Annotated in this window: 56 protein-coding genes (2 of these 56 cut by a window edge); 34 read left to right on the top strand and 22 right to left on the bottom strand. The window is 65.1% G+C overall.

Annotation, left to right across the window (positions count from 1 at the left end):
• Window positions 1–523, bottom strand: partial view of a metal-dependent phosphohydrolase gene (locus tag BMY71_RS21145; protein WP_011504281.1) — the 5' portion only. It extends 323 nt beyond the left edge of the window; the window shows 523 of its 846 coding nt (coding positions 1–523); it begins with the start codon at window positions 521–523; its stop codon lies off the left edge, out of view.
• A 260-nt stretch (window positions 524–783) separates the two neighbouring features.
• Here BMY71_RS21145 and BMY71_RS21140 point away from each other — a divergent pair, with 260 nt between their 5' ends.
• Window positions 784–1218, top strand: a complete 435-nt coding sequence (locus BMY71_RS21140; RefSeq protein WP_011504280.1) for a DUF1330 domain-containing protein — start codon at window positions 784–786, stop codon at window positions 1216–1218.
• Window positions 1219–1250: 32 nt separating this feature from the next.
• On the opposite strand, the gene BMY71_RS21135 is transcribed toward BMY71_RS21140, so the two are convergent.
• Entirely contained in the window at window positions 1251–2171 is a 921-nt protein-coding gene (locus BMY71_RS21135; protein WP_041806105.1) for a DMT family transporter, read from the bottom strand.
• Window positions 2172–2284: 113 nt separating this feature from the next.
• Complete coding sequence (gene ybaK / locus BMY71_RS21130) at window positions 2285–2761, bottom strand: Cys-tRNA(Pro) deacylase (RefSeq protein ID WP_041806104.1); 477 nt, start codon at window positions 2759–2761, stop codon at window positions 2285–2287.
• 179 nt (window positions 2762–2940) lie between these two features.
• On the opposite strand from ybaK, the gene BMY71_RS21125 reads away from it, so the two are divergent.
• Entirely contained in the window at window positions 2941–3567 is a 627-nt protein-coding gene (locus BMY71_RS21125; RefSeq protein ID WP_011504278.1) for a class I SAM-dependent methyltransferase, read from the top strand.
• Between the two features lie 24 nt (window positions 3568–3591).
• Here BMY71_RS21125 and BMY71_RS21120 read toward each other — a convergent pair whose 3' ends face one another.
• Window positions 3592–4416, bottom strand: coding sequence for an aldo/keto reductase (locus BMY71_RS21120; RefSeq protein WP_092686053.1), 825 nt, complete (start codon window positions 4414–4416; stop codon window positions 3592–3594).
• Window positions 4417–4739: 323 nt separating this feature from the next.
• Here BMY71_RS21120 and BMY71_RS21115 point away from each other — a divergent pair, with 323 nt between their 5' ends.
• Both BMY71_RS21115 and BMY71_RS21110 read left to right on the top strand, forming a co-directional pair.
• The gene (locus tag BMY71_RS21115) at window positions 4740–6032 is read left to right on the top strand and encodes an adenylosuccinate synthase (RefSeq protein WP_011504276.1); all 1293 of its coding nucleotides are present in this window, start codon (window positions 4740–4742) and stop codon (window positions 6030–6032) included.
• 37 nt (window positions 6033–6069) lie between these two features.
• The gene (locus BMY71_RS21110) at window positions 6070–7701 is read left to right on the top strand and encodes a hypothetical protein (RefSeq protein WP_092686052.1); all 1632 of its coding nucleotides are present in this window, start codon (window positions 6070–6072) and stop codon (window positions 7699–7701) included.
• Window positions 7702–7949: 248 nt separating this feature from the next.
• Here the strand turns inward: BMY71_RS21110 and BMY71_RS21105 are convergent, their stop codons facing one another.
• The 3 genes from BMY71_RS21105 to pufB all read right to left on the bottom strand — a co-directional run bounded on the left by BMY71_RS21105 (window position 7950) and on the right by pufB (window position 9109).
• Entirely contained in the window at window positions 7950–8168 is a 219-nt protein-coding gene (locus tag BMY71_RS21105; protein ID WP_011504274.1) for a hypothetical protein, read from the bottom strand.
• Window positions 8169–8737: 569 nt separating this feature from the next.
• Window positions 8738–8941, bottom strand: a complete 204-nt coding sequence (locus BMY71_RS21100) for a light-harvesting protein (protein ID WP_011504273.1) — start codon at window positions 8939–8941, stop codon at window positions 8738–8740.
• Between the two features lie 12 nt (window positions 8942–8953).
• Window positions 8954–9109, bottom strand: coding sequence for a light-harvesting antenna LH1, beta subunit (gene pufB / locus BMY71_RS21095; protein WP_011440233.1), 156 nt, complete (start codon window positions 9107–9109; stop codon window positions 8954–8956).
• Window positions 9110–9625: 516 nt separating this feature from the next.
• On the opposite strand from pufB, the gene BMY71_RS21090 reads away from it, so the two are divergent.
• Window positions 9626–10258 carry a class I SAM-dependent methyltransferase gene (locus tag BMY71_RS21090; RefSeq protein WP_041805452.1) on the top strand — a complete coding sequence of 211 codons (633 nt, stop codon included), beginning with the start codon at window positions 9626–9628 and terminating at the stop codon, window positions 10256–10258.
• 36 nt (window positions 10259–10294) lie between these two features.
• Here the strand turns inward: BMY71_RS21090 and BMY71_RS21085 are convergent, their stop codons facing one another.
• Complete coding sequence (locus BMY71_RS21085) at window positions 10295–10564, bottom strand: hypothetical protein (RefSeq protein WP_175557744.1); 270 nt, start codon at window positions 10562–10564, stop codon at window positions 10295–10297.
• Between the two features lie 176 nt (window positions 10565–10740).
• Here BMY71_RS21085 and BMY71_RS24555 point away from each other — a divergent pair, with 176 nt between their 5' ends.
• Window positions 10741–10965, top strand: a complete 225-nt coding sequence (locus BMY71_RS24555; RefSeq protein WP_139202707.1) for a hypothetical protein — start codon at window positions 10741–10743, stop codon at window positions 10963–10965.
• A gap of 59 nt (window positions 10966–11024) precedes the next feature.
• On the opposite strand, the gene BMY71_RS21080 is transcribed toward BMY71_RS24555, so the two are convergent.
• Window positions 11025–12137: a branched-chain amino acid aminotransferase gene (locus BMY71_RS21080; RefSeq protein WP_092686051.1), complete on the bottom strand. Its 1113-nt coding sequence runs from the start codon at window positions 12135–12137 to the stop codon at window positions 11025–11027.
• 250 nt (window positions 12138–12387) lie between these two features.
• On the opposite strand from BMY71_RS21080, the gene BMY71_RS21075 reads away from it, so the two are divergent.
• Genes BMY71_RS21075 through BMY71_RS21065 form a run of 3 tightly spaced genes read left to right on the top strand, consistent with a single transcriptional unit; the run spans window position 12388 to window position 15061 of the window.
• A complete protein-coding gene (locus BMY71_RS21075; protein ID WP_092686050.1) occupies window positions 12388–12945 on the top strand; it encodes a MarR family winged helix-turn-helix transcriptional regulator in 558 nt (185 codons plus the stop codon).
• On the top strand, window positions 12942–13667 hold the full coding sequence (locus BMY71_RS21070) for a response regulator (RefSeq protein WP_011504267.1): 726 nt from the start codon (window positions 12942–12944) through the stop codon (window positions 13665–13667). The genes BMY71_RS21075 and BMY71_RS21070 overlap by 4 nt, the downstream gene beginning before the upstream one ends.
• A gap of 5 nt (window positions 13668–13672) precedes the next feature.
• The gene (locus BMY71_RS21065) at window positions 13673–15061 is read left to right on the top strand and encodes an ATP-binding protein (protein WP_092686049.1); all 1389 of its coding nucleotides are present in this window, start codon (window positions 13673–13675) and stop codon (window positions 15059–15061) included.
• A gap of 48 nt (window positions 15062–15109) precedes the next feature.
• Here BMY71_RS21065 and proC read toward each other — a convergent pair whose 3' ends face one another.
• Together proC and BMY71_RS21055 are read right to left on the bottom strand one after the other, a co-directional pair.
• Complete coding sequence (gene proC, locus BMY71_RS21060; protein WP_092686048.1) at window positions 15110–15955, bottom strand: pyrroline-5-carboxylate reductase; 846 nt, start codon at window positions 15953–15955, stop codon at window positions 15110–15112.
• A 117-nt stretch (window positions 15956–16072) separates the two neighbouring features.
• Complete coding sequence (locus tag BMY71_RS21055) at window positions 16073–16573, bottom strand: type III secretion system chaperone family protein (RefSeq protein WP_041805450.1); 501 nt, start codon at window positions 16571–16573, stop codon at window positions 16073–16075.
• A gap of 354 nt (window positions 16574–16927) precedes the next feature.
• On the opposite strand from BMY71_RS21055, the gene BMY71_RS21050 reads away from it, so the two are divergent.
• Window positions 16928–17461: a 6,7-dimethyl-8-ribityllumazine synthase gene (locus tag BMY71_RS21050; protein ID WP_092686047.1), complete on the top strand. Its 534-nt coding sequence runs from the start codon at window positions 16928–16930 to the stop codon at window positions 17459–17461.
• A 242-nt stretch (window positions 17462–17703) separates the two neighbouring features.
• On the opposite strand, the gene BMY71_RS21045 is transcribed toward BMY71_RS21050, so the two are convergent.
• The 6 genes from BMY71_RS21045 to BMY71_RS21020 form a co-directional block, all read right to left on the bottom strand.
• Complete coding sequence (locus tag BMY71_RS21045) at window positions 17704–18657, bottom strand: ribose-phosphate pyrophosphokinase (protein ID WP_011504262.1); 954 nt, start codon at window positions 18655–18657, stop codon at window positions 17704–17706.
• A 156-nt stretch (window positions 18658–18813) separates the two neighbouring features.
• Window positions 18814–19440: a hypothetical protein gene (locus BMY71_RS21040; protein WP_092686046.1), complete on the bottom strand. Its 627-nt coding sequence runs from the start codon at window positions 19438–19440 to the stop codon at window positions 18814–18816.
• A 244-nt stretch (window positions 19441–19684) separates the two neighbouring features.
• Window positions 19685–20452, bottom strand: a complete 768-nt coding sequence (pgeF, locus tag BMY71_RS21035; protein ID WP_092686045.1) for a peptidoglycan editing factor PgeF — start codon at window positions 20450–20452, stop codon at window positions 19685–19687.
• A complete protein-coding gene (locus tag BMY71_RS21030) occupies window positions 20449–21519 on the bottom strand; it encodes a class I SAM-dependent methyltransferase (RefSeq protein ID WP_092686082.1) in 1071 nt (356 codons plus the stop codon). The genes pgeF and BMY71_RS21030 overlap by 4 nt, the downstream gene beginning before the upstream one ends.
• Before the next feature lie 56 nt (window positions 21520–21575).
• Complete coding sequence (gene lgt, locus BMY71_RS21025) at window positions 21576–22442, bottom strand: prolipoprotein diacylglyceryl transferase (protein ID WP_092686044.1); 867 nt, start codon at window positions 22440–22442, stop codon at window positions 21576–21578.
• An 18-nt stretch (window positions 22443–22460) separates the two neighbouring features.
• Window positions 22461–23195 (bottom strand): dienelactone hydrolase family protein, encoded by a 735-nt coding sequence (locus tag BMY71_RS21020; protein ID WP_092686043.1) that lies wholly within the window; start codon window positions 23193–23195, stop codon window positions 22461–22463.
• A 186-nt stretch (window positions 23196–23381) separates the two neighbouring features.
• Here BMY71_RS21020 and BMY71_RS21015 point away from each other — a divergent pair, with 186 nt between their 5' ends.
• Window positions 23382–23660 carry an accessory factor UbiK family protein gene (locus tag BMY71_RS21015; protein ID WP_011504256.1) on the top strand — a complete coding sequence of 93 codons (279 nt, stop codon included), beginning with the start codon at window positions 23382–23384 and terminating at the stop codon, window positions 23658–23660.
• Window positions 23661–23761: 101 nt separating this feature from the next.
• Here the strand turns inward: BMY71_RS21015 and BMY71_RS21010 are convergent, their stop codons facing one another.
• A complete protein-coding gene (locus tag BMY71_RS21010; protein WP_092686042.1) occupies window positions 23762–25270 on the bottom strand; it encodes an AMP-binding protein in 1509 nt (502 codons plus the stop codon).
• A 352-nt stretch (window positions 25271–25622) separates the two neighbouring features.
• On the opposite strand from BMY71_RS21010, the gene BMY71_RS21005 reads away from it, so the two are divergent.
• From BMY71_RS21005 to BMY71_RS25045, 5 genes are read left to right on the top strand one after another with little or no spacing between them, the layout of a single operon-like run.
• On the top strand, window positions 25623–26846 hold the full coding sequence (locus BMY71_RS21005) for a hypothetical protein (protein WP_092686041.1): 1224 nt from the start codon (window positions 25623–25625) through the stop codon (window positions 26844–26846).
• A gap of 19 nt (window positions 26847–26865) precedes the next feature.
• Window positions 26866–27447: a hypothetical protein gene (locus BMY71_RS21000; protein ID WP_092686040.1), complete on the top strand. Its 582-nt coding sequence runs from the start codon at window positions 26866–26868 to the stop codon at window positions 27445–27447.
• A gap of 4 nt (window positions 27448–27451) precedes the next feature.
• Entirely contained in the window at window positions 27452–27844 is a 393-nt protein-coding gene (locus BMY71_RS20995; RefSeq protein WP_092686039.1) for a phage holin family protein, read from the top strand.
• Window positions 27841–28569 (top strand): hypothetical protein, encoded by a 729-nt coding sequence (locus BMY71_RS20990; protein WP_244526128.1) that lies wholly within the window; start codon window positions 27841–27843, stop codon window positions 28567–28569. The genes BMY71_RS20995 and BMY71_RS20990 overlap by 4 nt, the downstream gene beginning before the upstream one ends.
• A gap of 4 nt (window positions 28570–28573) precedes the next feature.
• Complete coding sequence (locus BMY71_RS25045; protein WP_175557743.1) at window positions 28574–28732, top strand: hypothetical protein; 159 nt, start codon at window positions 28574–28576, stop codon at window positions 28730–28732.
• 103 nt (window positions 28733–28835) lie between these two features.
• Here the strand turns inward: BMY71_RS25045 and BMY71_RS20985 are convergent, their stop codons facing one another.
• Complete coding sequence (locus BMY71_RS20985; protein WP_092686037.1) at window positions 28836–29765, bottom strand: response regulator; 930 nt, start codon at window positions 29763–29765, stop codon at window positions 28836–28838.
• Entirely contained in the window at window positions 29755–33123 is a 3369-nt protein-coding gene (locus BMY71_RS20980) for an ATP-binding protein (protein WP_092686036.1), read from the bottom strand. The genes BMY71_RS20985 and BMY71_RS20980 overlap by 11 nt, the downstream gene beginning before the upstream one ends.
• A 155-nt stretch (window positions 33124–33278) precedes the next feature.
• Between BMY71_RS20980 and urtA the strand changes: the two genes are divergently transcribed.
• The 7 genes from urtA (at window position 33279) to BMY71_RS20945 (ending at window position 40015) form a co-directional block, all read left to right on the top strand.
• On the top strand, window positions 33279–34541 hold the full coding sequence (gene urtA / locus BMY71_RS20975; protein ID WP_092686035.1) for an urea ABC transporter substrate-binding protein: 1263 nt from the start codon (window positions 33279–33281) through the stop codon (window positions 34539–34541).
• Between the two features lie 198 nt (window positions 34542–34739).
• Window positions 34740–35666, top strand: a complete 927-nt coding sequence (urtB, locus tag BMY71_RS20970) for an urea ABC transporter permease subunit UrtB (protein ID WP_092686034.1) — start codon at window positions 34740–34742, stop codon at window positions 35664–35666.
• 11 nt (window positions 35667–35677) lie between these two features.
• Window positions 35678–36829, top strand: coding sequence for an urea ABC transporter permease subunit UrtC (gene urtC, locus BMY71_RS20965; protein WP_092686033.1), 1152 nt, complete (start codon window positions 35678–35680; stop codon window positions 36827–36829).
• 10 nt (window positions 36830–36839) lie between these two features.
• On the top strand, window positions 36840–37595 hold the full coding sequence (urtD, locus tag BMY71_RS20960) for an urea ABC transporter ATP-binding protein UrtD (protein ID WP_092686032.1): 756 nt from the start codon (window positions 36840–36842) through the stop codon (window positions 37593–37595).
• Window positions 37596–37606: 11 nt separating this feature from the next.
• A complete protein-coding gene (gene urtE, locus BMY71_RS20955; protein ID WP_092686031.1) occupies window positions 37607–38296 on the top strand; it encodes an urea ABC transporter ATP-binding subunit UrtE in 690 nt (229 codons plus the stop codon).
• Between the two features lie 45 nt (window positions 38297–38341).
• Entirely contained in the window at window positions 38342–39571 is a 1230-nt protein-coding gene (fmdA, locus tag BMY71_RS20950) for a formamidase (protein WP_092686030.1), read from the top strand.
• Window positions 39572–39670: 99 nt separating this feature from the next.
• Complete coding sequence (locus BMY71_RS20945) at window positions 39671–40015, top strand: FmdB family zinc ribbon protein (RefSeq protein WP_092686029.1); 345 nt, start codon at window positions 39671–39673, stop codon at window positions 40013–40015.
• A gap of 9 nt (window positions 40016–40024) precedes the next feature.
• On the opposite strand, the gene cobS is transcribed toward BMY71_RS20945, so the two are convergent.
• Window positions 40025–40822: an adenosylcobinamide-GDP ribazoletransferase gene (gene cobS, locus BMY71_RS20940; RefSeq protein WP_092686028.1), complete on the bottom strand. Its 798-nt coding sequence runs from the start codon at window positions 40820–40822 to the stop codon at window positions 40025–40027.
• 488 nt (window positions 40823–41310) lie between these two features.
• Between cobS and hyfB the strand changes: the two genes are divergently transcribed.
• The 6 genes from hyfB to BMY71_RS20910 are packed head-to-tail and all read left to right on the top strand — an operon-like array spanning window position 41311 to window position 48453.
• Window positions 41311–43329, top strand: coding sequence for a hydrogenase 4 subunit B (gene hyfB / locus BMY71_RS20935; protein ID WP_092686027.1), 2019 nt, complete (start codon window positions 41311–41313; stop codon window positions 43327–43329).
• Entirely contained in the window at window positions 43320–44276 is a 957-nt protein-coding gene (locus BMY71_RS20930) for a respiratory chain complex I subunit 1 family protein (RefSeq protein ID WP_092686026.1), read from the top strand. The genes hyfB and BMY71_RS20930 overlap by 10 nt, the downstream gene beginning before the upstream one ends.
• Before the next feature lie 2 nt (window positions 44277–44278).
• Complete coding sequence (locus BMY71_RS20925) at window positions 44279–44941, top strand: hydrogenase-4 component E (protein ID WP_011504236.1); 663 nt, start codon at window positions 44279–44281, stop codon at window positions 44939–44941.
• Window positions 44938–46389, top strand: a complete 1452-nt coding sequence (locus BMY71_RS20920) for a hydrogenase 4 subunit F (RefSeq protein ID WP_092686025.1) — start codon at window positions 44938–44940, stop codon at window positions 46387–46389. Before BMY71_RS20925 ends, BMY71_RS20920 begins: the two co-directional genes overlap by 4 nt.
• 16 nt (window positions 46390–46405) lie before the next feature.
• Window positions 46406–47917: a hydrogenase large subunit gene (locus tag BMY71_RS20915; protein WP_092686024.1), complete on the top strand. Its 1512-nt coding sequence runs from the start codon at window positions 46406–46408 to the stop codon at window positions 47915–47917.
• A 2-nt stretch (window positions 47918–47919) separates the two neighbouring features.
• Window positions 47920–48453 carry an NADH-quinone oxidoreductase subunit B family protein gene (locus BMY71_RS20910; protein ID WP_011504233.1) on the top strand — a complete coding sequence of 178 codons (534 nt, stop codon included), beginning with the start codon at window positions 47920–47922 and terminating at the stop codon, window positions 48451–48453.
• A 109-nt stretch (window positions 48454–48562) separates the two neighbouring features.
• Here the strand turns inward: BMY71_RS20910 and BMY71_RS25335 are convergent, their stop codons facing one another.
• Window positions 48563–48709, bottom strand: a complete 147-nt coding sequence (locus tag BMY71_RS25335) for a hypothetical protein (protein WP_244526127.1) — start codon at window positions 48707–48709, stop codon at window positions 48563–48565.
• On the opposite strand from BMY71_RS25335, the gene BMY71_RS20905 reads away from it, so the two are divergent.
• The 5 genes from BMY71_RS20905 to fliG form a co-directional block, all read left to right on the top strand.
• Window positions 48708–50654, top strand: coding sequence for an autotransporter domain-containing protein (locus tag BMY71_RS20905; RefSeq protein WP_244526126.1), 1947 nt, complete (start codon window positions 48708–48710; stop codon window positions 50652–50654). The genes BMY71_RS25335 and BMY71_RS20905 overlap by 2 nt on opposite strands.
• Window positions 50655–50883: 229 nt before the next feature.
• Window positions 50884–52482, top strand: a complete 1599-nt coding sequence (locus BMY71_RS20900; protein WP_092686022.1) for an FAD-binding oxidoreductase — start codon at window positions 50884–50886, stop codon at window positions 52480–52482.
• A 275-nt stretch (window positions 52483–52757) separates the two neighbouring features.
• A complete protein-coding gene (gene sciP, locus BMY71_RS20895; RefSeq protein WP_002714638.1) occupies window positions 52758–53033 on the top strand; it encodes a CtrA inhibitor SciP in 276 nt (91 codons plus the stop codon).
• Window positions 53034–53207: 174 nt separating this feature from the next.
• Window positions 53208–54806 (top strand): flagellar basal-body MS-ring/collar protein FliF, encoded by a 1599-nt coding sequence (gene fliF, locus BMY71_RS20890; RefSeq protein WP_011504230.1) that lies wholly within the window; start codon window positions 53208–53210, stop codon window positions 54804–54806.
• Window positions 54807–54812: 6 nt separating this feature from the next.
• Window positions 54813–55652, top strand: partial view of a flagellar motor switch protein FliG gene (gene fliG / locus BMY71_RS20885; RefSeq protein WP_092686021.1) — the 5' portion only. It continues 249 nt past the right edge of the window; 840 of the gene's 1089 nt are visible here — the first part of the coding sequence; its start codon is at window positions 54813–54815; the stop codon falls past the right edge of the window.

Here is a 55652-nt window from a genome sequence, read left to right as displayed (position 1 = left end):
CGTCGAGCGGCATTTGCGGCGGGAACCGCGTGCCCTCGATCGCGCAGGCGATCCGCTTGGCGTCGAGTTGCGCGATGCCCCCGATCCGCTCCAGCACGAACAGCTTCGAGCGATCGACGTGCCACGGCAGCATCGACGCGTCGGAGGCCCCGCGTGGCAGCGTCACCTTGCGGCCATCGGTGCCGACCACATAGCCGTCCTCGCCGTCGGCCTCGAACAGGCCACGGACATAGCCGATGTCGTGGGTGAGGCAGCCGATGATCAGATGCGCGTAGTCCTCGGCCGGCATGTGCGTATGCAGGGCGCGGCCGCGCAGGATGTGGTGGCCGGCCAGTGTCACCAGCATGGTGTGCTCGACATTGTGATACAGCGCGTCGCTGTTGCCGATGCATTCCAGCGCGATCCGCGCCACCGACGGCACGATCTCGGTGAGATGCGCCTCGGACGCGCCGTAGCGCTTGCGCATGTACTTGCCGAGGAAATTGCCGAGCGCATCGGCGGCCAGTGCCGGAACCGTGATCATGTCGATCGCCTCCTGCCGTCGGATTGTTCCATGATCGCGGCGGCTCGGCAATTGCGGCGATGCCGTAGTCCGGCCCTGCGTCAGAAATTGCTACCGCGCCGCCCCCGATCCACGGCATTCTGCCGGCGCCGAGAGCCGGTCGACCGTGAGCCCGAAAAGTGGACTCCGGTTTTCGGAAAAGATCATGCTCAAACAACAAGCTGAAGCGGGATGACGATCTGACGATGAGTCATCCTGCGCTAACGGACAGGGAAGCGACGATGGGCATCGAGCATCTGAATATCGAGGGGTTGAAGGAGCTGGAGCGCGAGGATCGCGGGCCGGTGGTGATGGTCAATTTGATGCGGTTCAACGAAAGCGGGGGCGACGGCGACGCCTCCGGCTGGGACGCCTATCTGCGCTACAGCACGCTCACTGTTCCGATGATCAAGGCGCGCGGCGGCACGCTGTTGTGGACCGGCACCGCCAAGGCGATCGCCCTCGGCCGCGACGACGGCCGGCATTGGGACTATCTGGCGCTGGTGTATTACCCGTCGATCGAGGCGTTTCTCGACATGATGAACTCGGCCGAATACGAACTCGAATGCGATCCGCATCGCCGCGCCGCCTGCGCCGACCATCTGATCATCTGCACCCGCGAATCGTACAGCAAGTTCGGCATCTCCTCACCGCGGCAGGATACCCTTTCGGAGTAGCGCGGCCGCGTCGTGCGCGGGAAAACAGCCCGTCAGGCTGAAGGCGCCGCGGGCTTCCTCGCGGCGACCACCACGCCGGCCAGCACCATCGCGTAGCCGATCGCGTGGTAGAGGTGGGGCTGTTCGCCGAGGAACAGGATCGCCATCGCCGAGCCGAACACCGGGATGAGATGAAAGAACGGCGCCGAGCGGTTGGCGCCGATCAGCCGGACGCCGCGATTGTAGCAGAGATAGGCCAGGATCGACGGGAAGATCACCACATAGGCCAGCGACGCCGCATTGGCGACGTCGAGCGCCGGCGCCGGCCGCACCGTCAGCTCCCAGATCAGCAGCGGAATCAGAAACAGCGCGCCGCAGCCGAAGGTGAAGGCGAGGAACGACAGCGCGTGCATCGCCGGCCGCCGCTGCGTCAGCGTGGTGTACAGGCCGAAGGTCGCGAGCGCGCCGATGAACATCAGATCGCCGCGGTTGAGATCGATCGCCGTGATCTGGGCGAGGTCGCCGTGCAGGATGATCACCACGACGCCGGCCATCGACGCCATGATACCGAGCGCCTGCGTCAGCGTGAGCCGCGCGCCGAGCACGATCAGCGCCCAGATCGCCACGAACAGCGGCGCGGTCGACTGCAGCAGAAGGATATTGAGCGCTGTGGTGTATTGCAGCGCGGTGTATTGCAGCGTGTTGAAGGTCGAGATCCCGATGATCGAAATCGCGACCATGACGACGAGGTGTTTGCGGATCACCTTCCAGTCCGCGATCAGGTGCCGCCATGCAAACGGCGCGACCAGCAGGAAGGCGAAGGCCCAGCGCAGGAACGACAGCGTCACCGGTGGGAAATGCCCGGCGGCGGCGCGGCCGACGATGGCGTTGCCGGCCCAGAACAGCGAGGTCAGGCTGAGCAGGAGATAGGGCTGGTCGGTGAGGCGCGCGAAGGGATGGGGAGCGGAGGGCACGTTTTGACTGCTCTGCTGGAGGGGAGGCGACTTGTGCCGAAAATCGCCGCCGCCGCAAGTCCACCCGCCGAATTCGTGCCATGCGACGCCGCTGTTCCGCGGCCCGGCTGGGTTCAATCCGCGGCGATCGGCTTCGCCACGGCGTCGAGCGCCTTCACGGCGTCGTTGGGGTCGATCTCGATCTGCAGCCCGCGCTGGCCGCCGTTGAGGTACACGGTGGCCTCGCTGAGGGCCGCTTCGTCGATCGCGACCGGCACCCGCTTCTTCTGGCCGAACGGCGAGATGCCGCCGACGTGATAGCCGGTCAGCCGCTCGGCGTCGGCCGGCTTCATCATCTTCGCGCTCTTGCCGCCGAGTGCGCTGGCGAGCTTCTTCATGCTGACTTCGCGGTCGGAGGCGATCACCGCGCAGACCGGCTTGCCGTCGAGTTCGGCCATCAGCGATTTCAGCATCCGCCGCGGCTCGACGCCGAGCGCCTCGGCGGCGGCGAGTCCGATCGAGTCCGCATCGGGATCGTAGTCGTAGGCGTGCAGCTTGAACGCGACGCCGAGCTTCTCGAGCGTCTGGGTCGCGCGGGTGGATTTCGACATGGCCGGACTCGAACGAATTGATCCTGTGGCGGCGCGCCGCAGCGCCATGACGCTGATCTAGCAATGGTTGCTTGCGGCCGGCAATCGCCGAATCCGTTCGGATCGCTGTACGGCCTTCGGCTCGGTTCCCAGTGGCATGCGCCTGCGATAGATGAAGGCTGGCGTGAAAGGCTCGAGGCATGACCGACCGCAACGACAGCCAATTCTGGGACCGGGTGGCCGATCGATATGCCGCGCGGCCGATCAAGGACGTCGCTGCCTACGACGCGATGCTGGCGGATGCGGCCTCGCGTTTGACGGCATCGGACCGCGTGCTGGAGATCGGCTGCGGCACCGGCGGCGCGGCGATCCGCCTCGGCCCCTGCGTCACGCACTGGACCGCCACCGACGCGTCGTCGGAAATGATCCGGATTGCGCGATCGAAAGCGGCGCCCGACAATGTGACCTTCACGGTTGCAGACGCGACGCCGACCGGTGAGGGCGCGCCTTACGATGCGGTGTGCGCCTTTCTCATCCTGCATCTCGTCCCGGACATGCGCGCAACGCTCGCTGCGATTCACCGGCAGCTGAAGCCCGGCGGCCTGCTGATCAGCAAGACCTATTGCGTCAGGGACATGAACATCCTGATGCGCCGTGGGGTGATCCCCGCGCTCCAAGCCTTCGGCGTCGTTCCGCGGTTCGCCGTGCTGAGCGCGGCGGATCTCCGCCGGGCCATCACCGAAGCCGGCTTCGTCATCGAAACCGCGCGCACCTTCGGCGCCAATCGTCACGCCCACTACATTGTCGCGCGCAAATCAGCGCAATGATCGCGGGCGTGGCGCCGGCGCGACCTACTCCGGGTCCCATTCCGGCGCGAACGCCGGCTTGACGAAGCGCTGATCCTTCGGGAGCTTGGCGATCAAGGCGCGATCGTCCTGGTCGAGCCTGACGCTCAGCGCGCCGAGATTGCTCCTCTGGCTGGCTTCGCTGCGCGCCTTCGGGATCGCCAGCACGCCGTCCTGTTCGAGCAGCCAGGCCAACGCGATCTGGGCCGCGGTGGCGTTGTGCTTGTCGGCGATCTGTTGCAGTTCCGGATAGGACGCGAGCCGGCCCTGCGCCAGCGGCGCATAGGCGGTGAGCGGCACGCTTTTGCTCTGCGCATAAGGCAGCAGCCGGTTCTGGCTGAGCAGCACGTGATACTCGACCTGATTGCAGGCGATCGGCGCTTTGATGTCCTCGACCGCCTGCTTCAGCAGCGCGACCGGGAAATTGCACACGCCGATCGCGCGGGCGCCGCCCTCGGCCTTGATTCGCATCAGCGTCTCGAGGGCGGCGGCGAGGTTCATGTCCGGCGCCGGCCAATGGATCAGGTAGAAGTCGACATAGTCGGTCTTCAGCTTGGACAGGCTCTGGTCGAACGCCTTGCGGATCGCGTCGGGGGCGAGGTTCTGCCACCAGACTTTCGTCGTGACGTGGATTTGCTCGCGCGGGACGTCGGTGTCCTGCAGCGCGTCGCCGACCGACCCCTCGTTGGCGTACATCTCGGCGGTGTCGATGTGCCGATAACCCATCGCCAGCGCGGTCAGCACCGCTTCGTGGCAGTCCTTGCCCTGCAGCTTGAAGGTGCCGAGCCCGAGCTTGGGCACATTCAGGCCCTGCGTTGTCACCGATACCATGTTGGGTGTCGTCTCCACTTCGATCGCCGGGCGGCGGCGCCCGTTCGCCCGATCCAACCAAGCGGCTATGAAAAGCGCCGTCAAGCTTCGCGCCGGCCCGTCGGATTTTCAGGGGAAATCAATGCGTTGGGGGCGCATCCGGCGTCGGATAACGGCCCGTTTCGCTTGCGTCGCAAGCCCGCATCCGTTATCCGATTGATCGCCTCGCACGCGAGCGGCCACGGCCGTGTTTTGGCTTGGCTCTCAGAACGATCAGGCAAGCCGCCGACAGGCGCTCCACGATCGTGCTTTATCCGGTTGAGTTGCAGGGGAACTGCTCGAAAATGGCCAATGTCGTCGTGGTCGGCGCCCAATGGGGCGACGAGGGGAAGGGCAAGATCGTTGACTGGCTGTCGGAGCAGGCCGACATCGTCGCCCGCTTCCAGGGCGGGCACAATGCCGGCCATACGCTGGTGATCAACGGCGAGACCTACAAGCTGGCGCTGCTGCCGTCGGGCGTGCTGCGGCCGTCGAAGCTCGCAGTGATCGGCAACGGCGTGGTGTTCGATCCGCAGGCGTTTCTCGACGAGGTCGAGCGGCTGACCAAGCAGGGCGTCGCGATCTCGCCGGAGAATCTGCGCGTCGCCGAGAACGTCACGCTGATCCTGCCGCTGCATCGCGAACTCGACGCGCTGCGCGAGAACGCCAGCAAGGCGACTTCGATCGGCACCACCCAGCGCGGCATCGGCCCGGCCTATGAAGACAAGGTCGGCCGCCGCGCGATCCGGCTGATGGACCTCGCCGATATCGACACGCTGCCGCACAAGATCGAGCGGCTGCTGACGCATCACAACGCGCTGCGCCGCGGCCTCGGCCTTTCCGAATTCGAGGCGGGCGCGATTCTCAAGGAGCTGACCGCGCTGGCGCCACGGCTGCTGCCTTACGCCGAGACGGTGTGGCGGCTGCTCGACATCAAGCGCCGCGAGGGTAAGCGCATCCTGTTCGAAGGCGCGCAGGGCGCGCTCCTGGACGTGGATCACGGCACTTATCCCTACGTCACCTCGTCGAACACGGTGGCGGCCCAGGCCGCGACCGGGACCGGCATGGGTCCGGGCTCAGTCGGCTATGTGCTCGGCATCTGCAAGGCCTACACCACGCGCGTCGGCCAGGGGCCGTTCCCGACCGAATTGGACAACGAGATTGGCCGCAAGATCGGCGAGCGCGGCCGCGAATTCGGCACCAACACCGGGCGGCCTCGCCGCTGCGGCTGGTTCGACGCGGTGCTGGTGCGCCAGACGGTGCGGACCTGCGGCATCCACGGCCTCGCGCTGACCAAGCTCGACATTCTCGACGGCTTCGATTCGATAGAGGTCTGCGTCGGCTATATGCTCGACGGCAAGGAGATCGACCATTTGCCGGCTGGCGAGGGCGCGCAGGCGCGCGTCGTGCCGATCTACGAGACCATCGAAGGCTGGAAGGAACCGACCGCCAACGCGCGTTCGTGGGCAGACCTGCCGGCGCAGGCGGTGAAATATGTCCGCCGCGTCGAAGAGCTGGTCGGCTGTCCGATCGCGCTGTTGTCCACCAGTCCCGAACGCGAGGATACAATTCTGGTGCAGAATCCCTTCGAGGCTTAATAAGATGTTACCGAACGACATCGAAACTTGAGTCAAGATGGCTGATTACTATCCGCTGATTGCGCGCGCCATATCCGGCCTGGACCCCAGTGCTCCGGGAGAGCAGCGCCGTGCGATCTACGAGCGGGCCCGCGCGGCCTTGATCGCGCAACTGCGCGGCGTCCAGCCGCCGCTGACCGAATCCGAGATCACCCGCGAGCGGCTGGCGCTCGAAGAGGCGGTGCGCAAGGTCGAGTCCGAGGCCGCGCAACGTTCCCGCGACGCCTCCCGCGCCGAGCTGAAGAATCGCCGGCCCGCCGGCGAGGCCGCGCGTCCGGGCGACGCGCTGCGGGCGTCGAGCCGCGCGCCGTCGCGCCCGGGCGATCCGCCGCCGCAGGTCAGCCGCGCGCCGTTGCCACCCGGCGCGGCCCAGGCCGAACCGGAGTCGCCGGTGCGCCCCCGGTCGCAGTCGCCGGCGCCGCCGCCGCCGCGTGAAGACCGTCCGCAACGCAATCTGCGGGTCGATCCGCCGCCGATCCCGCCGGAGCCCGGCCGCGAGCGCCCTGCGGTGCGTCGTCCGGATCAGGGCCAGGGTGCTGGCCAAGGTCCAGGCGCTGGCCAGGGCGCCAATCCGGCCGCCGACAATGGGCTGCGCGGCTTCCGCGACGTCACCGCGGATCTCGACGATATCGGCCGCGCGGCCGCGCAGGCCAATCGCTCGGCGCGCAAGACCTACGCCAATGTCGCGCCGTCGCCGGAGTTCGACCGGCTCGAACCGTCGATGGAGAACCGCACCGATCCGGGCGCGCCGTATTCCTATGACGAGTCGATCGACGAGGCGTCGCGCTATGCGCCGCAGCCCGCCACCACGCGACCTCGAATCGAGCCGGATCGCAAGGCTTCGCGCAAGCCGACGCGCAAGCCGTCGCGCTTCCCGCTGCGCAGCGCGTTGGTGATCGGTCTTGTGCTGGTGCTGGTCGGCGCCGGCATCTTGTGGGGGCCGTCGCTGTGGTCGGCGATGCGCGGACTGATGAAGTCGCAGCCCTCGACCGAGACCGCGACCACCACCGCGCCGCCGGCCTCGACCGAGCGGCCGAAGATCACCGACCGCGTCGGCCAGCCTTCGTCGTCGGAAATGGTGGCCCCTGTCGCTCAGCGCGTTGTGCTGTACGACGAGGATCCGTCCGATCCCAAGGGCAAGCAATATGTCGGCACGGTGGTATGGCGCACCGAGCAGATCAAGGGCGCCAGCGCCAAGGGCGGCGCCGACCTCGCGGTGCGCGCCGACATCGAGGTGCCCGAGCGCAAGTTCAAGATGACGATGTCATTCCGCCGCAACACCGACACCTCGCTGCCGGCGAGCCACACGGCAGAGCTGACGTTCATCCTGCCGCAGGATTTCACCGGCGGCGGCGTCGCCAACGTTCCCGGCATCCTGATGAAGTCGAACGAGCAGGCGCGCGGAACGCCGCTGGCCGGCCTCGCGGTCAAGGTCACCGACGGCTTCTTCCTGGTGGGCCTGAGCAATGTCGAGGCCGACCGCGCGCGCAATTTGCAGCTCCTGAAGGAGCGCTCCTGGTTCGACGTGCCGATCGTCTACACCAACCAGCGCCGCGCCATCATTGCGATCGAAAAGGGTCCGCCGGGAGAGCGCGCCTTCTCCGAAGCGTTCGGCGCCTGGGGCGAGTAAGGGCGGCTCACGCCCAGCGTTCGTCATTCCGGGGCGCGTGCAGCGCGCACCCGGAATCCATATCCCTGACATTCGTTGTCGATCGCCGGACGCCCATCATTGCCGTGCCGAAACGCGCGCACTGGGCTGATGGATTCCGGGGCGCTCGCTTGCGCGAGCGCCCCGGAATGACGGCGGTTGTGTCTTTCGAATCAAAACGCGCCGCGAAGACAGCGGCGCGCGAGGATGGGCGTTGGATATTAAGGGAGCTACGGCGCTCCATCGGCGCCGGCGAGCACGGCGTCATGCACCAGCGCACGCGCATCGGTGACGCCGCGTGCGGCGTTCTGCACGATGATCTGCGCCATCACCGCTTTGGTTGCGGGAGTGCGGTGTTCCGTCGCGATCTGCGTGACCGCGATATCAAGCACCTCGCGCAGCGTCGCGACGTACTCGGGATCGAACTTAGGCTGGTCGTTGGCAGTCATCGATGGTCTCCTTCATGTCCAGTCTGCATCATGCCGATGCAATGCGGCTCAAGTGGGTCGGCTGGATGAAGTTGCAGTGACGCAGGCTGATATTTCGGTGAGAGCAATGGTGAGGTTTTCTTAACGTTTGAGAAGTGGCTGCGGCACAGGCGATTCTTGCGAATAGAATTGCATCGCCGGCGCGACGGCCGCGACAACGAGTCTTTTGCGAACGGAGAGTCCCGTGTTCGCAAAGATGAGAATCGATCAAAGAAAAACACCACTCGGCGCGCGCCCGGTCATCATCGTGTCGCACAGCCCTCGCTGCGAGTCTGGAGGTGTTCCAGACGGCGCGAAGCGATCGGTGCGGTCACGATCAAGGCGGTGATGATGAAGCGGTGGGGTGACGAAGGCGAGGCGATGACGAGGACAAGGCGGCGAGGATGAACACGGTGTGTTCGATCGGCGGCGGTGCCGTGGCGTGGGGTGGACGCGCCGCGCCGCAATCGCGATCCTCAAAACGCACAACGCCCGCCGAGGTCCCCAAGGGGCCGCGGCGGGCGTTGGCTATTATGTCGAAGTAAGAGAGCTTACTTCTTGGCCGGAGCAGCGGCCGGGGCCGGAGCGGCCGGCGCGGCGGCAACAGCGCTGCCACCCTGCCAGTACTTCGGGAACCAGGCGGTGTTGTTGAGCACCGCGGTGTGCACCAGGATCGCGATCACGGTGACGCTGCCGAGCAGCAGCGGAAGACCAACGGTCGGGCTGACGACGGTCCAGATTCTGCCTTGATTCATGATCGATCTCCCTTAGTGCAGCCAGGGCGAATAAACATACGCCAGGAAATGCGCCACGATCGCGATCGCGCCGAAGATGCGCGTGCCGTCGATCACATGCTTGTGGATCTCTTCCGATTCCGCGATCGTCAGACCGGTCGGCCAGACCTTGTTGGGATCGTCTGCCATAGGTAACCTCCTCAGAGAATTAATAAACTTCGTGCTGAACCCGCACGCGAGTGCCGCTAGCAGCGACCGGGCCGAACTCGCCTGCCGACCACCACGGCTGCCCCCTCAGGCCTCGCCACGCAGTCGACCGGGCACCTCACCCCGGTTGAGACCTCCGCCCCGGACCTCCTCCAGCGTTGCTGGTCAGGTGCCGATCACGGCGTTCTCTCGCGTAGTCAAATTATCGTGACAGTCTACTTTGTCAACTTGACATGACACTAATCAATGTCCGGTTCATGCCGGACAGCGAGGCGCCAAATTGGTGCGTGGGTGGGGATCCCAGCAAGCCGGGGGCGCCGCGCTGTCGGCCGTCGTCTCGCGGCGCAGCCGCAGCCGTTCGGCAGATTAACGCGTGCAGCCTCCTATGACCGTAGCGAACTGCCCGGCTGCAGGCCTTTTGAGCGAAATCAAGCGACATGTCACCGCCGAGCCAATAGCGTATCACCAACACGGGGCCATTCAGTCGGTAGGCCGGCGATGCCATTCTCTTGGGTGCGAAACCTTCTGACGGGGCGCGACAGCAGCCCTCACGGCAGCGTCGATTGGGACGCCAAATACGGCACCGAAACAGGTTCGGGCGTCGATCTCGAGCAACTCACCATTCGCCACGACGCCCGTCGGTACGGCGAGCGCTACCAGGCGAGCGATCCGCGTGTCCTGCAGGATTCGATCAAATACATCGGTCTCGACCCGCGCGGTTACCGCTTCGTCGATCTGGGATGCGGCAAAGGCCGGATGCTGATCGTCGCCGCCGAGCTCGGATTTCAATCCTGCGTCGGCGTCGAGTTCGCCGACGAACTGGCGCGTTCGGCCAAACAGAATGTCGCGGCCTCCGGCTTCAAGACCATCGGCGTCGTCCATGGCGATGCCGGCAACTACGCGTTCAAGGACGAGCCCTTCGTGCTGTACATGTTCAATCCGTTCTCGACGCCGATCATGGAGCGTGTGCGCGACAATCTGCTCAAACTGAAGCGCGCGAATTACTGCGTCATCTACAAGAACGCCCGCGAGCGGCACATCTTCGACGCGATGACGACGCTCCGCTACCGCGGCTCGCCCCCGCCGCACCGCGGGCTGTGGGGCACCCATGTCTGGGTGCCGAAGGGGTGACGGCATCCGCCGCCGGGCAGGCGCCCCCCGATCTCTTCAGAACCTGAGCGCCGCGGCCAGCGGCAGCAGCCGATAGGCGAGCGCAACGGTGAGCACGATCGCAGCCCAGATCAGCGCATGATGCAGCCATTCGCCGCTCTTAGCGCCGCGCAGAAACCCGTGCCCGAGATAGAGAGCCAACGCCGAGAGCGCGGCGACGCTCACCACGGTCGCGGAGTCGAACAATCCGCCGTCATAGGCGGCGTCGTTCACGATCGCCGCCGCGCCGCCGACCAGCACGATCGCGATGAGAAGCCAGACAAACATCCGGGAAGTGTCGGCCGCGACGCGCGGCGCTGTCAATCCGCCGCCTAGCCGCGGGTCTGAACGTCACGACACCAAGGGGCGCGTTGCCGGTACGCTGGTCTCGGGAGAGGTGTGGCGCCTGCGGGCGCGGCCAGACCTGCCTCGCAGCATCAGGAAGTTTCGATGAGCACAGCCGAATGATTAGACTCACTGCCAACCGGGCCGGCGCGCACAAACACTGCCCGCTGAAGCGCTGCCGCCGCGGTCGATCCTGCCGCAGTCTGATCGCCTGCGTGGTGCTGCGGATCGACGAGCCGACCGACGCGCAGCGCGAGGTGATCGACCATGTCTACGAGCACATTCAACGTAGCCGGATGCACGCGGCGAAAGCGGCGCGCAGGGACAGCGAGAGCACGGCGTGAGCGCGTTGCCCCGCCGTGCTCCTTCGGTGTTCGTCGATGCGGCCGATCCGGCGCGTCGACTACGCGACGTTCCTGATCCAGTTGTGCGGATCGGGCGCGCGGCCGTACTGGATGTCGACGAGCTGCTTGCGCAATCCCATCGCGACCGGGCCGGCGGCGCCGCCATTGATGCTGAAATCGCCGCTGGCCGAGCGCACCTGGCCGATCGGCGAGATCACCGCGGCCGTGCCGCAGGCGAAGGCCTCTTTCAGCCTGCCGCTGGCGGCGTCGGCGCGCCATTGCTCGATCGTGTAGGGCTCCTCGCGCACCTGCGCGCCCGACGCCTTCGCCAGCGCGATGATCGAGTCGCGGGTGATGCCGGGCAGAATGGTGCCGAGCGGCGGCGTCGACAGCGAGCCGTCGTCGAACACGAAGAACACGTTCATGCCGCCGAGCTCCTCGATGTAACGCCGCTCGAGCGCGTCGAGGAACACAACCTGGTCGCAGCCGCGCTCGATCGCCTCGGCCTGCGCGCGCAAGGACGCGGCGTAGTTGCCGCCGCATTTGACGCTGCCGGTGCCGCCGATCGCTGCGCGCGTGTAGTTCTCCGACACCCAGATCGACACCGGCGCGGGCCCGCCCTTGAAGTAGGAGCCGACCGGCGACGCGATCACCGCGAAGATGTATTCCGCCGACGGCTTGACGCCGAGGAAGACCTCGTTGGCGATCATGAAGGGCCGCAGATAGAGGCTGCCTTCGCCGCCCGGAATCCAGTCGCGGTCGGCGCGCACCAGCTGTTCGACCGCCTCGATGAACACCGGCTCGGGCAGCTGCGCCATCGCCATGCGGTCGGCCGAATTGCGGAAGCGCCGCGCATTGGCGTCGGGGCGGAACAGGTTCACGCCGCCGTCGTCGCGCTTATAGGCCTTGAGGCCCTCGAAGATCTCCTGCGCGTAGTGCAGCACGGCGGTGGCCGGATCGAGTGGGAAATTCGCCCGGGCCTCGATTCGCGCGCCATGCCAGCCCTTGGCCTGGTCGTAGCGGACGATCGCCATGTGATCGGTGAACACCCGGCCGAAGCCCGGATTGGCGAGCTTTGCCGTGCGATCCGTTGCGGACGTCGGATTTGCAGCGGGCTGGATGTCGAAATTCAGCCAGACCGAGCCGTCGACCGCGTCGAACGAGATTCCCATGGACCTATCTCCTGGACCGGCACGCCTACAGGTGGCCGTGATTGTGGTTCTCCGTCCCGGCCCCGCCGGGAGACTTGTTTTGGCGGAATCCGCGAACTCCGCTATGTTTCGGCCAAGCCGTCCGACATTCGCATGCATGCCGCCCTGCCGCATCTGGTTATCAGGCTGCGCGGGGAAGGGTCGCAAGCGGAATAGTCGAATATTTCGTCTTGGTCGCCGGTTTTGTAACATAACAACCAGATATGTCAACATGACTGACATAAATTTCAAAAGCCCTGTCAGCGGCGAGGGCGTGCCGAGCGCGAGGCCGGGCGACGCGTCGTCTGCCGCGTCGGCGCGATGGGACATTATTGAACTGCTGTTCTTCGCCTATCGTGATTTCGTCGGCGACGCCGACCATGTGCTGGAGGCGTTCGGTTTCGGCCGCGCGCATCACCGGGTGGTGCATTTCGTCTGCCGCTATCCCGGGCTGAAGGTCGCAGACCTGCTCGACGTGCTTCGCATCACCAAGCAGTCGCTCGGGCGGGTTCTGAAACAGCTGCTGGACGAGGGCTACATCGTGCAGAAGGCCGGCGACAGCGACCGTCGCCAGCGCCTTCTTTTCGCCACCGCAAAGGGCGAGGCGCTGGTGGTCAAGCTCGCCGGCCTGCAGACCGACCGCATCGAGCGCGCGCTGTGCGGTCTCGGTGCGGACGAAGCGAAGGCAGTGAGCAAGTTCCTGCGCGCCATGATCGACCGCGATGATCCGGATAAGGTGCTCCAGACCATTCTGCAGTCGGACAGCGCCATTGCGAAGGATGTCACGTGATCCAGCTAGCAGCATTGGCGAAGAAGCCGGTCCGGCCCGCCGACGATGCACCGCATCTTCTGTTGGTCGACGACGACCGCCGTATCCGCGACCTGCTGTCGCGTTTTCTCGCCAGTGAAGGCTATCGCGTCACAACGGCGCAAAGCGTCCGCGACGCCCGCGCCAAGCTCGCCGGCCTGAATTTCGATCTGTTGATCCTCGACGTGATGATGCCGGGCGAGACAGGGTTCGATCTGGCGCGCTCGATCCGCGTCGATTCCGACGTGCCGATTGTGATGCTGACGGCGCGGCACGAGGCCGAGGCGCGGATCGAGGGCCTTCAGCTCGGCGCCGACGATTATGTCGCCAAACCGTTCGAGCCGCGCGAATTGCTGCTGCGGATCTGCAACATCCTCAAGCGCACCTCGCCGGCGCCGGCGACCAAGGCTGAGACCATCGCTTTCGGTCCCTACCTGTTTCACATCGAGCGCGGTGAATTGCGCCAAGGCGAGGAGATCGTCCATCTTACCGACCGCGAGCGCGACATGCTGCGCGTGTTGGCCGCCGCGCCCGGCGAGACGGTGCCGCGCGGCGAACTGACCGGCGGCGGCGGCAACGCCAACGAGCGCGCGGTCGATGTGCAGATCAACCGGCTGCGCCGCAAGATCGAGCGCGATCCGGCCAACCCGCTGTTCCTGCAGGCGGTCCGCGGCATCGGCTATCGACTTGTCGCCGCGCCCTGATCCGGATGAGCACGCTCGACAATGGTCTGACGCTGATCCGCTCCGCATCGCGGCGGGTGTCGGCGGCCAATGGATGGCTGGGGCAGCGCTTCAACGACTTCATGCCGAAGGGGCTCTACGCCCGCGCGTTGCTGATCATGATCGTGCCGATGGTGGTGCTGCAATCGGTGATCGCCTTCGTGTTCATGGAGCGGCACTGGAACACGGTGACGCAGCGGCTGTCGGCGGCGGTGGTGCAGGACATTGCGGCGCTGATCGACGTCTATAAGAGCTACCCCCAGGACAAGGATAGCGCGGCGCTGCGCCGGATCGCGCAGAACCGGCTCGGGCTGGTGGTCGACTTTCTCGGCCCGAATGAAATGCCGCCGCCCGGGCCGAAGCCGTTCTTCTCGCTGCTCGACCAGTCGATCTCGAAACAGATCGGCCGCCAGATCGCGCGGCCGTTCTGGATCGACTCCGTCGGTCGCTCCAATCTCGTCGAAATCCGCATCCAGCTCGACGACGCGGTGATGCGGGTATTTGCGCTGCGCAGCGCCGCCTACGCCTCGAATTCGGAGATCTTCCTGGTGTGGATGGTCGGCACCTCGACCGTGCTGCTGATCGTGGCGGTGCTGTTTCTGCGCAACCAGATCCGGCCGGTCCTGCGGCTCGCCGACGCCGCCGAGAGCTTCGGCAAGGGCCGCGACGCGCCGAACTTCAAGCCGCGCGGGGCACGAGAGGTGCGGCGCGCGGCCTACGCCTTCATCGAGATGAAGAGCCGGGTCGAGCGCGCGATGGAGCAGCGTACCGCGATGCTGGCCGGCGTCAGCCACGATCTGCGCACCATTCTGACCCGCTTCAAGCTCGAGCTCGAACTGATCGGCGACGCGCCGGAGACGGAGGGGATGCGCAAGGACGTCGACGAAATGTCTGCGATGCTCGAGGCATATCTGGCGTTCGCGCGCGGCGACAGCGGCGAGCGGGCGCAGCCGACCGACATGCCGGCGGCGCTAGAGGAGTTGCGCAGCGACGCCGAGCGCCACGGCCACGCCGCCACTGCGGCTTTCAGCGGTCAGCCGGTTGTGACGGTGAAACCGGCGTCGTTCAAACGCTGCCTCGCCAATCTGGTGTCGAATGCCGCGCGCCACGCCGACGCCATCGCCATCACAGGACAGCGCGATCACCGTTATCTCACGGTGATGATTGACGACGACGGCCCCGGCATTCCGACGGCGATGCGCGAGGAAGTGTTCAAGCCGTTCCTCCGGCTCGACGACGCCCGCAACCAGGACGAAGGCGGCAGTGGCCTCGGCCTCGCCATCGCCCGCGACATCGCGCGCTCGCATGGCGGCGACATCACGCTGGGCGACAGCCCGATGGGCGGCCTGCGCGCGACGGTGCGGGTGCCGGTGTAGTTATTGCGCCGAGCACGGCGCGCTCCCGCTTGCGGGGAGGGAAGGCGCTTACTTCGCCAGTTCTTTCGATCGCTTCGCCGCCGCGGCCACCGCGCGGGTCATCAGCGGGCGGAGGCCGTCATCGGCCATCAGCACGTCGAGCGCGGCGGCGGTGGTGCCGCCGGGGGAGGTGACGTTTTTGCGCAGCGTGGCGGCGTCGAGCTCGGAACGGTGCAACAGTTCACCGCTGCCGGCGACGGTGGCGCGCGCCAGCGTCATCGCGAGTTGTTCTGGCAAGCCGGCCGCGACGCCGGCGTGCGCCAGTTCCTCCGCGAGCAGGAACACATAGGCTGGACCCGAGCCCGAGACGGCGGTGACCGCGTCGATCAGGCCCTCGTCCTCGACCCATTCCACCGCACCGGTGGCGCGCAGCAGCGCGTCGGCGGTCGCGCGCTGCGCCGCGGTGACATCGGAATCGGCGACTGCGACCGTGATGCCGCGGCCGATCGCGGCCGGCGTGTTCGGCATCGCGCGGACGATCCGGCCGCCGATCTGCGCCGAGAGCGTCGCGATCGGGATGCCGGCCATCACCGACACCACCAGCGTCGATCGATCAGCGTAACCGCGCAACACCTCGGCGGCGCCGGAAAAAGTCTGCGGCTTCACCGCGACCACCATCGTCGACACCGCGCCAACATCGGCGGCGGAGGCGTTGATGCGGACGCCGCGGGCGGTCAGCGCGCGGATCTCGTTGGAGGGCTGCGGGTCGATCACCACCACGTCGCCGGCGTCGAGCCCTTGCGCCAGCCAGCCGGCGAGCAGCGCGCCGCCCATCTTGCCGGCGCCGGCGAGCACGATATTGCCGCCGAGCTGTTGCAGGGCGGGTGACTTCGAAGCGTTGGCCATGGCGAGCATCCATCGCGCGCCGCGACGGCGGCGCGTTCTCGCAGGCGTTTTATGGGAACAGAGAGGGCGTCACAAGCGCTCGGCGCGAACCCGCGCCATGCAGGATCGTCCGCCGCGCGCGGTGGATCAGGCTTCGCCTTCGGTGTCGAACATCGCAGCAGACATCGCCTCGGCTGCCGTCTTGCCGGCCCACACCGTGAACTGGATCGCCGGATAGTAGCGCTCGCAGGCGTGGATCGCGCTGATCAGCATGGTCTCGCACTGCGCGTTGGTCGCCGACAAACCGCCCGGCAGCACCAGCGCCTGCCGGTACATGATCGTACCGGTTTGTGTCCATATATCGAAGTGGCCGACCCAGAGCTGCTCGTTGATCGCCGCGATCAACCGCTGGGTTTCGCCGCGCCGCGCGGAGGGGACCTTCATATCGAAGGCGCAGGCCAGATGCAGCGCCTCGATCTCGCTCATCCAGGTGAAAGACAGCGTATAATCGGTCCACTGCCCTTTCGCCGTGATGGTGATTTCGTCTTCGCCGGATCGCTCGAACACCAGATCGTTCGACGCCGCGATGTCTTCGACCGCCGCGAGCGGGTTGTTCGGGGAATCGAAGATGCCTTCGAGCATGGCCATGCCGTCTCGACTTTCAGTTTGGATGTGCCTGATACGCATGTGGCAGGCCGGTACGCGCCTGTGCCCGGTGGATCGTTGCAAATGTGTGATCCGGACGAACCGAGGTTGCAGAGATGAAATGATGTGATTTGCAGAATCCGTGCAATCCCGAGGCTGTCCCATCCACAGCCAAACGGCGGCCCGTCCACAGTTCGATCATAGGAGCGGAGAACAAAACGGAATCGGATTCGCCTCGGCCGAGTCCGGCGGTTGGATTTCACCTGTCGCGAGTCGGGCGGCGCGCCGTTAACCTTTGATTCGACGGCGCACGCTGGTAGCCTGAGGCTTAATCCAAAGCAGCAGACGAGTGCCCCGATGACCGACAGTGTGACCGATCCCGCCGAAGCGCCGGCGTCTCCGACCGCCGCAGCGCATCCGCGGTTCGCGCGGCCGCAACGCGTCGCCTTCGTGCAGTCGGCCTGGCACCACGACGTCGTCGCGGAATGTTGGGAGGCGTTCGCGCGCGAGATCGTGACACGCGGCATCGTCGCTTCGCAGGTTGATCTGTTCGAAGTGCCGGGCTCGTTCGAAATTCCGCTGCATGTGCAGACCCTCGCGAAGACGCGGCGCTATACGGCGATCGTTGCCGCGGGTCTCGTGGTCGATGGCGGGCTCACCGGCTTCGTCGCCGAAACGGTGATCAAGGCGCTGATGGAGGTGCAACTCCGCACCGAGGTGCCGGTGTTCTCGGCGGTGGCCACGCCGCAATCGTTTGAAAGTGGCGATGCGCAGATCGCGTTCTTCAAGCAGCACTTCGCCGCCAAGGGAGCGGAAGTCGCGCACGCCTGCGCTGACACTTTGCTCAGCCTCGAGCGCCTCCGCGGCCAGGTCGCGGCGGGGATCGTGTGAGTCGCCGCGCTGCGCAGCGCATGACGGCGTTCGATCTGTCGCAAGCCCTCTCCACCGTCATTCCGGGGCGCGCGGCAAAGCTGCGCGAACCCGGAATCCATAGCCCCTGTGTCCGCTATTCGGCAAAGCGGGGCGAACGCCATGCCTGACCGATGACACGGTGGTTATGGATTCCGGGTTCGCGCTGACGCGCGCCCCGGAATGACGAACGATAAGGCGATGACGAACGAGAGGAGGAGTGCTCAGTCGAACAGGCTCGACACCGACTCTTCCGACGCGGTGCGGCCGATCGCATCGGCAATCAGCGAAGCGATCGAGAGGGTGCGGATGTTGGCTGCGTTGCAGACCGCATCGGTCGGCTGGATCGAGTCGGTGATCACCAGCTCTTTCAGCTTCGAGGCGTTGATACGGGCGCAGGCGCCGCCGGACAGCACGCCGTGGGTGATGTAGGCGTAGACATCCTTCGCGCCATTGGCGAGCAGCGCGTCGGCGGCGTTCACCAGCGTGCCGCCGGAATCGACGATGTCGTCGATCAGGATGCAGGTGTAGCCCTCGACGTCGCCGATCACGTTCATGACTTCGGATTCACCGGCGCGTTCGCGGCGCTTGTCGATGATCGCGAGCGGCGCGTTGATCCGTTTGGCAAGGCCGCGGGCGCGCACCACGCCGCCGACGTCGGGCGACACCACCGCGACCTTCGACAGGTCGAAGCGGTCCTTGATGTCGCGCACCATCACCGGCGAGGCATAAAGATTATCGGTCGGGATGTCGAAGAAGCCCTGGATCTGACCGGCGTGCAGATCGAGCGTCATGACGCGATCCGCGCCCGCATGGGTGATCAGATTGGCGACCAGCTTGGCCGAGATCGGCGTGCGCGGGCCGGCCTTGCGATCCTGGCGGGCGTAGCCGAAATACGGGATCACCGCGGTGATGCGGCGCGCCGAGGCTCGGCGCAGCGCATCGGTGATGATCAGCAGTTCCATCAGATGGTCGTTGGTCGGAAACGACGTCGACTGGATGATGAAGACGTCGGAGCCGCGGACGTTTTCCTGGATCTCGACGAAGATCTCCATGTCGGCGAAGCGGCGGACGCTGGCTTTCGTCAGCGGCATCCTCAGCCAGTCGGCGATGTCGCGCGCCAGCGCTGGATTGGAATTGCCGGCGACCAGCTTGACGGAGCCGTTCTTGCCCGACATCGACGCGTCTCCCCTCGTCGCGGTGGATACAACGTTCAGCATATCGGTTGACTCACGAAAACGGGCGCTTTTGCGAGCGAGGTGATATCAGCCGGTGGCGTCCGATGGCAACCCGTCGCGGACGGTTTTCTGATGCGGATTCGACATAGGTATCGTTCAGCGCGCGGCGAAACTCAGGGGGCTCGCGGGCGTCTCGTCGTTTGCGGTGCCGCCGGGCTCGGCGCTGGCGATCGCGGGCCCGCGTGCGGACGGTGCGCTCGGCGTAGCCGGGGCAGACGTTGCCGGTTCGGCGGGTGAGCTCCCGTTAACCAAGCCGCTCAGCCCGGTGTAGCCCGCCTGTGCGATCCGGCGCAGCACGGTGTCGTCGGCCTGGCCCCATGCGTCACGGCCGGAACGGCCGGTCGCTTCCTCGCCGGACAGCCGCATCGTGCGCTGCTGGCTGCGGTCGTAGACGTCCCAGACCCAGGCGATGCTGGTGCGGTTGCCACGCACCTGCGCCGACAGATAGCTGCGCACCCGATAGGCGGCGGCGCCTTCGCGCGACACCACCGCGATATTGCGCAGCTTGGATTCGCTGTCGAGCATCGACACCATGCGGTCGAACACCTGCGGCGGCGGGCCGTCGATCGACTCGAACGTCACGGTCGAGCCGCCCGCCGAGGCAAGCGGTCCGGAACCGCCGCCCTCAGCCGTCACGCAGCCGCTCAATCCACCCAGGACTCCCAGCAACAGAACGGCGCGCATCAAGCGCGAGGTGGGCTGGCGGGGAGGATAAGCAGTCATGCGGGTTCCGTCGGAAGGCGCGGCGCAAAGGCCACCGGACGGACGAAGCGATATCGTTAAAATGCGTTAAGGTCTAGGGTGGGGCGACCCCCAGGTTAACGATTGGGGGCCGGTGCCGTTCAAGATTTCTGATATTTTTCAGCGAATTGGCTTGAATTTGGCGGTGACACGGCGGGTCCAATCGTAAACCAGTTTGGTTAATGGCCGTTCACTTTTCCCGGCCGCAGGCCAGCGATTGCGGCGCCTACGACTCCAGCACAATCGCATGGATTTGGCGGCCGTAGTCGGGCTCGCTGCGGTGGACCGAGCGGCGATAGCTGAAGAAGTTCTCGTCGGGGTAGGTGTCGATGCCGGTGTCGTCGATCGTCGCAACGCCGGCATTCGTCAGCCGCATCCGGATGAAGCCGCCGAGGTCGAACATCGCATGGCCGGGACGGGCTGCCGGGATGAAGAACCTCGCATGGCCGGGGTCGACGTCGGTGAAGCGGGCGACGAAGTCGTCGCCGACTTCATAGCTCGGCTGGCGGATCAGCGGCCCAATCGCCGCGATGACCCGGCCGCGCGCGGCGCCGAGGCTTTCCATCGCGTCGAGCGTCGCCTCCAGCACGCCGGTCAGCGCGCCTTTCCAGCCGGCATGGGCGGCGCCGATCACCCGCGCCGTCGGATCGGCGAACAGCACCGGTCCGCAATCCGCGGCGGTGACGCCGAGCGCCAGCCCCGGCGTCGCGGTGACAAGCGCGTCGGCGCGAGGGCGCGAGGCGTTGTCCCACGGCATCTGAGCTACCGCGACGTCGGGCGAATGCACCTGAAAAACAGTGAGGAACCGTTCCGGCGGCACGCCGATCGCCGCCGCCATCCGCCGCCGGTTCTCGGCGACATGCTCAGGGTCATCGTTCGAGCCGATGCCGCCATTGAGGCCGGCATAGATGCCCTGCGAGACGCCGCCCTCGCGGCTGAAGAAAGCATGGCGCAGGCCGGGCACCGCGGCGAGAAGCTTTGAGGCGATCGTCATGCGGGCTGTCCCTCCGCCGCCCGTTCGGCGTCGTCGCTCAGCGCCACCAGCGAGGTGATGTTCGGGTCGGACACGCCGATCACCTTGAACATCGAGCCCATCGCGCCGCGGCCCTCGCCGGTGAGGCGCCGCAGCGCGCCGGAAATGTCTTCCGACACCTGCGGGCTGGCCTTGGCCATCAGCGACAGCGCGCGTGTCTCGATCCCGAGCCGCTTAAGGAATTCGCCCTGCGTCACCGGGCCGTGGAGGCGGGCGCCGACATCCTCGGCGGCGCGTCCGAGCGCCTGGAAATCGACATGGGCGGTGAGGTCGGCGCGTCCGGGGTTCTGCAGCGGATCGGCGAAACTGTGCCGCGCGATCGCCTGGAAGGTGTCGCCGACATCGCTGCGGATGTGGCCGTAATCGATGATCAACGCCGCGCCGCCCTGATCCCGCAGCCGGGTGGCGATGGCCATGATCTCGGCGTCCGAGCGCCATTCGAAAACCGCGCCGGCCGGCGCCATTCGCACCAGATGCGGCAGCAGGATGTCGAAACGCGGGATCGGATCGGGCGCCACGCCGAACACCAGCTCGCCGCTGGCGCTGATCTCGACGACGCGCTCGTGCCAGCCGCTGTCGCGTTTCACCGCCTGATGGATCGGCAGCACGTCGAAATATTCATTGGCGAGGATCACCGCCGGCCCGTCGGGCACATCGGCGAAACTGTCATGCCAATGGATGTTGCGAATGCCGGCCAGTGTCGCCTTCTGCTTCTCGCGCAGCACCGGATTGATTTCGACCAGATGCACGCTGAGGGACTGGTAGAGCGGCGGCAGCACGCGCAGCGCCCGCAGCGCGTCGGCGATCATGGTGCCGCGGCCGGGACCGATCTCGATCAGCCGCAGCACGTCGGGCTCGCCGGTGGCCTTCCAAACTGACGCAGCCCACAGCCCGATCAGTTCGCCGAACATCTGGCTGATTTCGGGCGAGGTGGTGAAGTCGCCCTCGCGGCCGAGCGGATCGCGCGACACGTAATAGCCGTAGTCGGGATGGTTGAGGCAGAGTTCCATGTAGCGCCACACCGGCATTGGACCGGTGGACTTGATCAGTCTTTTGATCTCGACCAGCAGGGGCGAATTGTCGGTCACTTGAGCGCCTCGCCGGGTTTCGTGCTGACGCCGGAAGGCTGCGGGGCGACCGCGCGCCGTCGCGCCCACAACATCACGATGAGGCCGGCAATGACCATCGGCACTGACAGCAACATGCCCATCGTCATGCCGCCCCACAGGAAGCCGAGTTGAGGATCGGGTTCGCGGAAGAACTCGCTGGTGATGCGCGCCAGCCCGTAGAAGGCGAGGAACGCGCCGATGATCAGGCCGGGACGCTTCAACGCACCGGCGCGGATCATCAGCGCCAAGATGACGAACAATGCGAGGCCTTCGAGCCCTGCTTCGTAGAGCTGGCTCGGATGCCGCGGCAGCGGCCCGGCATTGGGAAACGCCATCGCCCATGGCACGCTGGAATCCGCCGGGCGGCCCCACAATTCGCCGTTGATGAAATTGGCGATGCGGCCGAGGAACAGGCCGATCGGCCCCACCGCGCAGGTGATGTCGCCGAGCGAGGCAATCGAAACCTTGTTCTTCCAACCGAACAGGAACACCGCGACCACGCAGCCCATGAAGCCGCCGTGGAACGACATCCCGCCTTTCCACAGCTCGAAAATCTCGGCCGGATGGGCAATGAAGAAGTCGAGATTGTAGAACAGCACATAGCCGGCGCGGCCGCCGAGAATGATGCCGATCGTCACCCATAGGATGAAATCGTCGAACTGGACGGGGGTGACCGGCGCCGGGCCGCCCCAGAGCCGCTCACGCTGCAGCAGCATCCGGGCATACAGCCAGCCGAGCAGGATGCCGCCGATATAGGCCAGCGCGTACCAGCGGATGACGAATGGTCCGATGGCGACTGCCACCGGGTCGAACACAGGAAAGGCGATGGCGAACAACGACATTGTCCGTTTGGATTAGCCTCAAAGTCTGCGTCGGTACAGCGCCAAAAGTCTCTCCCAATGCCGTTCGGCGGCGTGCTTGTCATAAACCGGTCGCATCGGGAAGGCGAAGCCGTGATGGGTGTTGGGATAGACTTCGACTTCGGCGGCGACGCCATCGGCCGACAGCTTCTCGCGCAACGGGCCGATCAACTCCGGCGGCGCCCAGCGGTCGGTCTCGGCGCAGGCGAAATACAGTTCGCCGCTGGCCTTGTGTGCGGTGTGGTGCGGGCTGTCCGGCGCATCGGTCATCAGATGGGTGCCGTAGATCGAGGCTGCGGCCGTGACCCGGTCCGGGAAATTGGCGGCGGCGCTGATCGCATAACGCCCGCTCATGCAATAGCCGACCGCGCCGGCCGGACCCTTGCTGGCCGCTGGCTGCATCGCCGCGAAGTCGAGCAGCGCCTTGGTGTCCTGCATCACCATCGGGATGGTGAGCGAATACATCAATTCGTACATCCGCTTGCGTTCGGGCGCGTCGTCGTCCGGTGGGATCGGGCCGAGCTCGAACACGCCGGCACGATAATATAAGCTCGGCAGCATCACATAATAGCCGCAAGTCCCGAGCCGCCGCGCCATGTCGCGCAGTTCCTCACGGATGCCGGGCGCATCCATGAACAATAGCACCACCGGATGCGGGCCATCGCGCTCCGGATGGGTGATGAAGGTGCTGACGCGGCCGTCAGGGGTGGGGATGTCGATCTGCTGCTCGATCATGCTGACGTCCGGTCCTCTGAACTGGGGCCTTGCGATGCCGCTTGGAACATCGCAAGGAATGCGAAACCTGACAAGGTGGCGGAGCCGCCGGGCGCGGCGGCTTGAAGTGCGGCGCCGCCATCGCCATTGTCTCGACCAGCTTGAGTTTCGACTGCAACCTCGCGCAAGCGACCCGGAGTTTTCGACATGACCCAGACCAACAACCGGATTTTCGACGAGATCGGACGTCTGATGAACGACGCCGCCGGCGCGGCGCAGGGCGTCAAGCGCGAGGTCGACTCGGTGGTGCGCAGCCAGGCGGAAAAGATCCTGCGCGACCTCGACATCGTCAAGCGCGAGGAATTCGAGGCGTTCAAGGACATGGTCCGGCTCGCCCGCGAGGAAAACGAGGCGCTCAAGGCGCGGATCGCAGCGCTCGAAGCCAAGCTCGGCCCGACATCGGAGAATCCGACGTCGGTGGCCTGAAGCCGGCCCGACAGGACCCGAGACGGGTCCTTGAAATGAGCGTCGGGCCAGGACGTTGACCGACCTGGGCCCGACCTTGCGTCCGACGAAATCGGTGCGAGCTAAGCCTGGCCGTGGGCGGACTTGACCGCTGCGCGGTCGATCTCGCCCTTGCCGGTTTTCGGCAGCGCGTCGACGAACACCACCTGTTTCGGCTTCTTGTAGCGCGCGATCAGACCGGCGACGAAGTCGGCCAGCTCGTCGGCGCCGACGCTGTGACCCGGACGGCAGACGCACACCGCCTTGATCGCCTCGCTCCATTGCGGATCGGGCACGCCGATCACGACAGCTTCCGCAATCGCCGGATGCTGGCGGAGCGCGCCTTCGACCTCGGCCGGATAGACGTTCTCTCCGCCGGTCTTGATCAACTCCTTCTCCGGGGCGCGGCCGGCGTAGAACAGATAGCCGTCAGCGTCGAACCGCCCCATGTCGCCGGTATGGTGCCAGCCGTTGCGGAAGGCGTGCTTGGTTGCTGCCTCGTTGTTCCAGTAGCCTTTAAACACGGTTGGACCGCGCAGCACGATCTCGCCGACCTCACCCGCCGGCAGTGGCTTGTCGTCGGCGTCAACCACCGCGACGGTGCGCCAGAACAGTGGCCGCCCGGCAGATTTCGGCCGGTCGCGATACGGTGAGAACGTCGACAGACCCGAGGTCTCGGACTGGCCGAAGGTCGCCCAGAACGTCGCCTGGGGGCACGCTTTCTCGAACCGCTCGATCGTCTCCGGCGTATCGAGGCCGGTGACCGCGCGGAGACTCTTTAATTGTTCCGGCTTGGCCTGATCGAGAACATTGCCGAGCATCGGCGCGAACTCCGCCATCACCGTCACCTGCTCGGCTGCGATATCGCGCGCCGCCTGCGCCGGATCGAATTTCGCCGCGATCACGCTGGCGCCGCCGGCCTGTTGCAGCGTCAGCATCAATCCGAGGCCGGTGACGTGGAACAGCGGCAACATGCCGAGATTGACGTCGCGCTCGCCGAGGCGCCAAGCCTCGATCAGCGAACTCTGCGCGATCAGAAGATTGCCCTGCGAGATCAGCGCGCCGCGCGGCCTGCCGCCGACCGCGGCGGTGTGGATGATGACGAATCCATCGGCCGCAGCGACGTCCGGCGGCGTGAACGCCTCGTCCGATGCAAGCTCGGCGAAGGGCGTGAACGGGGCGGGATCGTTGCCGATCGCGAAGATGCGCCGGACGCTTTCGAGCGACGGCTGCAGCGAGGCCACGATGTCACGATAGTCGGCGCCAGCGATCAACACGACCGGCGCGCCGTCGCCGAGCACAAATCCGATTTCCTCGGCGTTGAGCCGGTAGTTCACCGGCAGCAGGATCGCACCGATCAGGGCGACCGCGCCGATCAGTTCGACCATTTCGGGGCAGTTTTGCGATAGAATTGCAACACGGTCGCCCGGCCGGACATTCTCTCGCAGCAGACCGGCTGCGAGCTTTTCGATCCGTGAGAGGTATTTGCGGTGGGTGACGCGGACGCCGTCGAACACGAAGGCGGTGCGGTCAGAAAACAGCGCCGCGTTACGGCGATAGACGTCGCCCAGGGTGAAGTCGTGAAGCGCCATGCATTTCCCCCGTTTAAAGGCTTCAGCCGCGTGCGCCGGCCGGCCTGATGGTTTGCCTGAAGGCCGATAGGCCGCCCCCGGGAGCCCGCTTTGTAGCGAAGTTCGGCCGGGAAGGGACACCGAAACTTCGCCCCCAACGACCTGCCTGCATCCGCGCCCGCAATGGTTACCGCGCTCCGCCGGCAGCGCCTCCATTCCGGCGTCAATTTCGTCGCATCGACCGCAGCGGCGTCTTCCCCTCGATCCGGCGAAGGCCCATTTGATACGAGGACAAAGTGATGAATGTCCGGGCGCGCTGAGGAACATAGCCAACCTAGCCGAGTTGGACGCTCGCAACTTTTGGAGGTAGCCGATGGCGCACGATGCTCGAACTCTGGATCAGATCCGGCGCGATACGGAACGCGCCCGGGCGGGATTGACCGAAACCGTCGGCGAGCTGCGGGCGACCGTTGCCGACACCGCGAGCGACCTGCGCGAGCGCTATTCGCCGCAGGCGATCAAGGACGATGTCAGCCATTACATCAAGACGCGCGGCGAAGAGATCGCCGACAAGGTCAGTGACACCATCCGCAATAATCCGGTGCAGGCCGTGGCGGTCGGGGCGACGCTGGCCTATCCGCTGTGGAAGATTGTGCGCGCGATTCCGACCCCTGTGTTGATGGTCGGCGCCGGCCTGTATCTGGCCGGCTCGAAGTCCGGCCAGCAATTGACACAGCGCGCGTCTGACGCGGCGGTCGATCTCGCCGGGGACGTCGAGCGTCGGGCCCGCGCGTTCGGCGCCGATGCCGTCGACACCGCCGAAGCCGCAAGGGAATATGCAACCGGCGCGGCGCAGGCTGTGGGCGAGGCCGCCACCAGCCGCGCCAATGAATTCCGTCGCGCCGCGATCTCCACTGCCGCCGATTTGAAGAACAAAGGCGAGCAGTTCGGTCGCAATGTCTCGGCGCAGGTCGATGACCTCGGTCGCACTGCGGCTGCCGCGGGTGGAGCTTTCGCCGGGGAAGTCGACGATGTCGTGGGCCGCGGCGCTGGAATTGCCGGTTCTGTGACCGATACGCTCCGCGACACGGCGGCCTCGGTGCGCGACGCCGCCGCGTCGGTCCGTGACAACGCTGCAGATGCAGCGATGCGGCTGCGCGACAAGGTCAGCGAAACGGCAGATTCCGGGCTCGATGCGGCTGCGCGGGTTCGCGAACGCGCGACCGATATCGGCAATCGCGCTGGCAAGAGCTTCACGGACACCGTGAGCAATCACCCGCTGCTGGTCGCCGGGATCGGCCTCGTTGTCGGCGGTCTGATTGCAAGCGCGATCCCGCGGCTGCGCGCCGAGAGGCAGGTGTTTGGAAATGCCGGCCCGAAGATGCGGGACCAGGCCGAGAACACGATGGCGCGCGGCGTCGAAACGGTGAAGCAGAAGGGACGCGACGTCTATGAAAGCGCGGTCAACGCCGCCGAAGATGAGGGGCTGACGCGCGAGAAGATGGGCGATCAGGTCCGCGACCTCGGCGACCGAGCCCGCAAGGTTGCCGAAGCCGCGGTCTCGACCTTCGAGTCGCCGTCGCAGAACAAGCATTGAGATAGGGCGGAGATCAGTCATGGCCGAACAGATCGAGAAGACAGGGAACGGAGCCGAGGGAGCGCGGTCGCAGCCGCTGAAGTCGGTGAAGAAAGAAGCGCAAAACATCGCCGATCAGGCGGCCGCCGCGGGCCGAGATATCAAGGACCGCGTGGTCGGCCTCGCCGAGGATTCGGTCGACGCCGCGCGCGCCAAGGCCGAAGATCTGGCCGGGGCCGCCAGGGAGTTCCCGTCCGAAGCCGGCGAGACGATCAAGGAGCGCGCCAATTCGCAGCGCGAGGCCGGAGCCGACTACATTGGCGGCATCGCCGATGCGATCCGCCGCGCGTCGCGCGAATTCGACAACGATATGCCGATCGCCGGCGTCTATATGCGCAAGGCGGCGGCGAAGGTCGAGGACATCTCCGACACCGTGCAGCGCGGCGATATTTCGGAACTGGTGAAGGGCGTGCAGGATTTCGCCCGCCGCCAGCCGACCGCATTCCTCGGTCTCGCCGTGCTTGCGGGCTTCGGTGCTGTCCGGTTCCTGAAGAGCTCGTCGTCCGCCGGCGATCAGTCATATCGCGCGGCGTCGCGGGACGATCGCGACGATCGGAGCTGATGCGATGACGACACCAAGTAATCGCTCGATCCCGGAGCTGTTCGGCGACGCGTTCAACCAATTCGCCAAGCTGATCAACAACGAGTTCGATCTCGCCCGCGCCGAAATGGCCGACAAGGTCGGTCAGGCCGGACGCGCGGCGGCGATGATGGGCGCGGGGGCGGTGATCCTGATCCCAGGACTTGTGATGTTGCTGTTCGCGCTCGCAGCCGTGCTGATCGAGAACGGGTTCTCGCAATCGATCGCCTATTTGATCACCGGCGGCGGCACCGTGGTTATCGCGGCGGCGTTGATCGGCATTGGTCTCAGCCGACTGTCCCCCGAGGCGCTCACGCCGAACATCACGATCGAGCAATTGCAGCGCGACAAGGTCGCGGCAAAGGAGATGGTCAAGTGAACGATCGATCCCACCAGGGCAAAGTGATGCCGTTTATCAACGATCTCGGCGATGCGATGCGGCGCAATCCGGTCTCGACCGCGCTGATCGGCATGGGCGTCTTGTGGCTGTTCACCGGCGGCAGAGTCAGGGAAGGCGCGTCAAAGTTGGCGAACAGCGACTCGTTCGATCGCGTGAGCGATGTGGCGTCCGACGTTATCGGCGCCGGGCGGGCTGCGATGCACGACGTCAGCGACCGGGTCAGTGACCGCTTCGCCGACGTCAGCGATCGTGTCGGCCACGCGGTACATGCCGTGCGTGGCACCGGTGCGGCAGCGCTCGACCAAGCGAGCGATCTGGGCCGCCAGATTCCGGACGCTGGGACCGAGTTGCTCGGCGCGGCGCGGTCGCGTCTGACCGATCTGTTCAACGAGCAGCCGCTGATGCTCGGCGCGCTCGGCGTCGCGATCGGCGCTGGAATTGCGGCCTCGCTGCCGTCGACGAGCGTGGAAGCCGAGTTGTTCGGCGAAAGCAGCGACGAGTTCAAGGCGCAGGCCCGCGGCTTCGTGGATCGCGCCAGCGAGCGCGCCGGCGCGGTCGCGCGCGATGCCGTCAGCGCCGCGACCGAGGAAGCGCGTCGTCAGGGGCTGACGCCCGAGGGTGTGATGACCGCCGTCAACGACGTCGGCAACAAGGTCAAGCGTGCGGCCGATGTCGCGGCCGAGGAGAACCTCCGATTGGAGTGATGTGATGTCTGATGACAAAGCGCCCGATGACCGGCCTGGTGACGCAATGAAGAGCGGCACCAAAGAGCCTTGGAAGAAGCCGAACCAGAGTTCGCAGACGACCAGCCAGCCGCCTCCGGACAAGCCGGATCTCGAACGTTGGCAAGACACCAAAACCCACTGAGACCGCAGCTCGTGCTGATATCGAACCAAACAGCTCGCTCCGCGGGCTCAAGGCCGAGGCTCCGGCGTCGTGCTGCGATTGAGGTGGTCAGCGCGCCACACGACTATGAATCGCGCCTGCTGGCGTTGGTGGCGATTGCCGCCGCGGCTGTTCGGTTCTCCACGCCGAGCTTGGCGTAGATTTGCTCGAGATGCTTGTCGACGGTGCGCGGGCTGAGCCCCAGGATCTGCGCGATGTCGCGATTGGTCTTGCCCTTGCTCAACCATGCCAGCACTTCGCTCTCGCGGCTGGTGAGGCCGAATTCGGTTGCGAATTCCCTCGGCGAGTCGGCCGACGTGTCGCGCGCCAGCCGCAGCAGGAATTCGTTTGGCCCGAGCTTACCCATGTATTGCAGCCGCAGTTCGTCATTGCGCAGCAATGACGCTTTCATCGGCGTCTTGGGTTGCGCGAGGCCGCTGTGCAACTGCTCCAGCCAATCCAGCCACGGCTTCGGCAGATCGAGCCGGAAGCCCTCCGTCGAAACGCCGTCGGCGGCGAGCAACTTCTGCGCCTGCGGCGTCGCCCACAGCACCTTGCCGAGACGATCGACCGCGAGCAGGAAGCGCCCCGAGACGTCGAGCGCGGCGCGGGCGCTCTGGCTCAGCCGCGCATTGCCGAGATGCACGCGGATCCGCGCCAGCATTTCGGCGATGACGATCGGCTTGGTGACGTAGTCGACGCCGCCGGCCTCGAGGCCGCGGACGATGTGCTCGCTCTCCGTGAGGCCGGTCATGAAGATCACCGGTACGTCGGAGACGCCGGGATTGCGCTTCAGCCTGCGGCAGGTCTCGAAGCCGTCGAGGCCCGGCATCATCGCGTCGAGCAGGATGATGTCCGGCGTGATCTGCTCGACGATCCGCATCGCCGCGGCGCCGTCGAGCGCCACCATCACGGTCATGCCGGCGCCGTCGAGCGCATCGGTCAGCATCCGCAGCGTCTCCGGAGAGTCGTCGACGACGAGAACGATATCGCGCTTCTTCAGGTCATTGGTCATGGCGATACAGCGTGTTCAGGGTCTTCATGTACTGGTCAAGGTCGAATTGTTCGACCAGCGCGCGCATCTGAGACACGAACAGCCCTGACTCCGGATAGTCGTTGTTGATCTGATCGAGTTTCGACTCGATGCCGCGGATGTAGCCGATCTTGCCGAGTTCGATCAATTCCTCGACATGCTGCATCGGCGGACTCTGAAACTCGCCGGTGAAGTCGAGCGTCTCCTGAGCTTCGCCTTTGTGAATCCACTCCAGCTTGAGCAATTGTCCGATCTGTTCGAGCAGCCGAGGGATGTCGACCGGCTTCATCAGATAGCCGTCGTGGTATGGCTGCGCCAGCGGGGCGCCATGGGCCTCGATAGCGCTGGCCGAGACCATCAGGATGCGTGCGTAGTGATGTCCGTTGGTCCGCAGCGTTTCAGCGACGGTCCAGCCGTCTATTCCGGCCATCGAGATGTCGAGCAGAAACAGATCGGGCTGGCAGTGTTCGGCGAGGCTGATGCAGGTGTAGCCGTCGGGCGCGCTCAGCACGATGAAGCCGATCGGCGCCAGCAGTTCCTGCAGCAGATTACGCTGGGCCGGATCGTCGTCGGTGATCAGAATGGTTTTGCGCGGGCCGTGATAGCCGAGGATCGGCGCGCGGATCGCGCGGCTGCGGGTCGGGTTGGTGACTTCAGACAGCAGCAGTTTGACGCGGAACGTGGAGCCCTGGCCGAGCGCGCTGGTGACGCTGAGGTCGCCACCCATCACGCCGGCGAGCAATTTGCTGATCGTCAGGCCGAGGCCGGTGCCGGTGTGCGGCTGTGATACGCCGAGCGCGCCGCGCTCGAACGGCGCGAAGATCCGTTCGAGATCGTCGGCGTGGATGCCCGGCCCGGTGTCGCGCACTTCGAGTTCGGCCACCGGGTTGCGATAGTGCACGATGAAATGCACGCTGCCGCTCTGGGTGAACTTGATCGCGTTGGACAGCAGGTTGATCAGCACCTGGCGCAGCCGCTTTTCGTCGGCATAGACCACCGGCGGCAGATATTGCGGGCGCTTGAAGACGAACTCGACATCCTTGGCCGCAGCCTGCAGCCGGAACATGCCGACGAGCTGGTCGAGGAATTCGCCCAGCCGCACCTCGTCGCGCGACAGATACAACCGCCCGGCCTCGATCTTGGAAATGTCGAGCAATCCGTCGATCAGGCCGGAGAGGTGATCGGCGCTGCGCCGCATTAGCCGGATCTGGTCGCGCGGTCGCGGCGGCAGGCTGCTGTCCTGCTCGAGCAACTGCGCGTAGCCGCTGATCGCATTCAGCGGTGAGCGCAACTCATGGCTGAGCCCGACCACATAGCGGCTCTTGGCGAGATTGGCGGATTCCGCGACCTCCTTGGCGCGCTGCAACTCGGCGTCGGTCTGGCGGTGCGCATCGATCTCCTGCATCAGCAAAGTGGTTTGCCGCCGCGTCTCGGCCTCGGCAGCCTGACGACTCTGCCGCGCCAGCACGAACAACCAGGTCACCACGCCCACGATGATGGTGAGTGCGAAGAACAGCTTCCAGAGAATGTCCCACAGCACGATCTGCTGCGCCTCGGTCGCGGGCGAGGTCTGCAAATAGATCATCATCAGCGTCAGCCCGACCAGCCCGGCCGACACCATGAACACGCTGAGATAATGTCCGACCTGGGAATTGATCAGCGCATGCACGCGCCGCGGCAGAACTTTGCCGAGCGCGTCGGTGAACTGCGCGTCGAACCGCGCGTGCGGCTTGCACAGATCATGGCAGCGTGCGTCGAGCGAGCAGCACAGCGAGCAGATCGGTCCCGCATAAGCGGGGCAAGACGCCATGTCCTCAGGCTCGAACGAATGTTCGCAGATACAGCAATTGATCGCCGGCAGGTTTTGCCACGAGCGCTTCTGCTTGCGGGCGATGTAGAATCGCCCGCGCGTCAGGATGGCGATGACCGGCGCGGTGACGACGGCCGTCAGCAGCGCAACGAATGGCGCCAGCGCCTTGGCGGTCGGCCCGAATACGCCGTAGAACGCGGCGATCGAAATCACCGTGGCGATCGCCATCGAGCCGACGCCGACCGGGTTGATGTCGTAGAGATGCGCGCGTTTGAACTCCATATGCCGCGGCCGCAGGCCGAGCGGCCGGTTGATGACGAGGTCAGCGACCAGCGCGCCGACCCAGGCGATCGCGACGTTGGAGTACAGCGCCAGCGTTTGCTCCAATGCCTTGTAGACGCCGATCTCCATCAGCAGCAGGGCGACCAGCACGTTGAACACCAGCCAGACGACGCGGCCGGGATGGCTGTGGGTGAGCCGCGAAAAGAAGTTCGACCAGGCGATCGAGCCCGCATAGGCGTTGGTGACGTTGATCTTGATCTGCGAGAGCATCACGAACGCGCCGGTCAACGCCAACGCAAGTTCCGGTTGCGACAGCACGTAGCGGAACGCCTCGCGATACATGTGCGACGGCTCGGCCGCATTCTCCGGCTCGATGCCGTGGCTCAGTGCGAAATAGGCGAGGAAGGAGCCGGCCAGCAGCTTGATTGCGCCCGGCACGATCCAGCCCGGTCCGGCGCAGACCATCGCGGTCCACCACGCCGCTTTCGAGGTGTGGCGGTCACGCGGCAGGAAGCGCAGAAAATCGACTTGTTCGCCGATCTGCGCCACCAGCGAGAATACGACCGAAGCCGCGGTGCCGAACAGCAGCAGGTCGAGATGTCCTGCAGGATCGCCGTGCGCACCGGCGAAATTCGTCCAGCCGACGAAGGATTCCGGGCTCTTAATGGCGATCGCCGCGAACGGCAGGATGTGAAGCAAGATCCAGAACGGCTGGGTCCAGAGCTGGAATCGGCTGATCAACGTGATGCCGTGCGTCACCAGCGGAATGATCACCACCGCGCTGAACAAATAACCCAGCGGCAGCGGCAAACCGAAACACAGCTCCAGCGCGGTCGCGAGAATAACGGCTTCGATCGCGAAGAAGATGAATGTAAATGAGGCATAGATCAGCGATGTGACCGTCGATCCGATGTAGCCGAATCCGGCGCCGCGCGTAAGCAAGTCTATATCGACGCCACATCTGGCTGCATGATAGGCAATCGGCAGGCCGCAGCAGAAAATGATCGCGCTGACCACCAGGATCGCGGTGGTGGCGTTGGCGAAGCCGTAGTTCAGCGTGATGGTGCCGCCGATCGCTTCCAGCGCGAGGAAGGAAATCGCGCCGAGCGCCGTATTGGCGACCCGCAACGCCGACCAGCGTCGCGCGCTCTTCGCGGTGAAACGCAGCGCATAATCTTCGAGTGTCTGGTTGGCGACCCATTGATTGTACTGGCGCCGCACGCGGTCTATGCGCTGTCGCCCAACCACCCGCTTCTCCTCGTTGTCACGCTCCCATGCGTGAGAAAACCTACGTCGCGATCTTGCGATGCAACATACGTGATCTTGCGTATCGGTGAAGTGGAAAATTTCGTCGATCGTTCCCCTGACTGCAGACGCGTCCACGCAACACGAAGGGGTAGTTCATGTCAGACGAGAAAAAGCAGGGCCTTCACTCGCCGTTCCGACGCAAGCTTCTGATGGGCATGGCCGCGATCCCGGCGATGTCGCTGCTGCCGCGAACATCGTTCGCCCAGGCGCCGGCGACTTCCGTCGTCAACACAACCGGCCTGGCGGTGACCGATACGGAGGTCACCGTCGGAATCCTGCACTCGGTCACGGGCACGATGGCGATCTCGGAGACCGGTTCGGTGCAGGCCGAAAAGCTGGCGATCGAGCAGATCAACGCCGCCGGCGGCGTGCTCGGCCGCAAGATCAAGTTCATCCAGGAAGACGGCGCGTCCGATTGGCCGAATTTCGCCGAGAAGGCCAAGAAGCTTCTGGTCAACGACAAATGCGCCGCGGTGATGGGCTGCTGGACCTCGGCCTCGCGCAAGGCGGTGCTGCCGGTGTTCGAGCAATACAACGGTATGTTGTACTACCCGACCTTCTACGAAGGCCTGGAGCAGTCCAAGAACGTCATCTACACCGGCCAGGAGGCCACCCAGCAGATCATCGCGGGCCTCGATTGGGTCAACAAGACCAAGGGCGCCAAGAGCTTCTATCTGCTCGGCTCGGACTACATCTGGCCGCGCACCTCCAACAAGATTGCGCGCAAGCACATCGAAAATCATTTGAAGGACGCCAAGGTGGTCGGCGAGGAATACTTCCCGCTCGGTCACACCCAATTCAACTCGGTGATCAACAAGATCAAGCTCACCAAGCCGGACGTGATCTACGCGATCATCGTCGGCGGTTCGAATGTCGCGTTCTACAAGCAGCTCAAGGCGGCCGGCATCGACCTGTCGAAGCAGACGCTGTTGACGATCTCGGTCACCGAGGACGAGATCGACGGCATCGGCGGCGAGAACATCGCGGGAGCCTATGCCTGCATGAAGTACTTCCAGTCGCTCGACAATCCGAACAACAAGGAATTCGTCGCCGCATTCAAGAAGATGTGGGGCGAGAAGACGGTGATCGGAGACGTCACCCAGGCTGCCTATCTCGGCCCGTGGCTGTGGAAGTTGACCGTGGAGAAAGCCGGCTCGTTCGACGTCGACAAGGTGGCGGCCGCGTCGCCGGGCGTGGAATTCAAGGGCGCGCCGGAAGGCTACGTTCGGGTCCATGAGAATCACCACCTCTGGTCGAAGACCAGGGTCGGTCGCGCCAAGCTCGATGGCCAGTACGAACTGGTCTACGAGACCGCCGATCTGGTCGAACCCGATCCGTTCCCGAAGGGCTATCAGTAAGCCCGGCCGCGTTCCCACGCACTCTGCACGTCATCGCCGGGCAAAAGCGCGAAGCGCGTCTTCGCGAAACGACCCGGCGATCCATCCTCTTCGGAAGATGGATGCGCGGGTCAAGCCCGCGCATGACGGCCGGGGCGTGAGGCGGCACCGAGGACATCACCGAGTCCAGATCAAAATCCAATCCAGGAGCCAGCCTCCATGTTCGGCGATTATTCCATTGGCGATCTCGGCGCGATCTTTGCGATGCAGGGCTTCGCGGGCCTGATCCTGTTCTCGGTCTACCTGCTGATGGCGCTCGGCCTTGCCATCATCTTCGGCCAGATGGGCGTCATCAATATGGCCCATGGCGAGTTCATGATCCTCGGCGCCTACGTCACGTGGATGACGTCGAACGCATTTCAGACCTATCTGCCGTCGCTGTTTCCCGGCTACTTCTTCGTCGCGATGATCCTCGCATTCATCGCCTCCGGTGCGCTCGGCATGCTGGTCGAATGGGGGCTGATCAGACACCTCTACAGGCGGCCGCTCGATACGCTGCTCGCGACCTGGGGGCTGTCGCTGATCCTTCAGCAGGCCTATCGCTCGATCTTCGGCGCCCGTGAAGTCGGCGTCGAGTTGCCGCAATGGATGCTCGGCTCCAAGCAGATCACCGACACCATCGAAGTGCCGATCAACGGCATCTTCGTGATGTGCCTCACCGTGCTGATCACCGCGACCGTCGCCTATGTGATGTACAAGTCGCGCTGGGGCCGCCAGGTCCGCGCCGTGGTGCAGAACCGGGTAATGGCCGGCGCGGTCGGCATCAACACCGAGAAGGTCGACCGCACCACTTTCGGTCTCGGCTGCGGCATCGCCGGCATCGCGGGAAGCGCCTTCACCATGATCGGTTCGACCGGGCCGACCTCGGGTCAGCTCTACATCGTCGACACCTTCCTCGTCGTTGTGTTCGGCGGCGCGGCCAGCCTGTTCGGCACCATCGCATCGGCCTTCAGCATCTCGCAGGCGCAGTCGACCATGGAGTTCTTCATGTCCGGCTCGATGGCCAAGGTGCTGACCCTGCTCGCCATCGTCGCGATCCTGATGATGCGTCCGCAAGGCCTGTTCGCTCTCAAGGTTCGCAAATAGGAGTCACCGTCATGGAAAGCCCGCGCTTTCTCAGCCGCTCCGACCTCATCGGTCTCGCCGCGCTTGCTCTGCTCCTGGTCGTCATCCTGCCGCTCTCGTTGGATGTGTTCCGCCTCAACCTCGTCGCGAAGTATCTGACCTACGCCTTCGTGGCACTCGGTCTGGTGCTGTGCTGGGGGTTCGGCGGCATTCTCAGCCTCGGGCAGGGTGTGTTCTTCGGCCTGGGTGGCTACGGCATGGCGATGTATCTGAAGCTGGAAGCTTCCAGCGTCGCCAACACCAAGATCCAGTCGACTCCGGGCATTCCGGATTTCATGGACTGGAATCAGATCACGCAGTTGCCGTTGTTCTGGCAGCCGTTCCACAGTCTGACGCTGACGATCCTCGCGATCCTGATCGTGCCGACGCTGTTCGCCTATCTGGTCGGCGCGGCGATGTTCAAGCGGCGGGTCGGCGGGGTCTACTTCGCGATCATCACCCAGGCGATCGCGGCGATCCTGACGATTCTGATCATCGGCCAGCAGGGCTACACCGGCGGCATCAACGGCATCACCGATCTGCGCACGCTGAAAGGGTGGGACATCCGTCCCGACCACGCCAAGGTGATTTTGTACTTCGTCGAGGTCGCCTTCCTGTTCGGCTGCATCCTGCTGGCGCTGTTCGTGCGCCACTCCAAGCTCGGCCGCATCCTGGTGGCGATGCGCGAGAAGGAGGACCGGGTCCGGTTCTCCGGCTACAGCGTCGCTAATTTCAAGATCTTCGCGTTCTGTCTGGCGGCGATGTTCGCGGCGATCGGCGGCGCGATGTTCACGCTGAATGTCGGTTTCATGTCGCCGTCCTTCGTCGGCATCGTGCCGTCGATCGAAATGGTGATCTACACCGCGGTCGGCGGCCGGATGTCGATTTTCGGCGCGATTTACGGAACGCTGCTGGTGAATTTCGCCAAAACCAGCCTGTCGGAATCCTTCCCGCAGCTCTGGCTGTTCGGCCTCGGCGCGCTGTTCATCGCGGTGGTGCTGATCTTCCCGAGCGGTCTCGCCGGGATCTGGCGCGATCACGTCCAGCCGCTGATCGACAGGCTGATCAGCAAGCGCAAGTCCGGATCGGATCACAGTAACGGCAAGTCGTTCGGCAGGGTCGCCGACGGCGCCCCGGCAGAATAGGGAGGCAACCATGCTGATCGGCCATCAACAGCCCGACTTCCTGCTCGCGGTGGAGGGGCTCACCGTGTCCTTCGACGGCTTCAAGGCGGTGAACGATCTGTCGTTCTACGTCGAAGAAAACGAGATTCGCGTGATCATCGGCCCTAACGGCGCCGGCAAGACGACGGTGCTCGACCTGATCTGCGGCAAGACCAAAGCGACGTCCGGAGCCATCCACTTCCGTGGCAAGGACCTCACGAAGATGAAGGAAAACCAGATCGTCCAGGCCGGCGTCGGTCGCAAGTTCCAGACGCCGTCGATCTACGAAGACCTCACGGTGTTCGAGAATCTGGAGATCTCCTATCCGCAGGGCCGCTCGGTGTTCGGTGCACTGGCGTTCCAGCGCACCGCCGCGGTGCGCGAGCGGGTCGAAGAGGTCGCCGAGGCGATCTTCCTCAAAGACCGACTCGGCATGAGCGCCGACCTACTCAGCCACGGTCAGAAGCAGTGGCTCGAAATCGGAATGCTGCTGATCCAGGACCCCGATCTGCTGATGCTCGACGAGCCGGTCGCCGGCATGAGCGTGTCCGAACGCGTCAAGACCGCCGAGCTCCTGCACACCATCATCAAGGACCGCTCGGTGCTGGTGATCGAGCACGACATGAAGTTCGTCGAGGACATCGCCCACAAGGTCACCGTGCTGCACCAGGGCCAGATCCTCTCCGAAGGCACGATGGAGACGGTCAAGAACGATCCGAAAGTCATCGAAGTCTATCTCGGCCACTGAAGGAGGCGGACATGTTGGCAATTAACGATCTGCACGTCGCCTACGGCCAGAGCGAAGTGCTGCACGGGCTCAATATCAACGTCGCGCCGAACGAGATCGTCGCGATCATGGGCCGCAACGGCATGGGCAAGACCACGCTGATGAAGTCGCTGATGGGCATCATCCCGCAGCGTTCGGGTTCGATCACGATGCAAGGCGCCGAGCTCGGTGGTCTGAAGAGCTACGAGCGCGTCGCCAAGGGTCTCGCTTACGTGCCGCAGGGCCGGATGATCTTCTCGACCATGACAGTGAAGGAGAACATCGAAACCGGCCTCGTCGTGTCCGGCGAAAAGAATGTGCCGGGCGATCTCTACGAGTTGTTTCCGGTGCTGCTCGAGATGAAGAACCGCCGCGGCGGCAATCTCTCGGGCGGTCAGCAACAGCAGCTCGCGATCGCCCGCGCGCTCGCCACCAAACCCAAAGTGCTTCTGCTGGACGAGCCGACCGAAGGCATCCAGCCTTCCATCATCAAGGACATGGCGCGGACCCTGAAACGCATCCGCGACACCAAGGGCCTGTCGATCATCGTCTCCGAGCAGGTGCTGAGTTTCGCGCTCGACGTCGCCGACCGCGTGCTGGTGATTGAGAACGGCGAAATCGTCCGCGACGAGGCCCGCGACAGCGTCGATGAGGCGCAGGTCGCCAAATATCTGTCCGTCTGAGTCTGCTTATCCAACTACGTCCACTGGTTCAAAAGGGAGCTTCCGATGCCAGAGACATTGATCAAGGTCGATCTCACGCAGTCTGCCTATGACAACGAGATGGTTCACAACCGCTGGCATCCGGATATTCCGATGGCCGCGTGGGTCAATCCCGGCGACGACTTCATCGTCGAGACCTATGACTGGACCGGCGGCTTCATCAAGAACAACGATTCCGCGGACGACGTGCGCGACATCGATCTGTCGATCGTGCACTTCCTCTCGGGTCCGATCGGCGTCAAGGGCGCGGAGCCCGGCGACCTCCTGGTCGTCGATCTGCTCTATGTCGGCCCGATGAAGGAGAGTCTCTGGGGCTTCAACGGCTTCTTCTCCAAGCAGAACGGCGGCGGTTTCCTCACCGATCATTTCCCGCTGGCGCAGAAGTCGATCTGGGACTTCAAGGGCATGTACACCTCGTCCCGTCACATCCCGGGCGTGAACTTCGCGGGCCTGATCCATCCCGGTCTGATCGGATGCTTGCCTGATCCGAAGCTGCTGTCGACCTGGAACGAGCGCGAGACCGGGCTGATCGCCACCAATCCGACCCGCGTGCCCGGCCTCGCCAATCCGCCCTTCGCGCCGACCGCGCATATGGGCAAGCTGACCGGCGACGCCAAGGCCAAGGCCGGCGCGGAAGGCGCCCGCACCGTGCCGCCGCGCGAGCATGGCGGCAATTGCGACATCAAGGATCTGTCGCGCGGCTCGAAGATCTACTTCCCGGTCTATGTGCCGGGCGGCGGCCTGTCGATGGGCGATCTGCACTTCAGCCAGGGCGACGGCGAGATCACCTTCTGCGGCGCGATCGAGATGGCCGGCTGGCTGCACATCAAGGTCGACATCATCAAGGACGGCGTGTCGAAATACGGCATCAAGAATCCGATCTTCAAGCCGTCGCCGGTGACGCCGAACTACAAGGACTATCTGATCTTCGAAGGCATCTCGGTCGACGAGCAAGGCAAGCAGCATTATCTCGACGTCACCGTCGCCTATCGGCAGGCCTGCCTCAACGCCATCGAATATCTGAAGAAGTTCGGCTATTCCGGCGCCCAGGCCTACTCGATCCTCGGCACCGCGCCGGTGCAGGGCCATATCTCGGGCGTCGTCGACGTGCCGAACGCCTGCGCCACGCTGTGGCTGCCGACCGAGATCTTCGACTTCGACATGATGCCGACCTCTGCCGGGCCGATCAAACATATCAAGGGCGGCATCGACATGCCGATCTCGCAAGACAAGTAACAGCCTTTTGTTCCCTGCGCGAAGGGAGCGGGACGGTGCGGTTCTGCCGCCCCGCTCCCATCGCCGGGTCAGCTTCGAACGTGCGCGAGGGAAACGACGATGCCAGTCTATGAATATATGTGTGACGCCTGCGGGCCGTTCACGGATATGCGGCCGATGTCCGAATGCGACGCGCCGCAACTCTGCCCGACCTGCGACGAGGAATCGCCGCGGGTAATTCTCACCGCGCCGAACTTCTCCTGCATGCCCACCTCGAGCCGCAACGCGCACGCCACCAACGAGCGCAGCAAGCACGCGCCGATGAGCGTCGGCGAATACAAGGCCAAGCACGCCCCTGGCTGCGGCTGCTGCTCCGGCCTGAAGAAGCCGGCGCGGCTGCAGACCCGCACCAAGAGCGGCGCCAAGGGCTTCCCGACTGCGCGGCCCTGGATGATCAGCCACTGATCGGCTGGATCAGCTCGCCAGCACCGCGGCGACGCCGAGCAGGAAGCCGATCTCGAACATCTGCTCGGTGGCGCCGAGTACGTCGCCGGTGTAGCCGCCGAGCAGCCGCTTCGCCCACGTCGCGATCGTCGCGGCCAACGCCGCGCCGAAGCCGAGCCCGGCGATCAGCGCCACCGGTGACACCAGCAGCAGCGGCAGCGCCGCCAGCGCAACGGTGATCAGCACCAGCACCCGTTCGTCCTTGCGCATCGGCTCTTCGGCGTAGCTCACCTTCATCGCGCTGATTTCGCCCGCATAAGCGAGCTTGCGCTTGACGAAGCCCGGCGTCGCGCGTGCGGCGGCGTGGCAAGCGACCAAGGCTGCGAGCGCGGCCCAGAGCGGCAGTTGCGCCAGCGCCGTCGCGCGCAGTGCGACGTCGAGGCCGAGCGCCAATCCGCCATAGGTTCCGAGACGGCTGTCCTTCATGATTTCCAGCCGCCGCGCCACCGACCAGCCGCCGCCGAAACTGTCGAAGGTGTCGGCAAGACCGTCCTCGTGCATCGCGCCGGTGATGATGACCGAAGCGGCGACCGCCAACAGCGCCGCGAGGCCGTGGCCGAACAGCGAATTGCCCAGTAACAGCACCATCGCCGAGATCACGCCGATCCCGACGCCGACGATCGGAAAGAACGTCATCGCGCGTGTCAGCCAGTCCGGCTCCGGCGCGCGGTCGGAATCCGGCACCGGCAGAATGGTCAGAAAGCGGATCGCGTCGAGCAGTTGCGCGCCAGTGGGCGACTGCCGCGAGGGCTGGGAATCGTTGGACATGATGGTCCTTTGCGGGATCACTCTACTGCGCGCCGCGGCGTGCATTGGTCAACCGCGACCTTGGCCAAGATCGGCCTCGCAGCCGCTCTCTACGACGCAGGGTTGGATGTTTGCGGTAGGACAAATCAGGATCGGGGAACGATGGCAAGGTCGGAGCAACCAAAAAAAGCACACAGAATGATGTCTAGGACATCATTTGTGCTGACCAGGGATAGATGATTGATAGACTTGCCTCGATTCGGATAACGAGTTGGCCCAACGTGGCACCGATGTTTGAAGGCAGTGGGCGGATCGACGTCGCGCGCGAGGCGCCCTGCGGATAGCCGATCGGCTGCGAACGCAATTGGCCGCCGACGCAGCGGCAATGATGGAACTGAGGTCGATCCCGATGCGAGTGGGGCACGATCGCATATGATGTCTCCGGCGCAGAATCGCACCAAGGCTCCGGTCGCGCGCAACATTGCGCGCTGGCCGAGGGTGCGCGACCGATGACCGAACTCGCGGTCCAGCTGTGGTGTGTCGCCGCGCTGCTTGCGGCTGCGGTCGTCGCGGTTCCGCTGAGTCGCTGGCCCGGCCTCTCCACCGCCATCATCTACAGCGCGACGCTGATGGCCTGCGCCATCGCGACTGCGAGCGCGCTCACCTGGCTGCTCCTGCACGCCGATGCCGCCGCCGAGCGCACGCTGCCGATCGGGCTGCCATGGCTCGGCGCGCATCTGCGGCTCGATGCGCTGGCGGCGTTCTTCCTGGTCGTCGTCAATCTCGGCGGCGCGCTCGCGAGCCTTTATGCGCTGGGCTATGGCCGCCACGAACGCGCGCCGCATCGCGTGCTGCCGTTCTATCCGGCATTTCTCGCCGGGATGAATCTGGTCGTACTGGCCGCCGATGCGTTCTCTTATCTCTTGAGCTGGGAGTTCATGTCGCTGGCGTCGTGGGCGCTGGTGATGGCGCATCATCGCGACGGCGGCAATCGCCGCGCCGGATACGTCTATCTGGTGATGGCGAGCTTCGGCACGCTGGCGCTGCTGCTCGCCTTCGGCCTGCTTGCGGGCACCGCCGGAGACTATGATTTCGCGTCGATCCGGATCGCTCCACACTCGCCTTACGTCGCCACGCTTGTGCTGATCCTGATGTTGCTCGGCGCTGGCTCGAAGGCCGGTCTGGTGCCGCTCCACGTCTGGCTGCCGTTGGCGCATCCGGCGGCGCCGAGCCACGTCTCGGCGCTGATGAGCGGCGTGATGACCAAGGTGGCAATCTACGGCTTCATCCGCGTGGTGTTCGATCTGCTCGGGCAACCGGACTGGTCGACGAGCGGCATCGTGCTGGCGCTCGGCGGCATCACCGCGGCTCTCGGCATTCTCTACGCGCTGATGGAGAAGGACCTGAAGCGGCTGCTTGCCTACTCGACGATCGAGAATGTCGGCATCGTGTTCGTCAGTCTCGGCCTGGCTCTGGCGTTTCAGGCCAATGACGACAAGGTGCCGGCGGCGCTGGCGTTCACCGCGGCGCTGTTTCACATCTTCAACCATTCGCTGTTCAAGAGCCTGCTGTTCTTCGGCGCCGGCGCGGTACTGAGTGCGACCGGGGAGCGCGACATGGACAGACTCGGCGGGCTGATCCATCGTATGCCGTTCACCAGCGTGGTGTTCCTGGTCGGCTGCGTCGCGATTTCGGCGCTGCCCCCGTTCAACGGCTTTGTTTCGGAATGGCTGATCTTCCAGGCGGTGCTGCAGAGCCCGCAATTGCCGCAATGGGGCCTGAAGATCCTTGTGCCGGCGGTCGGCGGGCTGATGGCGCTGGCCGCCGCGCTGGCGGCGGCGTGTTTCGTCAAGGCCTATGGCGTCACCTTTCTCGGCCGGCCGCGCGGCGCAGCGACGATTGCCGCGAAAGAGGTCGATCGTTTCTCGCTCGCCGCGATGGCGATCCTCGCCGCGTTGTGCCTGCTCGCCGGCGTGTTGCCCGGCGTGGTGATGGATGCGCTGGCTCCGATCGCGACCAACATCCTCGGCAGCCGGCTGGCGCCGCAAAGCGGACTGGCGTGGCTTTCGATCGTGCCGATCTCTGGAAATCACAGTTCCTATAACGGCCTCCTGGTGGCGATGTTCATCGCGCTGTCGGCGTTGCTGCTGTTCGTCGCGATCCGGATGTTCTCATCGGGTGCGGTGCGCCGCGGACCGGCCTGGGGCTGCGGTTTCACCGATCCGGCCCCGCTCGCTCAATATTCCGCGGACGGGTTCGCGCAGCCGATCCGTCGCGTGTTCGGAACGCTGATCTTCCGCGCCCGCGATCACGTCACCATGCCGCCGCCGGGCGACACAGCGCCGGCGCGGCTCACCATCGAACTGCACGATCAAATCTGGGAACGGATCTACGCGCCGCTCGCCGGCGGCATCATGATCGCCTCGGCGCGTCTCGACAGGCTGCAGCTTCTCACGATCCGTGGTTATCTCAGCCTCGTCTTCGTCACCCTCGTCACCCTGCTGCTGGTGCTCGCGATATGGACGTGATCGCCGACATCGCGGTGCAGGGCTTGCAGATGCTGCTGGTGTTCCTGCTGGCGCCGCTGCTCACCGGCTTCATCCGCAAGGTCAAGGCGCGGCTGCAGCGCCGCCGCGGCGCGTCGATGCTACAGCCCTATCGCGATCTGATCCGGCTGCTGCGGAAGGACGTCGTGCTCGCCGACAATGCCTCCTGGCTGTTCCGCGCCACGCCCTACGTCACCTTCGCCGCGATCTGGGTCGCCGCCGCGCTGGTGCCGACCTTCGCCACTGGGCTGATGTTCAACTGGACCGCGGACCTGATCGTCGTCGTCGCGCTGCTCGGCACGGCGCGGTTCTTCCTCGCGCTCGCCGGCATGGACATCGGCACTTCGTTCGGCGGCATCGGCTCAAGCCGCGAGGTGATGATCGCCGCGCTCGCCGAGCCCGCGATGCTGATGATCGTGTTCTGCGTCGCCCTGGTCGCCGGCTCGACCCATCTGTCCACCGTCGCCAACTACATTGCCTCGACCGAGGTCGGCCTGCGCGTTTCGCTCGGGCTGGCGATGATTGCGCTGGTGATGGTCGCCCTCGCCGAGAACGCCCGTATCCCGGTCGACAATCCCTCGACCCACCTCGAGCTCACCATGGTGCACGAGGCGATGATCCTGGAATATTCCGGCCGGCATCTGGCGATGATCGAGTTCGGCGCCCAGCTCAAGCTGCTGCTCTACGTCTCGCTGATCGTCTGCCTGTTCTATCCCTGGGGCATCGGAATATTCGGCGCCGGCCCGCTGGCCTATCTCGCGGGCGCGGCGTTGTATCTCGGCAAGCTCACCGTCGCCGGCTTCCTGCTGGCGGTGTTCGAAACCGCCACCGCCAAGATGCGGGTGTTCCGTGTCCCGCAGTTCCTCGGCGCCGCGCTGATGCTGGGCCTGCTCGGCACGCTGCTGCTGTTCGTGTCGAAGGGGTTGTAGCGATGCACGGTCTCGCCTTCGACATTTCGCATTCGCTGGCCGGCGGTTTGGTGCTGGTATCGTTCATGATGCTGTATCAGGACCGGCTGACTTCGCTGCTCAACGTGTTTGCGCTGCATGCGGTCATGCTGTCGCTGGCGGTGGGATGGCAGGCGCTGATCCAGGACGCGCCGCATCTCTACGTCACCGCGCTGATCGCGCTGCTGTTCAAGGCGATCATCATTCCGGTCGCGCTGCGCCGCATCGTCTACAAGCTCGGCATCCACCGCGACATCGAGACCGTGGTGGGGATCGGCCCGACCATGCTGGCCGGGATGGGGCTGGTGGCGCTGTCGCTGGCGCTGATGCTGCGTGTCACCGCCGACGCTGATGCGCTGGCGCGCGAGGATCTTGCGTTTGCGCTCTCCGTCGTACTGCTCGGCCTGCTGTTCATGGTGACGCGGCGCAACGCGGTCAGCCAGGTCATCGGCTTCATGTCGCTGGAAAACGGGTTGATCCTGGCTGCCGCCGGCGCCAAGGGCATGCCGCTGGTGGTCGAGATCAGCGTCGCCTTCTCGGTGCTGATCGCCTTCATCGTCATCGGCATCGTGCTGTTCCGGATCCGCGAACGGTTCGACTCGGTCGACGTCTCGCAGCTCGACGTCTCGCGCGGAGAGCAGCGATGAATTTGTCCGGCCTCGATCCGGTGGTGGGCGTGCTGCTGATTCCGGTCTGCGCCGCCGCGGTGCTTGCGGTGCTGCCGGGCTACAAACTCACAGCGCAGCTCAACGTGCTGGCAAGCCTCGGCAGCCTGGTCTGCGCCGCCTCGCTGCTGGTGCTGCCGCGCCCGGCGCCGGGTCCTTACATCCTGGTCGACGATCTCAACATCGTCTTCATCGTGCTCAACACCTTCGTCGGCTTCACCACCAGCCTGTTCAGCGCCAGCTACATCGCCCACGAGCTGGAGACCGGCAAGCTGACGCCGACCTATCTGCGATTCTACCACGCGATGTATCAGATCATGATGTTCGGCATGAACCTCGCGTTCGTGTCCAACAATATCGGCCTGATGTGGGTGGCGGTCGAGCTGGCGACGCTGACCACGGTGTTGATGGTCGGCATCTATCGCACGCCCGCCGCGCTGGAGGCGGCGTGGAAATACTTCATCCTCGGCAGCGTCGGTATCGCGCTGGCGCTGTTCGGCACCATCCTGGTCTACATGGCAGCGCGGCCGGTGGTCGGCGAAGGGCAGGACGGCATGATCTGGACCGTGCTGGTGTCGCGCGCCGCCGGCTTCGACGCGCCGCTGTTGAACGTCGCCTTCGTGTTCCTGTTCCTCGGCTACGGCACCAAGGTCGGCCTTGCGCCGCTGCACGCCTGGCTGCCGGACGCCCACGCCGAGGGTCCGACGCCGATCTCGGCGGTGCTGTCGGGCCTGTTGCTCAACGTTGCGCTGTACGCGCTGCTGCGCTTCAAGGTGCTGCTCGCCGCCAATGCCGAAACCATGCCGCCCGGGATCCTGATGATCGTGATGGGGCTGGCGTCGCTGCTGTTCGCCGCCTTCATGCTGTATCGGCGGCGCGACATCAAACGGCTGTTCGCCTATTCGTCGATCGAGCACATGGGCATCATCGTGTTCGCATTCGGCATGGGCGGGCCATTGGCGAATTTTGCGGGCCTGCTGCACATGGTGATGCACAGCCTGACCAAGTCGGCGATCTTCTATGCGGTCGGCCACATCACCCAGGTCAAGGGAACGCAGTCGTTGTCGAAGATTCGCGGCATCACCGAGACCCATCCGGTGCTCGGCTGGGGCCTGGTCGTCGGCGTGGTGGCGATCGCCGGCCTGCCGCCGCTCGGCATCTTCATGAGCGAGTTCCTGCTGGTATCCTCGACCTTCGCGCGCTCGCCGTGGCTGGCTTTGCTGCTGGTATTTGGATTGCTGGTCGCGTTCGGCGCGTTGATGCTGCGGTTGACCGGCATCGCCTTCGGCGAGCCGCGCGGCAGCCGCGAACCCGTGAAGGCGTCTTACGTGCCGATGTTCGCGCATCTCGCTTTGGTGCTGATTGCCGGCGTCTATCTGCCGGCGCCGGTGGTGGCGTGGTTCCGGCACGTCGCCACGCTGCTGGGCTAGGGAGCAAGTTGATCCGATGCCGTCGCTGATCGATCTCAATCTCGAAGGCCTGCAGGTGGCGCGGCATCGGCCGTGGTCCCGCACGGTTGTCGACAGCGCGGTGTGGAGCTTCGCGGCCAAGATGCTGAGCGAGCAGCAGTGGCAGTTGCTCTCGCTGTGGGGGGAGCCGGCGATGGTGCACATGGCGCTGTTCGATCCTCGCACCGCCGAGATCGGAATCGTCAGCCTCGACTGCCCGCATCGCAGTTTCCCCTCGGTCGCAGCCAAGCATCTGCCGGCGTTGCGGCTCGAGCGCACCATTCGCGATCTCTACGGGCTCGTCCCTGAGGGCGCGATTGACGACCGGCCCTGGCTGGATCACGGCCAATGGGGCGTGCACGCGCCGCTCGGTGAGCCTGTCGAATTCCTGGCGCCGTCGCCGTCCTATCGCTTCCTGCCAGTCGAAGGCGAGGGCGCGCATCAGGTCGCGGTCGGCCCGGTCCATGCCGGCATCATCGAGCCCGGCCATTTCCGGTTCACCGTCTCCGGCGAGACCGTGGTGCGGCTGGAGCAGCGGCTCGGCTATGTGCACAAGGGCATCGACGGGCTGCTCGCCGGCGCGGAATTGTCGCGCGCCGCGCGGCTCGCCGGCCGCGTCTCCGGCGACAGCACGGTGGCCTATGCGCTGGCGTTTGCGCGCGCCGTCGAGGCCGCGGCCGAGATTGCGGTGCCGGCGCGCGCGGTGTGGCTACGCGCGCTCGTTGCCGAACTCGAACGCCTCGCCAATCATCTCGGCGACATCGGCGCGATCTGCAACGACGCGGCGTTCGCGCTCATGCTGGCCCAGTTCGGCGTGCTGCGCGAAAACGTGCTGCGCGCCGCGGACGCCGCCTTCGGCCATCGCCTGATGCGCGACGTGGTGACGCTGGGCGGCGTGACGCGCGATCTCGACGCGACCGGAACGGCAGCGATCCGCAAAGCGCTGGCCGTCGTGCGCAACAAGCTGCCGGAACTGATCGAACTCTACGACCGCACGGCGTCGCTGCAGGACCGCACCGTCGGGACCGGGATTCTCAAGGCGTCGCTGGCCGATCAGTACGCCGCCGGCGGCTTTGTCGGCCGCGCCTCCGGTCGCGCTTTCGATGCAAGGCGCACGCTCGGCTACGCCCCTTATGACGAGTTGCGCTTCGAAATCCCGGTGCGGACCGAGGGCGACGTCGACGCGCGCATCTGGATTCGCATCAGCGAGGTCGAGCAGAGCCTCGCGTTGGTCGACCAGATTCTCGATCGCCTGCCGGGCGGCGATATTTGCGTCGCCCCGGCGCTGCCGGAGCAGGTCTGCGAGGGCCTGGCGCTGGTCGAGGGTTTTCGCGGCGACATTCTGGTGTGGCTGCGATTGCGTGACGGCGTGGTCGAGCGCTGCCACCTGCGCGATCCGTCCTGGTTTCAATGGCCGCTGCTGGAAGCCGTGATCGAGGGCAATATCATCGCCGACTTCCCGCTGTGCAACAAATCGTTCAACTGCTCTTATTCCGGCGTGGATCTGTAGCGATGCGCAAGCTGCTGTTCGAGAGCCTGTTCGCAAAGCCCCTGACCGAAACCGCGCCGGCGCCGGACGAGACGGGTGTCGCCGAGCTTGCCGCGCTGGTCAACGAAACGGCGCGCCGCCGTCTGGGCCGCAGCCTCGCGATCCGCGAGGTCGACGCCGGCTCCTGCAACGGCTGCGAACTGGAAATCCACGCGCTCAGCAACGCCTATTACGACGTCGAGCGGTTCGGTCTGCGCTTCGTGGCCTCGCCGCGTCATGCCGACGTGCTGATGGTGACCGGACCTGTGACGCACAACATGCGCGAGGCGCTGCGCCTCACCTATGAGGCGGTGCCCGGACCGAAATGGGTCGTCGCAACCGGCGATTGCGCGAAAGATGGCGGCTGTTTCGCCGGTAGTTACGCGATTACCGGTGGCGTCTCTGCGGTGATCCCGGTCGATCTACACATTCCCGGTTGTCCACCGTCGCCGGTCCAGATCCTGCGCGGCCTGCTGGCGCTGCTCGACAGCGTTTCCGCGCGCGAGATCTCGCGCTGAAATAAGCGGATACCGCGAGATCGAACGTTTCGACCTGATATCCTTGGCGACGAGACTAATTACTAGTGCGTTTCGTATTTCCATCAGTTGCCCGTGTCCCCGGATCGCCTCACCCATCATGATCAGCGGGGAAGGGGTGATTCGTGATGGCCTGGATTTCAAGCGGAGGCGCGGGGAATTGTGCGCCGAATTTGTTCACGCGCATTTGGACTGTATTGCTGACCAGCGCTTTGATGACGGCGATTTCTGGCGCCATGCCGGCTCCGGCGCAGGCTCAGTTCGCCAGGCTGTTTGGCTTCGGTGACAGCTACGCCGATACTGGCGCTGCGCCCGGCGGCGCATATCGCCTGATTGGAACCTATGGGAGCGGCACGGTCAGCATCCCGTATTTTCCTTTTACGCTAACTCCGAACGACTTCTGGCCTTGTCCAAGTCCCACTTATACGAGCTGCCGGTTTACCGGCAGCACCAATTTCGTCGACTCGCTGCAATCGATCTACGGCCTTTCGAGCCTGACGAATTTTTCGATCGGCGGCGCCCGCACGAATAACACCAACACCATGCCGTTCCTGTCCAGCAGCTACGGACTGCCTTATGAACTGCAACAATTCGTTGCCAGCGGGATACGGTTTACTGATCGTGATCTGATTGCGCTGTCGATCGGCGGCAACGACCTGTCCGGCATCAATGTCGGCAACGGTGACCTCGCCTCCCAGAACCAGATCATCGTTGCGGGGGCGCTGCAGTCGGCCTCGAACGCCGTGGGCGGCGTACAGCAATTGGTGGCGGCAGGCGCGCGCAATATCGCATGGCTCGGCACCGGGAGTTCAAAATGGTTCCCGGAGCGGACCCTGGGCTCACAGGGGGCGACCCTCGGCCAATTCAACTTCAGCGACCCGCAGCGCGATGCATGGGCTGACGCCTACTACCAGCAGACCCAGCTGCTGCTGGCGCCGCTCGCGCAAGCGGGCGTACGCATCTTCCTGTTCAATTTCGGTATTCTGCAGCAGCGCATCCACGACAATCCTGGGATGTATGGGTTTGCTGGTGTCCCCGCGGGCTCTTTTGGGTGCGAAGCCGGGCCGGGGACCGGCTCGACGCCGGTGACGGTCGCGGTGAATGTCGCGGGCTGCTTCTATGAAAACTCGGTGCATCCGACCGGCGCCGCGATGGCGCTGATCGCCAACTACATGGCGAACCAGATCAACGCGCCGACCACGGTGGCGCCGCAGGCGGGCATCTCGACCGGCCTGCTCGGCGGCTTCTCGAATTCGGTGTTCGACCGCCTCGAGGCCAGCCGCCGCTTCCAGCCTTACGGCGTCAATGCCGCGATGGCCGCGATGCCGAGTAAGGCCGTCGCGCTGGCGGACCCGGCGGATCGCTGGTCGGTCTTCGGGGCCGCGAGCTACGCCGGCGGCAATCGCGACCGGCAGTTCTATGCCGCCGGCTATGATTACGGCGCAGCGGGCGGCTATCTCGGGCTCGAATACCAGTTCAATTCGAACTGGCGCGTTGGCGGGGTGTTCGGCTATTCGCAGCCGGACGTCAAACTTGCGGTCCAGGATGCGCGTAACCGGATCGACGCGTTCCAGTTCGCCGGCTACGGCTCCTACACCGATGCGCACTGGTTTGCCGACGGCCTCGTTGCCTATGGTCGTCAGGATTTCGCGTTGGAACGCCGCGGCATCATCGACGTCATCCGCGCCAACACCAGCGCTGACGTCTTCACGGTCGCCGGCCGCGGCGGCTATCTGTTCGATGCCGGCCGGCTCCGGGTCGGGCCGATTGCAGGGCTGAACTACACCAACGCCACGATCCGGGCCTATACCGAGACCGGCGACATCCTGCTCACCATGCTGGTGGACCGGCAGACCCTCAACACACTCACCGGCGACGCTGGCGTTCAGATCCGTTACCCGCTTCAGATCGGCAACGGCGTCTACACGCCGTTCCTCAATCTCACCGCCGCGCATGATTTTCTCGGCTCCAGCCACACCGTCACGACGACGCTGGTGACGGCGCCGCTGCTGCCGGTGCTGACGCCGGTGTCGGCCGATGGCGGCACCTATGGCAGAGTCGCGGCCGGCGTGTCGGCGGTGGTCGCCGCCAATGTCACGGCTACGCTGACGGGCACGACCAGCTTCGCCCGGCAAGGCGGCAACGCCGGTGGAGTCAGCGGCGGCTTCAAACTGGCTTTCTAGAACATGATCCCGAAAGGCGGACGCCGGCTTTCGGAAAAGACGATGCTGAGAAACAAAGCTGGAGCAGGATGACGACAAGGCAAGTCATCCCGCTCCAGCGTTGCGCTGGCCCGTCGCAGCGCGCCGCGCCGCGTCTGTACGCCGCGCTTGCGGGAGCCCTTGTCCCGTTTCAGACTAAGCGCTGAAATCGGCGCGCCGTAATCGTCGCCGAACCACACGGGAGGCGATGATGGGCAGCGCTCGGCTGAAGCATTACGGTTGGGGACGTGAAGGCGAGGGTATGACTGACGCCGAGCAGGCATTCGTGCTCGGCCGATACCGGCAGAAATTCGGCCGCGACAGCTTCAACACCATCGCGGTGCCGAAGCTCGGCGACCTGAAGCTGCCTGAACCGCGGATCACGCCGCCGGCCTCGCTGGCCCCGATCTGCTCGACCGACACCTATGACCGCGCCGCGCACACCTACGGCAAGTCCTATCCGGACTACGTCCGCGCCATGCTCGGCGACTACGACGCTGCGCCCGATGTCGTCGCCTATCCGCGCAACGAGGCGGAAATCGCCGCAGTGATGGATTGGGCTGAGGGCGCGGGCGCGGCGCTGACGCCGTTCGGCGGCGGTTCCTCGGTGTGCGGCGGCGTCGAATGCCGCGTCGACGGCAGTCGCTACAAAGCCGCGGTGGCGCTCGACATGCGCAACCTCGGCAGGGTTGTCGAAGTCGACAAGACCTCGCGCGCGGCGCTGATCGAAGGCGGCGCTTATGGCCCGGCGCTGGAGGCTCAGCTCAAGCCGCACGGCATGACGCTGCGTCACTTTCCGCAGAGCTTCGAATATTCCACGCTGGGCGGCTGGATCGCGACCCGCTCCGGCGGCCATTTCGTTAGTCTCTACACCCATATCGACGATTTCGTCGAAAGCGTCCGCGTGGTGACGCCGCGCGGCGTGCTGGAAACGCGGCGGCTGCCGGGGTCTGGCGCAGGCCCGAGCCCCGACCGGATGTTCATCGGGTCCGAAGGCATTCTGGGCGTGATCTCGCAAGCCTGGATGCGGCTGCAAGCGCAGCCGAGATTTCGCGCCGGCGCTTCGGTGCGCTTTCCGGATCTGTTCTCCGCGGCTCGCGCCGTGCGCGCGGTGGCGCAGGCGGGGCTGTATCCGTCGAACTGCCGCATCCTGGACCCGCAGGAGGCGTTCAACACCGGCGCCGCCAACGGCAGCGTCGCGATCATGGTGCTCGCCTTCGAATCCGGCGACCACCCGGTCGATGCGTGGATGGCGCGCGCGCTGGAATGCTGCGCCGATCACGGCGGCGCGACGGAGAAGGCCAACGCCGCCGAGGCGCATCGCGAAGGCGCCGCAGGCCTGTGGCGCAACGCCTTCATCCGGATGCCCTATGCGCGCGAATTCCTGACGCCGGCGGCGCTGATCAACGACACGTTCGAGACCTCGATCACCTGGGACCGTTTCGAGAGCTTCCACGACAAGGTCAAGTCCGCGACCGAACGCGCGATCGAGACTGCGACTGGTATCAAGGGCGAAGTCACCTGTCGCTTCACCCACGTCTATCCGGACGGGCCCGCGCCATACTTCTCGTTTCACGCGCTCGGCCGCCACGGCGCGCTGCTCGAGCAATGGCAGGCGATCAAGGATGCGGCGAGCGACGCCCTGATCGAAGCCGGCGGCACCATCACGCATCATCACGCGGTCGGCCGTGATCATCGCAAATGGTACGACCGCCAGCGCCCAGAGCTGTTCGCCGCGGCGCTGCGCGCGGCCAAGCGCGAGCTGGATCCGCTGGCGATGCTCAATCCGGGCGTCTTGATCGATCCATAGAGCCCTCGCACCCGATCACACGCGATCAATTCAATTCACTGCCACGAGCTTCAGAAAGGCGAAGCGCGGCGGGCGCGTGCTTGCGGCGCTGAAACGCGCCGCATTCCGGAGGAATCCGCGCGGGCTGGCCGGTCCGCTGGACCAAGGTTACCAATGCTTACGACTTTACTAACACCGCGCATCACATTGCAGCGCTTCGCTTAGTCAAATTTTAAGTCGGCCCGCTTACGTTACGTCACACAGTATGTTGAGTGCTTGAGAGTTGTGAGTAAGCCATGACAGAACCCCACCGCCCGCGGGTTAAATACGTCATAGGGCCCGACGGAAGTCCGTTAACGATTGCGGATTTGCCGGCCCCGGGGACGAAGCGCTGGGTGATCCGCCGCAAGGCCGAAGTGGTTGCAGCCGTCCGCGGCGGTCTTCTTTCCCTCGAAGAAGCCTGCAGCCGCTATACCCTCACTGTCGACGAGTTCCTGTCGTGGCAGTTTTCGATCGACCAGCACGGACTGGCCGGGCTGCGGACCACCCGCATCCAGCAATATCGCCAGTAAACATTCCTGCCAAAACGTTAATGAATTCCTGAAAGCCGGCCCCGTCTCGGGAAGCCGGCTTTCAACATATCTGCAGCAATTCGCGTCCGGTTAAGATTCGTTAACCTTATGGAAACCATCCCATAGGCAAGATTTGCCTAGTCGGCTTGTCGTGCCGAATCCGAGGGGCTGGTCTTGCAGAGTTTGCTGGGTTTTCTGAAAGGCTTGGGCGCTGCCCGGGTGATGGCCATGATCGCCGTCACCGTGGCGCTGCTCGGGTTTTTCGCTTTCGTCATCATGCGCGTCTCGCAGCCGCAGATGACGACCCTCTATACCGACCTCAGTGTCGAGGATTCCTCCAGCATTATCAAAGAGCTGGAGCGCCAGGCGATCCCGTTCGAAATGCGCAACGAAGGCACCACTTTGATGGTGCCGAAGGATAAGGTCACGCGGCTGCGGATGAAGCTCGCCGAGGGCGGCCTGCCGAAGGGCGGCGGCGTCGGCTACGAGATCTTCGACAAGTCGGACGCGCTTGGCACCACCAGCTTCGTCCAGAACATCAATCATCTCCGCGCATTGGAGGGCGAGCTCGCCCGCACCATCCGCGCCATCGACCGGATCCAGCAGGCGCGGGTGCATCTGGTGCTGCCGGAGCGGCCGCTGTTCTCGCGGGAAACGCCGGAGCCGTCTGCGTCGATCGTGCTGCGGGTCCGCGGCGCGCTGGAGCCGCAGCAGGTCCGCGCCATCCGCCATCTGGTTGCCTCGGCGGTCAACGGCCTGAAGCCGCAGCGGGTATCGATCGTCGACGAGGGCGGCCAGTTGCTCGCCGACGGGTCGGCCAGCGCCAATGCCGCCGACGGCGCCGCCGGCGACGAACGCCGCACCAGCTTCGAGAAGCGGATGCGCAACGAGATCGAGGGCATCGTGTCGTCGGTCGTCGGCTCCGGCCGCGCCCGGGTCCAGGTCACCGCCGATTTCGATTACAACAAGATCACCCAGACCTCGGACAAGTTCGACCCCGAAGGCCGCGTGCTGCGCTCCAGCCAGACCCGCGAGGAACAGTCGCAGACGTCGGCGGCCGACGGTCAAGTCACGGTCAACAACGAATTGCCCGGCAATCAGGGGCAGGCCGGCACCGGACCGCGCGACCAGAGCAAGAAGTCCGAAGAGACCAACAATTACGAGATCTCGCGCATCACCAAGACCGAGGTGACCGAAGCCGGCCGGGTGAACCGCCTGTCGGTCGCGGTGCTGGTCGACGGCATCTACACCAAGAACGAAAAGGGCGAACTGGTCTACGCCGAGCGGCCGAAGGAGCAGCTCGACCGCATCGCGGCGCTGGTGCGATCGGCGATCGGCTTCGACCAGAAGCGCGGCGACCAGATCGAGGTCGTCAATCTGAAATTCGCCGAGGCGCCGCAGGTCGAGAAACTGCCGGAGCAGGCCGGCCTGCTCGGCATGTTTCAGTTCACCAAGGATGACATCATGAACATGATTCAGCTCGGCGTGATGTTGGTGCTCGGTCTGGTGGTGCTGTTCATGGTGATCCGCCCGCTGGTCAAGCGCGTGCTGGCCTCCGATCCGGGGCCGGAAGGACCCGGCTTGCCGGCCCTGACTGACGGCAGCGTGCCGCAGATCGGCGCTGATGGGCAGCCACAGCCCAGCATGATCGACATCGCCCAGGTGCAGGGCCAGGTCCACGCCCAATCGGTCCATCGCGTCGGCGAGCTCGCCGATCGCAATCCCAACGAGACCGCAGCCATTGTCCGACAATGGCTGGCCGAGCCCGCTTAATCCGCCATGGCCGCACCTCCCGCCACAACAACCGGCACCGAAGACTTCGCCAGCGTCGTCGCCTCGCTCGCGGAGCGTCAGAACGGCCGCCCCGCCTCGAAGCCGATCTCCGGCCCGAAGCGCGCCGCCATCCTGATGCTGGCGCTCGGCGAACAATACGGCGGCAAGATCTGGAGCCTGCTCGACGACGAGGAGGTGCGCGAGCTGTCGTCGGTGATGTCGACGCTGGGAACCATCGAGCCGGAGACGGTCGAGGACCTGTTGCTGGAATTCGTGTCGCGGATGTCGGCTTCCGGCGCGCTGATGGGCAATTACGACGCCACCGAGCGACTGCTGCAGAAATATCTGCCGGCCGACCGTGTCACCGGCATCATGGAGGAAATCCGCGGTCCGGCCGGCCGCAACATGTGGGAGAAGCTCTCCAACGTTCAGGAGGAGGTACTCGCCAACTATCTGAAAAACGAATATCCGCAGACCACAGCGGTGGTGCTGCCCAAGCTCAAACCAGAACACGCCGCCAAGGTGCTGGCCATCCTGCCCGAGGACATGGCGCTCGACGTCATCAACCGCATGCTGCGGATGGAGTCGGTGCAAAAGGAAGTGGTCGAAAGCCTCGAGCGGACGCTGCGCTCCGAATTCATGTCGAACCTGTCGCAGACCCGCCGCCGCGACGCCCACGAGGTGATGGCGGAAATCTTCAATAATTTCGACCGCCAGACGGAGACTCGCTTCATCACCTCGCTGGAAGACGACAACCGCGAGGCGGCCGAGCGCATCAAGGCGCTGATGTTCACCTTCGACGATCTGGTCAAGCTCGACGCCGGCTCGGCGCAGACGCTGATGCGC

The sequence above is a fragment of the Rhodopseudomonas pseudopalustris genome (assembly GCF_900110435.1).
In the GTDB taxonomy this organism is placed as follows: domain Bacteria; phylum Pseudomonadota; class Alphaproteobacteria; order Rhizobiales; family Xanthobacteraceae; genus Rhodopseudomonas; species Rhodopseudomonas pseudopalustris.
The sequence above is the reverse complement of the archived record's forward strand: the minus strand, read 5'-3'. Positions and strand labels throughout refer to the sequence as shown.

Coding starts and splice junctions, on each gene's coding strand:
- BMY71_RS21140 (WP_011504280.1), top strand. CDS start 784: ATGGGCATCGAGCATCTGAATATCGAGGGGTTGAAGGAGCTGGAGCGC.
- ybaK (WP_041806104.1), bottom strand. CDS start 2,761: ATGTCGAAATCCACCCGCGCGACCCAGACGCTCGAGAAGCTCGGCGTC.
- BMY71_RS21125 (WP_011504278.1), top strand. CDS start 2,941: ATGACCGACCGCAACGACAGCCAATTCTGGGACCGGGTGGCCGATCGA.
- BMY71_RS21120 (WP_092686053.1), bottom strand. CDS start 4,416: ATGGTATCGGTGACAACGCAGGGCCTGAATGTGCCCAAGCTCGGGCTC.
- BMY71_RS21115 (WP_011504276.1), top strand. CDS start 4,740: ATGGCCAATGTCGTCGTGGTCGGCGCCCAATGGGGCGACGAGGGGAAG.
- BMY71_RS21110 (WP_092686052.1), top strand. CDS start 6,070: ATGGCTGATTACTATCCGCTGATTGCGCGCGCCATATCCGGCCTGGAC.
- BMY71_RS21105 (WP_011504274.1), bottom strand. CDS start 8,168: ATGACTGCCAACGACCAGCCTAAGTTCGATCCCGAGTACGTCGCGACG.
- BMY71_RS21100 (WP_011504273.1), bottom strand. CDS start 8,941: ATGAATCAAGGCAGAATCTGGACCGTCGTCAGCCCGACCGTTGGTCTT.
- pufB (WP_011440233.1), bottom strand. CDS start 9,109: ATGGCAGACGATCCCAACAAGGTCTGGCCGACCGGTCTGACGATCGCG.
- BMY71_RS21090 (WP_041805452.1), top strand. CDS start 9,626: ATGCCATTCTCTTGGGTGCGAAACCTTCTGACGGGGCGCGACAGCAGC.
- BMY71_RS21085 (WP_175557744.1), bottom strand. CDS start 10,564: ATGTTTGTCTGGCTTCTCATCGCGATCGTGCTGGTCGGCGGCGCGGCG.
- BMY71_RS24555 (WP_139202707.1), top strand. CDS start 10,741: ATGATTAGACTCACTGCCAACCGGGCCGGCGCGCACAAACACTGCCCG.
- BMY71_RS21080 (WP_092686051.1), bottom strand. CDS start 12,137: ATGGGAATCTCGTTCGACGCGGTCGACGGCTCGGTCTGGCTGAATTTC.
- BMY71_RS21075 (WP_092686050.1), top strand. CDS start 12,388: ATGACTGACATAAATTTCAAAAGCCCTGTCAGCGGCGAGGGCGTGCCG.
- BMY71_RS21065 (WP_092686049.1), top strand. CDS start 13,673: ATGAGCACGCTCGACAATGGTCTGACGCTGATCCGCTCCGCATCGCGG.
- proC (WP_092686048.1), bottom strand. CDS start 15,955: ATGCTCGCCATGGCCAACGCTTCGAAGTCACCCGCCCTGCAACAGCTC.
- BMY71_RS21055 (WP_041805450.1), bottom strand. CDS start 16,573: ATGGCCATGCTCGAAGGCATCTTCGATTCCCCGAACAACCCGCTCGCG.
- BMY71_RS21050 (WP_092686047.1), top strand. CDS start 16,928: ATGACCGACAGTGTGACCGATCCCGCCGAAGCGCCGGCGTCTCCGACC.
- BMY71_RS21045 (WP_011504262.1), bottom strand. CDS start 18,657: ATGTCGGGCAAGAACGGCTCCGTCAAGCTGGTCGCCGGCAATTCCAAT.
- BMY71_RS21040 (WP_092686046.1), bottom strand. CDS start 19,440: ATGACTGCTTATCCTCCCCGCCAGCCCACCTCGCGCTTGATGCGCGCC.
- pgeF (WP_092686045.1), bottom strand. CDS start 20,452: ATGACGATCGCCTCAAAGCTTCTCGCCGCGGTGCCCGGCCTGCGCCAT.
- BMY71_RS21030 (WP_092686082.1), bottom strand. CDS start 21,519: ATGCCGGTGTGGCGCTACATGGAACTCTGCCTCAACCATCCCGACTAC.
- lgt (WP_092686044.1), bottom strand. CDS start 22,442: ATGTCGTTGTTCGCCATCGCCTTTCCTGTGTTCGACCCGGTGGCAGTC.
- BMY71_RS21020 (WP_092686043.1), bottom strand. CDS start 23,195: ATGATCGAGCAGCAGATCGACATCCCCACCCCTGACGGCCGCGTCAGC.
- BMY71_RS21015 (WP_011504256.1), top strand. CDS start 23,382: ATGACCCAGACCAACAACCGGATTTTCGACGAGATCGGACGTCTGATG.
- BMY71_RS21010 (WP_092686042.1), bottom strand. CDS start 25,270: ATGGCGCTTCACGACTTCACCCTGGGCGACGTCTATCGCCGTAACGCG.
- BMY71_RS21005 (WP_092686041.1), top strand. CDS start 25,623: ATGGCGCACGATGCTCGAACTCTGGATCAGATCCGGCGCGATACGGAA.
- BMY71_RS21000 (WP_092686040.1), top strand. CDS start 26,866: ATGGCCGAACAGATCGAGAAGACAGGGAACGGAGCCGAGGGAGCGCGG.
- BMY71_RS20995 (WP_092686039.1), top strand. CDS start 27,452: ATGACGACACCAAGTAATCGCTCGATCCCGGAGCTGTTCGGCGACGCG.
- BMY71_RS25045 (WP_175557743.1), top strand. CDS start 28,574: ATGTCTGATGACAAAGCGCCCGATGACCGGCCTGGTGACGCAATGAAG.
- BMY71_RS20985 (WP_092686037.1), bottom strand. CDS start 29,765: ATGACCAATGACCTGAAGAAGCGCGATATCGTTCTCGTCGTCGACGAC.
- urtA (WP_092686035.1), top strand. CDS start 33,279: ATGTCAGACGAGAAAAAGCAGGGCCTTCACTCGCCGTTCCGACGCAAG.
- urtB (WP_092686034.1), top strand. CDS start 34,740: ATGTTCGGCGATTATTCCATTGGCGATCTCGGCGCGATCTTTGCGATG.
- urtC (WP_092686033.1), top strand. CDS start 35,678: ATGGAAAGCCCGCGCTTTCTCAGCCGCTCCGACCTCATCGGTCTCGCC.
- urtD (WP_092686032.1), top strand. CDS start 36,840: ATGCTGATCGGCCATCAACAGCCCGACTTCCTGCTCGCGGTGGAGGGG.
- urtE (WP_092686031.1), top strand. CDS start 37,607: ATGTTGGCAATTAACGATCTGCACGTCGCCTACGGCCAGAGCGAAGTG.
- fmdA (WP_092686030.1), top strand. CDS start 38,342: ATGCCAGAGACATTGATCAAGGTCGATCTCACGCAGTCTGCCTATGAC.
- BMY71_RS20945 (WP_092686029.1), top strand. CDS start 39,671: ATGCCAGTCTATGAATATATGTGTGACGCCTGCGGGCCGTTCACGGAT.
- cobS (WP_092686028.1), bottom strand. CDS start 40,822: ATGTCCAACGATTCCCAGCCCTCGCGGCAGTCGCCCACTGGCGCGCAA.
- hyfB (WP_092686027.1), top strand. CDS start 41,311: ATGACCGAACTCGCGGTCCAGCTGTGGTGTGTCGCCGCGCTGCTTGCG.
- BMY71_RS20930 (WP_092686026.1), top strand. CDS start 43,320: ATGGACGTGATCGCCGACATCGCGGTGCAGGGCTTGCAGATGCTGCTG.
- BMY71_RS20925 (WP_011504236.1), top strand. CDS start 44,279: ATGCACGGTCTCGCCTTCGACATTTCGCATTCGCTGGCCGGCGGTTTG.
- BMY71_RS20920 (WP_092686025.1), top strand. CDS start 44,938: ATGAATTTGTCCGGCCTCGATCCGGTGGTGGGCGTGCTGCTGATTCCG.
- BMY71_RS20915 (WP_092686024.1), top strand. CDS start 46,406: ATGCCGTCGCTGATCGATCTCAATCTCGAAGGCCTGCAGGTGGCGCGG.
- BMY71_RS20910 (WP_011504233.1), top strand. CDS start 47,920: ATGCGCAAGCTGCTGTTCGAGAGCCTGTTCGCAAAGCCCCTGACCGAA.
- BMY71_RS20905 (WP_244526126.1), top strand. CDS start 48,708: ATGCCGGCTCCGGCGCAGGCTCAGTTCGCCAGGCTGTTTGGCTTCGGT.
- BMY71_RS25335 (WP_244526127.1), bottom strand. CDS start 48,709: ATGGCGCCAGAAATCGCCGTCATCAAAGCGCTGGTCAGCAATACAGTC.
- BMY71_RS20900 (WP_092686022.1), top strand. CDS start 50,884: ATGGGCAGCGCTCGGCTGAAGCATTACGGTTGGGGACGTGAAGGCGAG.
- sciP (WP_002714638.1), top strand. CDS start 52,758: ATGACAGAACCCCACCGCCCGCGGGTTAAATACGTCATAGGGCCCGAC.